We start from the raw sequence: 55,895 nt of genomic DNA on the forward strand, positions 1-55,895 counted from the left end.
CTCAATCACCCCCCTTTTAGCGCCGCCGAGGAGCACAGGGCCTTGAGGCCGTGCGCGAAGCGCACTTCGTCAACTGACTCCGTGCGGCTGTCTGACCGGAGCGTAGCGGAGGGAGTTCCGCACGGGGCCTCAAGGTCTGAGCACCGCAGGGAACCCCGCAGCGCAGCGAAGGGGCCGGTTTCGCAGGGGCGACTTTTTGCCTTCTTTTTGGTCGCTCAAAAAGAAGGTCGCCCGCCGGGGCGACGTCCCGGCATGGGCCTAGCCAAGAACACACCGCAGCCGGAGGCCCCGCAATGCCTCTGATCGAACTCAAAGACGTCGCCCGCCACTATCAACTCGGCGAAATCGACGTCCCCGCCCTCGACGGCGTCAGCCTCAACATCGAGGCTGGCGAGTTCGTCGCCATCATGGGCCAGTCGGGCTCGGGCAAGAGCACGCTGATGAATGTGCTGGGCTGCCTGGACAACCCCACCAGCGGCAGCTTCGTCATCGACGGCAAGGACGCCAGCACCCTCGGCCCCGACGAACTCGCCGCGCTGCGCCGCGAGCGCTTCGGCTTCATCTTCCAGCGCTACCACCTGCTGCCCCACCTGGACGCGCGTGCCAACGCCGCCCTGCCCGCCGTCTATGCCGGCGTCGGCACCGGTGCGCGCGGCGGGCGGGCGCGGGCGCTGCTGGAGCGGCTGGGCCTGGGCGACCGCCTGCACCACCGGCCCAATGAACTCTCGGGCGGCCAGCAGCAGCGCGTGTCCATCGCCCGGGCGCTGATGAACGGTGGCCAGATCATCCTGGCCGACGAACCCACCGGCGCGCTGGACTCGGCCTCCGGCGCCGAGATGCTGCGCCTGCTCGAAGAGCTGAACCAGCGCGGCCACACCATCATCCTCGTCACCCACGACGCCGCCGTGGCGGCTCATGCGCGGCGCGTCATCGAGCTGAAGGACGGCAAGGTCGTCGCCGACAACGGCACGCCGGCCGGCCACATCGCACCCACCGAACTGCCCAGCGATGCGCCGCCCGTGAAGGAAGGCGGCCGCCTGCGCCGCCTGCAGGTGCAATGGCGCGAGGCCGTCGCGACGGCCCTGCTGGCGCTCAAGGGCAACCGGCTGCGCACGGCCCTGTCCATGCTGGGCATCAGCATCGGCATCGCCTCCGTCGTCAGCATCGTCGCGCTGACCACCGCCGCCCGTGACTCCATCGAGACGGACCTCAGCAGCCTGATCTCAGGACGCATCCCCGTCTGGCGCGGCAACCCCGCCCTGCCGCCGGGCGCCGTGCCCCAACCCTTCCGGCCGCACGAGATCGACTCGCTGCGCGCGCTCAATGGCGTCAAGAGCATCACACTGAACCGCCAGATGCAGCTGACCGCCCGCCACCAGTCGCGCGACGCGATGCTGGAGGCCATCGGTGGCGACACGGCCACGCTGAAGGCGCGCAAGCTCAAGCTCGTGCAGGGCCGCTATCTCAGCGCGATGGATTACGAGACCCGCAGCCAGGTCATCGTGCTCGACGAAAAATCGCGCGACGCGCTGTTCAAGAAAGGCGAGTCACCACTGGGCCAGCTCGTCTTCGTCAACCCCGGCATGGCGCCTGACGCCCAGGCCGCCCAGCAGCCAGGCGCGCCGCCACCGCCCACCGCCGCCCTGCCCTTCACGGTCGTCGGCGTCGTCGCACCCGAGGGCGGCGCCTTCAGCTTTGGCAGCTGGCTGGGCCAGCTCTACATCCCGCACACCACCTTCTCGCGCAAGCTGGACGCGCGCGCCGACGTCGACAACTTCGACGTGCTGCTGGACCTGACCGTGCCGCCCCAGCAGGTGCGCGAGCAGATCATCCACCGCCTCAAGGCCCTGCACGGCCGCGAGGACTTCGGCACCTGGAACGGCGAAGAGGAGTTCCGCAAGTTCCAGAGCGTGACCAGCGCGATGGCGGCGCTGTTCGCTGGCGTCGCGGCCATCTCGCTGCTGGTGGGCGGCGTGGGCGTCATGAACATCATGCTGGTGTCAGTGTCCGAGCGCACCCGCGAGATCGGCATCCGCATGGCCGTTGGCGCGCGCCAGGGCGATGTGCGGCTGCAGTTCCTCATCGAGGCCGTCGTGCTGTGCATCCTGGGCGGCCTTGTGGGTGTCTGCCTGAGCTGGCTGGCGGCCCAGGCCGTCAACGCGGCCCAGCAGCATCTGCATGTGGTCATCAGCTGGGCGGCACTCGGCGTGGCCTTTGCGGTGTCCAGCGGCGTAGGCCTGGTGTTTGGCACGCTGCCCGCGCGCCGTGCGGCGGCTCTCAGCCCGGTCGACGCGCTGGCACGGGAGTAGAAATGGAGCCCCTCGTCCAAGGAGAACCTTGGCCGGTCCCCCGAGGGGACGGCGATGCTTGCGGCATCAAGCCGCAAGCACATCGCCAGAGCGGGCCGGCTAGGGAGCGGCCCGTCGCTCGTCCCGCCAGATTCACGAGGTATGCGACGCGAGGCGAATGGACAACTGATATGAAAACGAGACAGACCCTGATCGTCCTGGCCGCCGCCCTGCTGCTGGCCGGCTGCGCCGTCGTCCCCGCGGCCAAGGCACCTGACGTACTGGTGCCCACCGCCTGGAGCCTGGGCAGCGGCGACGTGGCGCCTGACTGGGCCGGCCTGCTGGACCCTCAGCTCGCCGCCCTGCAGGCCCGGGCGCTGGAGGCCAACCGCGACATCGCCCGCGCCGCGCTGAGCTGGAAGCAAGCGCAACTGCTGGCCGAGCAGAGCGCGCTGCGCTGGTCTCCGAGCGCCAGCCTGTCGGCCAATGCCAGCCGCCCGATCGAGACGCAGAGCAGCACGCGCAACGTCGAGGTCGGCGGCGTGACGATTCCCGTAACGACCTCGACCGGCTGGAGCCGCAGCTATGGCGCCTCCGTCGGCGTCGGCTACGAACTCGACCTGTGGGACCGCCTGGCCCAGAGCACGGCCGCCCAGCGCGCCAATGCCGAAGCCACGCGCACCGACATCGAGGCCGCCCGCCTGTCCATCCGCAGCCAGGTGGCCGAGGCCTACTGGACGCTGGCCGCCATCCGCGCGCAAAAGCCGCTGGCCGAGACCCAGCTCGCGCTGACCCGCGAGACGCTGGAGCTGACGCGGCAGCGCGTGCGTGAAGGCAAGCTGCTGCCCATCGAGCTCGACAAGATCGCGGTCAATGTGCAGGCCGCCGAGTCGCGACTGGCGGACCTTGCCGCCGACGCGCAGCTGCAGCGCCAGATCCTGGCCCTGCTGCTCGACGAGCCCCTGCCCGGCCCCTCGCCCGAGGCTGCGCTGCCGGCGGGTGAGCCACCACGCTGGCGCCTGGCCGAGCCCGCCGAGGTGCTCGCGCGCCGCCCGGATGTGCAGAAGGCCCGCTTCGGTGTGGATGCGTCCCTGGCCCGGCTGCGCGTCAGCGAGGCCGACCGCTACCCGCGCCTGTCCTTCTCCGCGGGCCTGAGCACTGGCGGCAGCCATGCACGAGACTGGTTGTCGCAGCCGCTGGCGTCTCTCGGCACCAACCTCATCGTGCCGATGATCGACTGGCAGCGCCTGTCCCTGCAGCGCGACGGCGCCCGCACCGAACTCGACGCGGCCGCACTGACCCTGCGCGACACGCTGCAACGCGCGCTGGCCGACATCGAGACCCAGCGCATCGAGGCCGAGCGCGTGGCCCAGCAGCTTGCCGCCAACGAAGGCCGGCTGCGCGAGGCGACCGAGAACGAGCGCCTGGCCGCGCTGCGCTACGAGGTGGGCGCCGTGGCCCGCGCCGACTGGCTGCAGACGCGCAGCGCCGTGCTCGACGCCGAGCAGGGACGCATCCGGCTGCGGCTGCAGCAATGGGTCAGGCAGGCGGCCCTGTTCAAGTCCCTTGGCGGCGCATGAGCCCAGACAGGCTCAAGGTCCTCTTCATCTGCAGCCGCAACCAGTGGCGCAGCCCGACGGCCGAGCAGGTCTTCCGCCGCCACCCGGCCCTGCACGTGCGCTCGGCCGGCACCAGCGCCAGCGCGCGCAAGCAGGTCAGCGCTGCCGACCTCGAGTGGGCCGACGTCATCCTCGTCATGGAAAGCAAGCACCGGTCGCGCCTCATGCAGGACCACGCCGCATCGCTGGCGGGCAAGGAACTGCATGTGCTGGACATCCCGGACGACTACCGCTTCATGGACCCCGAACTGGTCGAACTGTTGCAGACAGCTGTGCCCCCGCTGCTTCGGCTAGGCTGACGGCATGCGTTCTACCTCCTCCTCTTTTCTGCAGCGGCGCGCTGCCCTCGCGCTGATCGCCGCGGCATTGACGGCGCCAGTCATCGCCGCCACGCCGGTTCAGGGCTTCAAGGTCGTCAAGAGCTACCCGCACGACGGCCAGGCCTTCACCCAGGGCTTGTTCTTCCACGACGGCTTCCTGTTCGAAGGCACCGGCCTGCGTGGGCGCTCCAGCATCCGCAAGGTCGAGATCGAGACCGGCAAGGTGGTGCAGCAGGTGGACCTGCCGGCCGAAGTCTTCGGCGAAGGCATCTCGCAATGGGGTGACCGCCTCATCGGCATCACGTGGACGGAGCAGACCGCCTATGTGCTCGACCTCAAGACCTTCAAGCTCTGGCGCAAGTTCTCCTACCCCGGCGAGGGCTGGGGCCTGACGCACAACGACCGCGAGCTGGTCATGAGCGACGGCAGCCCCGATCTGCGCTTCCTCGACCCGCTGACCTTCAAGGAACTGCGCCGCGTGCGCGTGACGGCCGACGGCAAGCCCGTCGACCAGCTCAACGAGCTCGAGTGGGTGGACGGCGAGGTGTTGGCCAACATCTGGCAAACCGACCGCATCGCCCGCATCGACCCGAAGACTGGCCGCGTGACCGGCTGGATCGACCTGAGCGGCCTGCTGCCTGACAACCTGCGCAGCAGCCCGGATGCGGTGCTCAACGGCATTGCCTATGACGCCAAGACCAAGCGGCTGTTCGTGACCGGCAAGCTGTGGCCGAAGCTGTTCGAGATCCAGCTGACCAGGAAATAGTTCAACGGCAGACTTCGGTCCCGAAGTCAAAGACGATCTCCCAGCCGCCAGCCGGCTTGCGCCGCCACACCGACTGGAAGCGCGCCGTCACCTTGCCATCGGGGTCCAGCACCGGGCCCGTCGTGCGGGCTAGGTCGCCGCTCGGCAGCACCAGCACCAGGTCGGGTGACCAGCTGAAGGGCGGCTTGGGCGAAGTCAGCAGGCCGTTCCAGGCCGCCATGACGGCGTCGGGACCGTGCAGCGGCGCCTTGCCCATCCAGATGGTGTCGGGCGCCAGCATGCGCCGAAACCCCGCCACGTCACGTGCTGCGAAGGCCGCGGCAAAGGCGGTCTCGGCGGCGCGAGCCTCTTCGACCCGCCTGGCGATTTCGTCGGCTGACGGCCAGCCTGGTTCCGACGCGGCCGAAGCAGCGGCAGGCAGCGTGGCGGCGGCAAGCAGGGCATGGCGGCGGGTGGTCATCGGCTTCTCCGTTTTCTGGAAGCCGCGAGCATGCCTCGCGGGCCACGCCCTGCCTCAAGTCACCCAGCGCGTTTGCGGTCTTGCTCGTGTTGCTCGGCACCCGGGATCGGCAGCAACCACGGCTCGCCCCTCTTCGTCACCCGCTCCCCGGTAGACGCGGGCCGGATCCAGAAGTACTGGCCGGTCCGCCGAGCGTGAGCTGCCGCTCACGCCGCCTGGCGCTTGCACGTAAAAAAACCGTTCAGCGTGAGGCGGCCTTGAAGCGCGTCGGAGCTCAGCAGCGTGGGCTGATCCACGTCAGGCGAATGAAAAAGGGAGCCGTCGTAGAAGATGGCGCGGTTCCAGACTGCGAGGACTTTGGCCACACGCGCGAAATGCGCGTTGTCGCCTTTCATGTAGCCCGGCTCTAACCCGTAGCGCGCACTGAAAGTCGGGCCGTCCAGCTTGAAACTGTCCTCCAGCACGCGGTCGATCTCTTGCGGGTCCCGCAGTGGGCGATAGAAGCTGGTCCCCCCCAGCGCGGGGTCATGAAACAAATACAGCACACTGGCTGCGCACAACAAACTTCGGTCGACGAGCACAACGTCGCGGTGGCATAGCCAAAGCCGGTGATCAAGCGCCTCGGGAGGCGTGTTCAGCAATGACAGCCGCGCCTCCTGATGCAGCGTGCGACGACCACCGAGCGGCGCGCGCGCATGCTCCGCGAAGAAATCGGCCATCCGCTCGCCCAGCACCTTTGGCGCGTCGAGCACCAAGCCCGGATAAGGAAAGTGCGTCGGCGGCCGGAAAGCTTGCGAGGCCGCCCATTGGCGCACGCCCTCCGGATTGGCCAGGACGTTGTCCACCACCACGCAGTGGCTGCCATGCGGCAGAGGCACGACCCGCACTTGCGGCTCGGGATGAAAAAAACGACCCTCGGCGTCCAGCCACTCTGTCAACACGGCGGTCCTCCCCAACCTGTCTTGTGTTCGTTCATCCTGGAAACCGCGGCGGGCTCGTCCGAAGGGCTGCGATGGCGAGGTGCGCAGTTCTGCCCGAAAGGAAGGAGCTACGCGGCCAGCGTACTGGCAGCGTTGTCTTTCGACGGGTGAACATGGCGGTGAGCCAACACGGCTGACGGCCCGTCAACTGCGGTGTCCAGAATGATAGGTGAGGCCAGCGCTGGCGCCGGTCGTCCAGCCTGCAGGGGACGCCCCAGCCTTCCAATTCTCAGAACGCCGCAATCCCCGTCTGCGCCCGCCCCAGGATCAACGCATGGATGTCATGCGTGCCCTCATAGGTGTTCACGACCTCCAGGTTGACGAGGTGGCGGGCGATGCCGAACTCGTCGGAGATGCCGTTGCCACCGAGCATGTCGCGCGCCATGCGGGCGATGTCCAGGCTCTTGCCGCAGCTGTTGCGCTTCATGATGGAGGTGATCTCCACGGCGGCCGTGCCCTCGTCCTTCATGCGGCCCAGGCGCAAGCAGCCTTGCAGGCCCAGCGTGATCTCGGTCTGCATGTCGGCCAGCTTCTTCTGCACCAGTTGGTTGGCGGCCAGCGGCTTGCCGAACTGCTTGCGGTCCATCGTGTACTGGCGGGCGGTGTGCCAGCAGTCCTCGGCGGCGCCGAGCGCACCCCAGGCGATGCCGTAGCGCGCGCTGTTCAGGCAGGTGAACGGGCCCTTGAGGCCGCGCACCTCGGGGAAGGCGTTCTCTTCGGGGCAGAACACCTTGTCCATGACGATCTCGCCGGTGATGGAGGCGCGCAGGCCCACCTTGCCGTGGATGGCCGGTGCGCTCAAGCCCTTGGCGCCCTTCTCCAGCACGAAGCCACGGATCTGGCCGCCGTCGTCCTTGGCCCAGACGACGAACACATCGGCGATGGGGCTGTTGGTGATCCACATCTTGCTGCCGGTCAGCTCATAGCCGCCGTCGACCTTGCGGGCGCGCGTGATCATGGAGCCGGGGTCGGAGCCGTGGTTGGGCTCGGTCAGGCCGAAGCAGCCGATCCACTCGCCGCTGGCCAGCTTGGGCAGGTACTTCTGCTTGGTGGCCTCGTTGCCGAACTCGTTGATGGGCACCATCACGAGCGACGACTGCACGCTCATCATCGAGCGGTAGCCCGAGTCGACACGCTCCACCTCGCGGGCGATGAGGCCGTAGCTGACGTAATTCAGGCCGGCACCGCCGTATTCGGCGGGGATGGTCGGGCCCAGCAGGCCCAGTTCGCCCATCTCGCGAAAGATGCTGGCGTCGGTCCTCTCGTTGCGGAAGGCCTCCAGCACTCGCGGCTTCAGGCGGTCGGTGCAGTAGGCCGCGGCGGCGTCGCGCACCATGCGTTCATCGTCGGTGAGCTGCTCGTTCAGCAGCAGCGGGTCGTCCCAGTGAAAGCTTGCCTTGGTGGCCATGGTGCGCGTCCTAATGAGCAACGCCCGGCAAAAGCGCCGGGCGCGAATGGCAGAAGTATTGCGCCGCGGCCCGATTCGTGTCCAATTCAAGAAACGACTTCGACGATTCGCAATGCCTATCGACACCGTTACCCGCTCCTTGGAGTTCCGCCACCTGCGCTACTTCATCGCCCTGGCCGAGGAGCTGCACTACGGCCGCGCCGCCCAGCGCCTGGCCATCTCGCAGCCGCCGCTGTCGGTCGCCATCCAGCAGCTGGAGGCCAGCGTCGGCGCCCGCCTGTTCGACCGCGACAGCAAGGGCGTGCGCCTCACGCCCGCGGGCGACGCCTTCCGCACCAGCGCGCAAGCCCTGCTGGACCGCGCCGAAGACGCCTGCGCCCTCGCCCGTGAGGTGCAGGCCGGCGAGGTGGGGCGGTTGCGCCTAGGCTTTGTCGGCTCCACGCTGTTCAACGGCCTGTCCGCCTGGTTGCAGGCCTTCCAGGCCAGCCATCCCAAGGTCGAGGTGATCGTCATCGAGTTGAACTCGCAGGACCAGATCGAGGCCTTGCTCCGCGAGGAGCTTGACCTCGGCCTCGTCCACACCGACCGCCTGCCGCCCGCCCTCACCTCGCAGCCGCTCTATAGCGAACCCTTCCTCGCCTGCCTGCCCGCCAACCACCCGAGCGCCAAGCTGAAGAAGATTCCCTTGGCGACGCTGAGCGACCAGCCCTTCATCCTCTTCTCCCGCAAGGGCTCGCCCGACTACCACGCCCGCATCGTCGAGATCTGCCGCCAGCACGGCTTCTACCCGCGGCTGCAGCACGAAGGGCGGCACTGGCTGTCGGTCGTGTCGCTGGTGGCGCAGGGCATGGGCATCAGCATCGTGCCGGCCGCCTTCCAGCGCGCGGGCGTGCAGGGCGCGGTGTTCCGGCCGTTGGCCGAAGCCATCGAGGCGTCTGCGGTGTTTGCGGCGTGGCGCAAGGATGCCGAGGCGGTGCTGCGGGAAAGCTTCCTGGCCGCACGGCCAGCGAGCTGACCGGCCCCGGTGCAACTTTTCATCGCCGCCATCCCGCAATCTGTCGCACCGCAGCAGCGCCGCCGGCCCCGGCTGAGCAAGATGCAGGCTTCGTTCGACTGATCCGACAACTTTTTTCATGACCCGCTCCCGCTTTTGCGCCCGATTCGGCGCCGCCTTGCTCTCCCTCCTGCTCGCCCCGCTGGCCGGCGCGCATGCTGAACCCACCGGCGGCGAATGGGCCGGCCTGATCGAGGTGGCCGGCCGCCCCTCCTTCTGGCGCCTGCGCACCGAACTCGTCGACAACCAGCCGCGCCTGGCCTATGCCATGCCCGGCGGCGGCGTGAACGCCGGTGGCGATTGGCAGCCGCTGCCCGGCGCAACGATGGGCGATGGCCGCATCGGCTTCACGTTGCCGGCTGCGATGGGCGGTGGCTCCTGCACGGCCCGGCGCGAGGGCAAGGCACTGCTCTCCGCGGCGACCGACAGCTGCCGCCTGTCGATGGTGCAGGTCGCGACGCCGCCGCAGCCCGCCATCACACCCGGCCTGTATCGGCTGCGTGATGGCCGGCTCGTGTCGATCGGGTCCTTCACCGACTTCCCGCAGCCGACCGTCATCGAGTTCGGCACCGGCCGCTGGGCCTTCCTGTTCGAGCGCGGCGCGGGCGAGGCCACCGCGGGGCCGTCGCTTCAATCGCCGTGGCCGGTGCGCCTGACGCTGAAGCGCCTGCCCGCGCAAGGCCAGGCCGACCGGCTGCTGTGGAGCGAGAACGGCGCCGCGCCGCAGATTGGCGAGCGGGTGGACATCGTCGAGCGCCCGATGCGCTGGACCAACGGGGCGCTGAGCCTGGGTGGCACCTTGATGCTGCCGCCCACACCCGGCCCGCATGCCGCCGTCGTGCTGTCGCCGATGTCCACCGACGCACCGCGCGAGGCCTACCGCCAGCAGGCCGAGTTCTTCGTCAGCCAGGGCCTGGCCGCCCTCATCTACGACAAGCGCGGCGTCGGCGAGTCCAAGGGCGACGTGCGCGAAACCGGCCTCACCGACCTGGCCGACGACGCAGTCGCGGCCGTCCGGCTGCTCAAGCAGACGCCGGGCGTCGACCCGCAGCGCATCGGCGTCTGGGGCCATTCCCAGGGCGGCTGGGTCGCCCCGATCGCGGCAGCGCGCAGCAGCGACGTCGCCTTCGTCATCGCCCAGTCCGGGCCGTCGGTCACCGCTGCCGAACAGGAGATCTATCGCGTCGAAACCAGCGCCCGCAACGAAGGCCTGAGCGCCGCGGACGTGGCCGAAGCGGCCGACTACGAGCGCCGCCTGATGCACTGGGTGAAGACCGGCGAAGGCCGCGAGTGGCTGCAGGACGCGGCGCGCACCAAGCTCGACGCGCGCTGGGCCCACCTCGTGGAGTTCCACGAGAAGCTGCCCGACGTGCCGAGCCGGCGCGCTCAGACCTTCTGGTACTTCGACCCCATGCCGTCCTACGCCCAGGTCAAGGTGCCCATGCTCGCCGTCTTCGGCGACCGCGACGCCTTCGTGCCGGTCGAGCGCAGCGTGGCGCTGCTGCGCCAGGCCCTCGCGCAAGCCGGCAACCGCGACCACCAGATCACTCTCCTCGACCACGCCGCCCACGGCCTGTGGGCGACCGACCTCGACAGCGGCCACAAGGCGGCCACGACGACGGGCTTTCACGCCGACTACTTTCCCACGCTGGTGCGCTGGCTGAAGGCGCACGGGCTGACCGGGCAAGGTACCGACAAGCGCTGACCGCCTGATCGCTCCAAGCGCACGCTCGCATACGACGGCGAAGCGGAGCCGGCCCGACGACTTGTTTCACATCAGCGGGTAAGCCCGATGGTCGAACTAATTGTTCGCGGCTCGAATTTATTTGCCCATGACAACGCTGCCATTCACAAGGTAGCGGTCATGGGCGATGACCCTTTCAACCATAACGGAGACATATGAAATCAATCCACCGCGCGTTGGGCGCTGCCGCCTTTGTCGTCATGTCCCTCGCCTCCCCGGGCGCGCAGGCCGCCACCTGGGGGGCCTCCTCGCCCGCCACGTCATCCTGCTCGGCCCCCAACCTGTTCGCCAGCTGGAACTACGGCAGCTACAACTTCAACAACGACGTCTGGGGCCCGTGCGGCGGTGCCGCCGTCGGCCCGCAGACCATTTGGGTCAACTCGAATGCCGACTGGGGTGTCTGGTCCGACCAGCCCAACACTGGCGGGATCAAGTCGTACCCGCACATCGGCTACGCGGTCAACCGCACCATCAGCTCGCTGTCGCAGCTGTCGTCCACCATCGCCGCCACCACGCCGGCCGGCGGCGCCTGGTCGTCGACCTTCGACGTCTGGGTGGGCAACAACGCCCACGAGATCATGCTGTGGCTGAACTACACCGGCACCGCGGCCGGCTGCGGCAACGTCAAACCCATCTCCTACAACTGGAACGCGCAAGGCTGCGCCATCCCCGTCTACACCAACGTGAACGTGGGCGGCTCGACCTGGAACGTCTACCGCGGCAACAACGGCGCCAACATGGTCTATTCCTTCCTGCGCACCTCGAAGACGAACAACACGACCATCGACGTGCTGGGCATCCTCAACTACCTGAGGAACCTCGGCTGGATGGCCGACCTGGTCGTGGGTGATGTGCAGTACGGCTTCGAGATCACGTCGTCGTCGGGCGGCATGAACTTCGGGTCGAGGAACTTCTCCGTCACCGTGAGGTAGCCGAGGCAAAGCGCGGCCAACACGGCCGCGCTTACATCCCCGTACACCTGGGCGTGCTCGCTGCGACGCACTTGTTTCAACATGGCCGCCGGCACTTCGGCCGGCGCCCTGTTGAAGAAGAACAAATGCAAAGCGACCCGATCAAAAAGAGCATCGGCGGGCTCGTCCTGCTGGCCACGGCCGCCGGCCTGACGGCCTGTGGCGGCGGTGGCGGCAGCCCCCTGCCGCCGCCAGCCCCATCGCCCGCTCCCACGCCCTCTCCTGCGCCGCCGCCACCTCCGCCGGCCCCTGCCCCGGCTCCCACGCCTGCCCCCGCGCCCGGCGCCGCGCCGCAGATCGGCGGCTGCGACGTCTTCCCCGCCACGGCGGTGTTCAACACGCGCATCGACGACGCGCAACGCTTCCCCGCGCACGCCAGCAGCGCGGCGTGGATCACCAGCATCGGCGCGACGAGGTCATTTCATCCCGACTGGGGCACCAGCGAAAACCAGCAGCAGCCGGCCGACTACTACGGCATCCCGTACAACGTGGTGGACGGCAGCACTGCCGCCACGGCCACCACCAGCTGGCCGACGGTGGCCTTCAATCCCACCGACCCGCGCGCGGGCAGTGGCGACGGCGCGCCCGACGAGAGCGACTGCGCCGCGCCCGTGGGCGGCGGCTACAGCCTCGTCCGCGACTGCACGACGTTGACCGCGCCCAACCGCCGCTTCCCCTTCCCGCGCGACGACCTGCTCAAGGCCGAGGGCGGCGCCTGCAATGACGCCCAGCAATGCGGCGACCGCCATGTGTTGGTGGTCGAGCAAGGCAGCTGCCGGCTGTGGGAGAGCTACGCCAGCTTCAAGCTCAACGCGCAGTGGTACAGCTACTCGACAGCCGCGTGGGACCTGAAGAGCAACGCGATGCGCCCCGACACCTGGACCTCGGGCGACGCCGCCGGCCTGCCCATGCTGCCGCTGCTGGCGCGGGCAAACGAAGCCAGCGCCGGTGAGATCCGCCATGCCTTGCGCGTCACGCTGCGCGACAGCGTACTGGCCCGCAGCCACGTCTGGCCGGCGCGCCATCACGCCGGCGGCGAGACGGCCGGCGGCGTGCCCTTTGGCGCCGTGCTGCGCCTGAAGGCCAGCTTCGTACCGCCGGCCTCCTGGAGCGCCCAGGCCAAGGCTGTTGCGGTGGCGATGCAGCGCTATGGCCTGTACGTCGCCGACATCGGCTCCGACCTGTACGTGCAGGGCGAGCCCAGTGCGCAGTGGCAGGACGCGACGATTTCGAACTTGAAGTCGCTGCGGGCGTCGGACTTTGAGTTCGTGGACATGGGCGTGGTCACGGGTGATAGCCGGTTCAGCGGGGATTCATTCCAGGCGAGTTGGTAGTCATCCCCCTCGGTCTGCAGTGGCCGACCGGCGCCTGACGCACCACACGGCCGCTAACGCCGCCAGCACAAGGGCCGCGCTTGCGGGTTCAGGGTTGGTGCGGTGCTCGGGCGACTCCGCGATGGCGGCAAAGATCGTGCCGCTGCGCACATTGCCCGTGACCGGGCTGAGGTACTGAACGGTCAGGGCGCCCGCCAACTCGCCGAGGCGTGCGCTGGTGGACTTGCCATCCTCCGGATCGATATAGCCAATGTTCGCGGCCTCACCGGCGTCGATGCTTCCGTCGCCGTCGTCGTCGCTCCAGAACAAAGAGGTCAGCGTGACGTAGTGGCCACCGTCGGTGCCGAAGTCGAGCAGCAGCTCGATATCCTGGTGGTGGCTCAACTCGTTCAGCAGGAATTGCGGCGTCGGGTTGGTTTCGTCGATGTTGTCGGGCTTGGCACCGCCCTCAACCGGATCCCAGTCCTTCACTTGCCCGTGGATGACAGTGGTGTTGGGCGCCACCGTGTCGAAGTACTTCTGCTTGCCGTTGATGAAGTTCGTGATGTGAGTGCCCTTCTCACAGCAGGTGTCCATGTAGTTCTTCGCCAGGTCGGCGGCAACCGCAATAAGTTCGGCTTGAGTGGGCTTGGTGCCATCGACTGCCGGGATCAGCTTGGAGCCGTAGATCAGGGAGTACTCGCGCTGCAGGAAGACAAAGGAGTTGACGGCTGCCACCGGCCCGCAGGCCATGTTGGGACAGGGAGCCACATTCTTCTGAGACAGATCACCGAACTTGTCGACGTCCTCATGCTCAAAATGCACCACCGGCACGGGGTCGGCCAGCGCTGGCGTACAGAGCAGGAGGCCTACAAGTGCGGCAAGAAGCCAAGAGCTGCGAACCGCTCGCGAAACGTCGATGTTCATGCTGCGCTCCCCGCGTGCCGAATCCGGCAACGTCCCGTTTTGCGCCTGCATCGCTGGCCTGTCAACGGCAACAGGCGGTGGTCGCGCCCGGCACATCCTCTACCTGCACGATGAATTGCTCGCGGGCAAACGGGCGCGCACGATGCCCGGCAAGACTTAAAACTTTAAACCTGACCCCGATCCTCGCTTTCAGCTTCTCCGACGGCGAGGGCCGTTGCATGTCGGCAGGCGCATGCAAATCGCATTCCGTTCGCCACGAACGTACATTTTTGCAGCTGATCAGGCGGGGTGCTGAGGCTTTTGCGTTAGACGAAGCCAGGCCTCAACTGGAGCGATCCAAGCCATCGATGGCAGGCGTGGCGAATGTCGGCTGCCACTTCGGTTGCCGCTTCGCCGAGTCGGCCCTCGCGCAGCTGCATCGTGAACTCCGCACGGGGCAGGTCGGGAAGGATGTCCCCCGTCGGAACAGCGCGCAAACCCGTTGCCATGAGGGACGGCGTGAGAGGCGTTACCGCAAAGCCCGATGCCACCGCAGCCAGCAAGGCGCCGGAACTCTGGGCCGTCAGTGCGATATGCCAGCGTCGCCGATGCCCTGCCAGGGCGACAAGCGCCGCATCACGGTAGGGACAAGGCTCGGAGAGAAAGGCCATCGGCACAGGCCGTGCAGGGTTCAGGAAGGAGCGCTCCGAGAAGGCCCAAACCAGCGGTTCGCTCCAGAGGAGTTCGCCCACACCGGAGCCGCCGCACCGCCCGCCAATCGAGATGTCCAATGCGCGCCGCCGCGTGAGCTCGGACAACGCAATGCTGATTCCTCCGGTGACTTCCAGTTCGACCTCGGGGTACTTCTCGCGAAACCTAGTCAGCGCAGCGAACAGCCAATCGGCCGGAAGGCCTTCCGAGCAGCCGATGCGCACCGTATCGCGGATGCGCCGCGCAGCGCCCAGATGAAGGACGGCGTGATCGTTCAACGTGAGGATGCCCCTTGCGTAACCCAGCAGGACCTCTCCCTGTGCTGTCAGCCGAAGCGAACGGGTGGTGCGCGCGAAGACGCGGCATCCCAGCTGAGCCTCCAGTCGCTTGATCTGGGCGCTGACCGCCGACTGCGTCAGACGCACTCGCTCCGCGGCACGCGAGACGCTCCCCAGATCGGCAACAGAGACAAAGCTCCTGAGGAGCTGCGGATCAATGAGCATGATTCAGTGAGATTACTTCTGAAAAGTCTCATATTAAGTTGATTGAGGTCTGAGGAGGTTATGCCTACTCTCCGTTCCGTCTCGGACCTCCAGCCCACACTCCATGAAACACCTCCTGTACATCGAGGCCTCCCCTCGCAAGACCCAATCGGCCAGCATCGACGTGGCGAAAGCGTTCATTCAGCGTTGCGAGCAGCGGCACCCGAAAAGCGTAGTCGTTACGCTCGACCTCTGGTCGCTAGACCTTCCTGAAGTCTCTGCCGAGTTGCTGGAAGCCAAGTACGCCGGCATCAACGGCACGCCTCTGACACCGGTGCAGCAGCATGCGTGGGAGCGCGTGAAGTTACTTGGCCAAGCGTTTCACGCGGCCGATCACATCTTGCTGTCGGTGCCACTGTGGAACTTCGGCATCCCCTACAAGCTGAAGCACTTGATCGATGCGGTGTCCCACAAGGACATCCTGTTCAGCTTTTCCCCGGAGGAAGGAGCGAGAGGCTTGCTCGGCGGCAAGGCCGCCACGCTGGTTCTGGCTCGAGGACTGGACTATGCCGCGGACGGCGTGGGCAGCTTCCACTCGCTCGACTTTCAGAAGCCCTATCTCGAAGCCTGGCTGAAGTTCGTCGGCATAGAGCGCATCAACACCATCACGGTGGACAAGACGCTTTACGGACCGGAGGTAAACGCATCCGTTCGGGAGTCGGCCCGGCGCGAAGCGATCGCCGTAGTGGACGGCCTCGATTGAAGGGGGAGGTCGAGTCGCGCGAGCCGGGTTGCTACACACCTTCGTCGCACGCGGGGCGCCGATGGCGACGATCAGTCGCCCTTGCTGCGCGACCAGATCGGATCGGGGTCGATCAGATCGCGGATCGCACGGATCGGGGTCAGTCCCTTAATCTAAAGGCCCACGAAGGAGCCGCAGAGCATCGCAGGGCGCCGAGGCACGTGCGCAGCACGCTTCGTGAACTGACTCCGCGCAACTGTTTGACCAGAGCGTAGCGGCGGGAGTTTTGCCCAGGTCTCGGCGACCGAGACTGAGGAGGGACCGAGCGCAGCACCTGCGTGCTGCGCGACGCCTGTCGAAGGACATGCCGCCTGCAAGCGGCACGGCGCACAGGGAACCCCTCGCAACGCGAGGGGCGGCGGAACCGGGGCAGCTTCTTTGCTTACTTTGACTTCGCCGAACCTTCGGTTCCTTGGGCGCCCAAGAAAGCGAGTCGCCCGCGGGGGCGAACTCCCCGCTGGACCTCACGCGTTAAGCCAAAGTCGCGACATACGCACTATCCACATCGCGGCAACGCCCTAGTGACACACGCCGCATGCTTGAATTGCTATCCCGCGCGCAGGCCGTCCAGAGCATCCAAGAGCCCGCCGCAACCAGGGGCAGCTTGGAGACAAACCCATGACGACGTCACTTCGGCAGTTGGCCCACCGCCTCCTGCTCGCCGCCACGACCGCAGCGCTGGCCACCACCGCCCACGCCCAGATCACCATCGGCCAGACCGCCGGCCACACCGGCCAGGTGGCGGCCAGCGTCGGTGAGGCGACGAAGGGCGCCAAGCTCTACTTCGACATCGTCAACGCCGGCGGCGGCGTCAATGGCCAGAAGATCAACCTGGTGTCGCTTGACGACAAGTTCGACCCCAAGATCGCCGTCACCAATGCCAAGCAGCTGATCGACCAGGGCGTCATCTCGCTGTTCCTGAACCGCGGCACGCCCCATACGCAGGCCATCATGCCGCTGCTGACCGAGCACAAGGTACCGCTGGTGGGGCCGTCCACAGGCGCCATGGTGCTGCACAAGCCGGTGCACCCCTGGCTGTTCAATGTGCGCGCCACGTACCAGCGCGAGGCCGAGCGGGCCATCGAGCACCTGAGCCTGATCGGCATGGAGCGCATCGCCATCGTGCAGGTGGACGACTCATTTGGCGACGACGCCGTGCAGGGCGCCATGGCCGGGCTGACCAAGACGAACAAGAAGCCGGTGGCCCACGAGAAGTACGACCGCGCCAAGCCCGACTTCGGCCCCATCGTGCCCAAGCTGTTGGAGAAGCAGCCCCAGGCGGTGATGTTCATCGGCTCGGGCACGGCCGTCGTGCAGGGTATGAAGGCGGTGCGCGCCGCGGGCTCGAATGCGCAGCTGGTGACCCTGTCCAACAACGCCTCGATGGGCTTCATCAAGGACCTGGGCGACATCGGCTATGGCGTCATCGTCAGCCAGGTGTTCCCGTATGAACGATCCATCGCCAAGCCCATCATCAAGGAGATCTCCGAGGCAGCCCAGAAGGCCGGCGTGGACGTGACGCCCACCGTCGTCGAGGGCTATGTGTCGGCCAAGGTGCTGGTGGAAGGCCTGAAGCGCGCCGGCAAGCAGCCCACGCGCGACGGCCTGCGCAAGGCGCTGGAGGGCATGAGCCGCTATGACCTGGGCGGCATCGAGCTGGGCTACAGYCCGACCGACCACAGCGGCCTGGACTATGTGGACCTGGCCATCATTGACCAGAGCGGCAAGTTCCGCCGCTGAGGGGCTGACCCGGCGCTCGCCCGCCCTCGCCTTCTTCTTCGCCTTCTTCCTCTTCTGCTAACGGCGCGGCTTCGCGCACACCCCAGCACGCCCCTCTTCCTCCCGATTGATGAAGGCGCCGGAGTGCACCGGCGCGCGCGGCCATGGAGGGCCGCCCAGCAGCCCGCTCCCGCCCTGTGTTCTGCGGGATGGCGCCTGCTCGCCCCACGTCCAACAGTCCGCCGCCTAGGCCGGCGCATGCATGGGCCGCAGCAAGGCGAGGCAGGGACGTATGAAGAGCACCAGACAACATCTGTCCGACGAAAAGCTGCTGGCCGAGCTCATCACCAGCGTGCCGGTGGACGCGCTGCTATCCACGCTGCAGATCGTCTCCACCACGGTGCTGTCCGATCAGACCGAAAAAGGCAGGATGTTGCTGGCCGCGGACGAGCAGGCGCTGGGTGTGTTCAACCTGCACCTGGTGCCACCGCCTGAAGCGGTTCCCGAACGCGACTATTTCCTGTCCTTCGACGGCGCGCCTGGCGCGCGTACGGGCTTCCGGCTGGCGGTGTCGCTGGAGGAAGGCGCGCAGCGGCCGCTATTCAACCTGGCACGCTCGGTGGCATCGCACGGCCTGGTGGCCGCCACGCTGGCGGCAGACGGCCAGTCGCTGACGGCCGCCCCGGGCAACCCGCCGGTGCAGCTCGTCGGCCAGGGCCTGTTCCTGGTGATGCAGGGGCAGGCGCGTGGCAGCGTCAAGCTGAGTTTGTCGCCCAACCGCGAGGCGCCGGATGACGTCGTCGTGCTGCAGGTGCAGCCGCCCACGGTGCTGCTTGGTGGCACTGGCTTCGGGTTCGAGTTCACGCACGGCATCGTGCTGGACTTTTCCAGCGAGGCCGGGCCGGCGGACGGCGTGGTGGTCGACGGCGTCGCGCTCGCCACACCTGCGGACGCGCCCGCCTGGCAGGGCATTGCCGTCAACCGCGCGCGCTTCTTCCTGCCCCAGGGCGTGCCCTTCCTCGGCGGCCATGCGGTGGACGCCTGGCTGCAGCTCGGCCTGCCGCCCACGCCGGGCATCGACCTCATCGTGCAGGCCCAGGTGCCGGCCGACGGTGACCGGCCGGCCATTGCCGTGCGCATCGAATGCCGCGACCCCACGGCGACGGGGCTGGACGGCTTCGTGCCCACGTTGGTCGAGGCGGTGATGGAGCTGCCCCTGAACGGCCGCACCGAGAACTTCGGCCAGGCGCTGACGTTTGCGGCCGGCACGCCGGTGCTGGCGCGGCTGCGCTATGCGCGCAAGCCGGGATCGGCCGGCGCGGCGCCCGCGTCTGAAATGAGCCTGGCGCTGGAAAGCCAGGGGCCGGACGGGCTGCTGAAGATCGACAGCACGCCCGGCGGCCTGGGCGCCAAGATCGCCGTCACCGCGGCCACGCTGGCCACCGCGCTGATTGCCCAGCAGCCACCGCCGCCCGGCGGCGACGACAGCGGCGTGGTGCTGCAGACGCTGCTTGTGGCGGCCACGGGGCTGTCGAGCTTCCTGGAGCACGGCGAGCTGGTGCTGCACGGCGCGGAGTTGATCAGCAGCGGCGGCATGCTGCCGGCCGGCAAGGCGGCGCGGCTGAAACTCGACTACTCGGTGGCGGCCACTGTCACGGGCATCGATGTGGGCGTGCTGTCGGTGCAGATGCAGCCCAACCAGCCGCTGCGCGTGCGGGTGCGCGAGGTGGTGCTGAGCATCTTCCCCGACAAGCCCGGGCTGGAGAAATTCCACCTCGACTACGCCCGCAGCTCGATGGAGGTGGAGGACCCGGGCGGCTGGCTGGTGCAGGGGCCAGGCTCGCTGTTCGACGTGCTGGGCACGCGCTCGGGCCGCGGCTCGATGTGGATCGAGGTGGACCTGCGCTTCAAGCTCGACCTGGGGCCGGTGAAGGTCAGCGGCTGCACCATCCGCGGCACGCTCGACGAGAACGGCAAGCTCAGCGGCGAGCTGCGCGGGCTGGAAGCGTCCATCGCGCTGCAGCCCATGATCACCGGCAGCGGCGCGGTGATGCTGACGCCCAATGGCTTCCGCGCCGCGATGGATGCCAGCATCATGCCTCTGGGCAAGCTGGGCGCGAGCGCCGAGATCGAAACCGAAGGCGAGATGCTCAAGCTGGCGCTGGGCGTGGACCTGCCTGGCCCGCTGCCATTGGCCAACTCGGGCCTGGCGATCTACGGCGTGGGCGGCATGTTCGCGATCAACGCCAAGCCCAAGCCGGTGCCGCCGGGCGATGACCCGGTGCAGGCGGCGCTGGACTGGGACTACCGCGAAGCGGGCATGTTCGTGGAGGAAACGGGCGCCTTCAGCTTCGGCCTGGAGGCCGTGATCGGCACGGCGCCGGACATGGGCTTTACCTTCAGCGCCCGTGCCGGCCTGTTCGTGACCACACCGGACATCATCGTGCGCGGCTCGGTCGAAGGCCGCTATATGGGCCCGCGCATGAAGATCGCACGCGGCGGCAACGACCTGTCGCTGCTGCAGGCCAAGGGCGTCATCCTGGTGGACCCGGCCGACGGCGTCACCATTGCCGTCGAGGGCGAGTACAAGATCCCGCACATCGTCACCACCACGGTGCCCGTGGGCGCGCATTTCCCGACGGAATCAGCGGACTGGTTCATCCATCTGGGCGCCGACGGTTACCCCGCCGAAAGCCGTGAGCGCGGCCCGGTGCGCTCCATCTTCCTGCCCGACATCGTGGGCCAGAGCTCCGACGCCTATTTGATGATCCGCGGCAACGGCATCAACAACTGGCCGCGCGGCGGCACCTTTCGCGCCGCCCCGGGCAGCTTCGTCATCGCCTTCGGCGTCGGCTTCGACATCGTCTATGGCTTCAAGCCCGTGGTCTGGGCGGACGTGTTCGCGCGGGCCGACATCCTGGTGGCGACGCACCCGATGAGCTTCGTCGGCGCGGGCACCATCGGCGGCGGGCTGCACATCGGCATCTTCTCGGTGGGCATCGACGCGACCATCAACGTCGTGCTGGTGGACGGTTCCGACCCACACGTGAAGGCCGAGCTGTGCGGCAGCATCGACCTGTTCTTCGACGAGATCCGCAAGTGCGTGACGCTGGAGTACGGCAGCCCGTCGCCCAAGGACAAGGTGCCCGAGCCCGAGCACCCGCTGGATGGCCACGGGCATTCGCTGGTGGACGACCAATACCACCGCCTGGCGCCGCTGGCCACCAGGCCCGAGGATGCGACGCCCGAGAGTGCGGTGTGGCCCGACAGCATCCCGCTGCTGGCCTTCAGCACCGCGCCCAAGCTGTCGTTCGCCTCGGCGCAATTCCCCGATGCCGGCGGCTACCCCGAGGGCTTGCGTGCCAAGCCCCTCGGCAGCGATCTGCTCAGCTACGACTGGGAGCTGCTGGACGTGGCGCTGATCGACGCCACCGAGGCCGACGTGGTGGTCGCCGGGCCTTTCAGCAGTGCCTGGCACGGAGGCAAGCATGGCGATGCCGGCGGCCAGCCGCAGCCGGCCGAGCTGCTATTGCTGACGCCCTTTCGCGACCCGTGGATGCATGCGGTGGGCGACGCGGGCGCAGGCGTGGCGGAAAAGCCGCTGCAGGAGCTCGCCGACGTCTGTCATCTGCGGGCGGATGCACATTTCGGCTGGGCGCTGGGCGGCTCGGCCGCGCGCGAAGGCAGTGGTTTCCGGTTGCCGCCCGACCCGCACAGCGCCGACCCGCTGCAAAGCCAGGTGCGGGCGCGCGTGGAGCTTTTGCTGACGCAGCCCGCGCTAGCCCCCGTCGTGCTCGACAAGACCGCGGCGAACCTGCTGCCCCTGCACATGGGCTACACCGGCCCGCGCGTGTGGCCGTTCGCGCCGCAGTCGCTGGACGGGCGGCAGTTCAACGCCTGGCTCGACCCCGGCGCCGTGCAGTTCACGCCGCGCATCGACTTCGCCTTCCAGCGCGTGCAGCCGCGGCACGACCTGCGCATCGTGCCCGACGAGGCGCTGACGCAGCCGCGCCTGTGGCTGGTGGTGCGCGCCACCGACTGGCAGGCCAATGCCGCCGGGGCGCGGCCCTTCGTCGTCGTCGACGACCTGGCGCGCCGCTGGGCACCCGATCTGCAAGCGGATCTGGGCGACGGCTGGCTGGCCGTGCGCTGGCTGCCGCCCGCCGACGGCGCCGTCAAGCTCATCGAGGCGAGCTGCGTCGCAGGGACGCGGCTGGGCTTGCTGGCGCTGGGCGGCATCACGCTGTCGGCGGCCGCTGCCGCTGCGGCGCGCAATGCCGCCACGGCTGCCGAAGCGGCCAAGCAGAAGAAGGCTGCCGACGACGGGCCGCCCAAGGCCGACGCAAAGCCATCGAAAACGCGCCGCGCCGTGCTCGACCCTGGGCGGCTGTACCGTATCGATGTGCGCATGCGCTGGTCCGGCACGCTGTACGAGGTGGATGACAAGGGCCAAAAGCAGGTGCTGGTGCCACAAGCCGCCGATGGCACGACCGACAGCGTGCGCAGCTACTGGTTTCGCACCGCGCCGCTGCTCGGGGCGGGCGGCAAGCCGGCGCCCAGCACGCATGCCTATCTCGACCTGATTCACCGCAAGCGCGATTTCTTTGACCCGGCCATGCTCCAGCGCTACCTGCTGGGCTATGAGCCCGCGCAGAGCGAACTGCACCGGTTTGCCCACGACCCCGTGCGCATGCGCTTCGCACCGGGCCACGTGGCGCTGCTGGCCGCCGCCTACAAGTACGAGCTGCTGTGCGGCCTGCGCCGGCTCGACCAGCCCGAGGAGGTGGAGCCCGACCAGTTGCTCGTGCCCAAGCTCGCCTGGGTCACCAGCACCACACAGCTGGCCGGCAGCGCCGCCCTCATCGCCAATGCCTATCTCGCCTCGACCTGCGGACTGGCGCCCAACGTGGCCGAGCTGCGCGTGGACGTGACGCTCACGCGCGACACCTGGTACGAGGTGTTCGCGCTGGCCAAGTCAAAGCGGGAAGGCGTGGCGGATGGGCGGCTGCCCGGCGTGAGCTTTCGCACCTCGCGCTGGGCCACCGGCACCGAGATGCTGGCGGGCCTGCACTTCCCGATCAGCGGTCTGGCGGGTCACCCGCAGGGCGACGTGGCGCTGCAGCCCGGCACGGTGTTGGCCGCGCAGGTCAGCAAGGGGGATGACGCCGCCTTCGATGCCTTCCTCGACAGCCTCGGGATGGACGGCTGGCCCACCGCCGCCGAGCCGCGCGTCAGCCTGCTGTGGCTGCCGCCGGTGGCCGCGGGAACACCTTGGCTGTGCGCCGGCGCGCTGATCGAATCGCCCGAGCCGGTGCACCGTGATGGCCGTTTCGATGTGACCGACCTGCAGCTCGTGAGCGGCGCCAACAGCGCCAACTTCAACGTGCGGCTGCGCGACCGCAGCGGCTCGCGGCTGCTGTTCGCCGCGTCCGTGCCCTTCGTGCCGCGGCGCACGCGGCGCGGCATTGGCTTCGCGTGGGTCATGCCCAGGCTGCGCCTGCATTGCACCGACCAGCCCATCGGCCTGCCACCCAAGCCGTTGCAGGGGCTGCTTGAAGTTCCGCTGCAGCCCAGTTTTGCCCAGGAGGCCGCATGAACAGCTGGCTCGTTGACCCTCGCTATTTCTCGGCCCACGCGGCGGCGGCCGGCATCGTCGCCCCCGACCCCGACCTGCCAAAGGGCACGCATCTGCGCCTGTTCCCGTCGGCGGCGCTCGGCTTTCCACTGGCGCCCTTTCTGGTGTGGCCGGTCGAGGCGTCCGCGACCGATGCGCCGGCCATGGACTGGTTCGCCCGCGACGGCCGGCTGCTGCCCGCGCTGAACCTCGACGCCGGGGGCGGCCAGCTCATCGGCCGCCGCCAGCTCGAGGCGCCCAGCGACGCCCGCGTGGCCGGCATCGAGGCGCGCTTCCAGGGCAGCGGCGAGCTGGCCCTGCTGGGCCGCAGCAGCGACCGTGTCGTGGCGGCTCGGTCTTCGCCGCGCTGGCTGGTGGCCGCGCCGCAGATCACCGGCCTGCGCCTGCGCGGCCGCGGTCGGGTCACGCTGCAAGGCTGGGGGATCTCKGCCGGGCGGGCGATCGAGGCGCTGCTCGGCCAGCAGCCCTTCGCCAGCCTGTCGCTGCCGATCGAGGGCGACCAGCCCTGGTATGCCGGCGGCGAAGGCGCCGTGGTTGCGCTGCAGCGCGCCGAGCGTGCGGCACCTGAGCGCTGGACCCGCCCCGACCGCCCCGACGGCCCCTTCGATGCGCTGCCGCCTTCTGCCGAACGCGCGCGCGTGGCCGCCTTGCAGGCCGACCTGGACGACGACACCCAACGCCTGGTGGGCGACGCGGAGAAGCCGCCGTCGCTGGTGCAGCGCACCCATCTCTGGGAGGCTGCGGTGGCCCTCAACGGCAAGCGCCGGCCGTGGCAACGCGCCACCGAATGGGTGCAGGGCAGCCTGCTGATGAAGGCGCTGGACCCTGGCGCAGGGCGGTACCTGGGCACCGCCACGCTGCTGGACAACCTGCTCGTGCCTGACAACCCATTCCAACCGCCTGGCGCACGCGGCTGGCTGGCGGCGGGCTTGTTTGCCGTCGGCCCGGCCATGCGCTTCGAGCTGCCTGACGCCGACGCGACGGAACTGGGCCTGATCGAGCGGCTGATGCAACTGCAACCTGGGCTGCGCGGCCCGGCCGAACTGGCCGTGCAGCGCCATGGGCTGACGCTGCGTGCCTTCGTGGCCACCGCCTTGGCCGCACCGCCGCCCGACCTGCCAGCCGCACCCGAGGTGCTGCTGGGCGATGCCGGCTGGCAACGCGAGGACGAGGGGCCGAGCATTCGGTTCCGCCAGCAGCTGCGCATCGCTACGCCGGCGCTGGCCACGCTGGTGGCGCTGGGCCGGCTGGAGGCCGACGGCTGGCGCACGCGCCATGACATGGTGGACCTGACCCCCGCCACGCCCGATGCCGACCCCGCCGAGCGCGCCGCCCCGCGCATGCTGGGCAATGCCGACAAGCTGCACGACGGCGTCTTCGGCATCGTGTCGGATGCCAACATCGACGCCGGCAACGCGCCCTGGAGCTACCGCGTGGCCCTGGCCGACGTGTTCGGCCGCTTCGGCGCGGCGACCGAGGTCGTCGTGCCGACGCCGCCGCGGCCGCCCATGCCGCAGCCGGTGCTGCGCTCACACCTGCAACTGGTCGGGCGGGCGGCTGGCGACGCGGCGGCCGTGGCCGGCAGCGTGCGCTGGTCGGTGGTGGTGCCCGCGCTGCACGAGATGACGGCCGGCTCGCGGCCCTTGTCGCGCGTCGTGATCGACCTTGATGGCGCGCTGCAGGCCGCCGCGGCGCCGCAGGACGGCGGCGTGCTGCACTTCGATTTCGAGCTGCCGGCGCTGCTGCCGATGGAGAGCCGCGCCGTCACCGCGACGGCGCATTTCGAGGACGACGAGGGCACGCCCGGCCCCACCGTGGCAGCGACCATCGCCCTCCACGACCCGCGCACGCCGCCGGTGCCGCAGACGGGCATCGCCATCGTCTGGAGCAGCCGGCCGGCGCCGGCGACCGATGTCGAGTTCCGGCTGCGCTTCACCGGCGTGGCCGGCGCCCGCTACCGCGCCTACCTGGCGGATGCGCGCGGCCTGGAGATCGCGCTGATGGACGGCGAGCGGCCCCGTACCCGCGCCGAGGTGGCCGTCGATGGCGCGCAGCGGGGCCTGGCAGGCCTGGGGCTGCGCGACCGTTTCCGCCTGCTCACCGACACGCCGCTGACGCCCGGCGGCGACGGCAGCGTGCTGTTCGACACGCGCCTGCCGCGGGCGCTGGAGACCGTGCAGTTCCTGCGCTTCGTGCCACTCAGCAGCCAGGGCAACGAGGCCGCATTCGAGAGCTGTCCGCTGCTGCCGGTGGCCGTGCCCAGCGACCGGCGCCCGCCCGCACCGCGGGTGGAGACCCGCGTCGACCCGGTCAGCGGCGTGGCCACCGTCACCGTGCGCGCGCCTGGCCTGGACCTGGTGGCGCTGCGCGCCGCCGAGCCGGGCCTGTTCGACGAACCACCGGCCGCGGACGCGCGGCCGCCCGAGTACCGGCTGCGGCGCGCCAGCGGCGGCGTGCCCGAGGCGCTCTACGCCCGCGAGATCGGCCGCGGCGTGCTGCGGCGCGACGGCGGGGAGTTCGTCGCCGAGGTGGACGACTCGCCAACGCCCGAGGGCTTGAGCGCCTACGTGCGCTACCACTACTGGGCCGAGCTGCGCATGCCGCCCGAGCGCCGCCTGCCGCCCGGCGTGGCCGAGATCCCGCTACCCGCCGGCGCCGTCGAGCCGCTGCAGCCGGCGCAGCGCCTGGACGCGCCAGGCGCGTTCAGCAGCGCGTCCGCGCCCGCGATGGCCATGTTCGTGCCGGCGGATATCCCGGCGTTGCCGGACGGCAGCGTGACGGCGACGGTCGGCGCCGGGGCCGCAGCCGGCACGTGGCGGCTGACGCTGGCGATCCGCGGCGGCCCGGTGGCCCACCCACGCGCGGTGGGCGGCTTCAGGGTGCAGGTGCATCTGAAGCTGGATGACGGCGACTGGGCGCCCGAGGCTGCCGCGGTGCCGCTGGACAGCGGCGCGCTGGACCTCGTCATCGAGCGTGCCGTGCCTGCCGTGCCGCCGGTGCCGGCCTTGCAGCTGGCGCTGGTGCTGGTCGACCCGGTCGGCCGCGAGGCGCCGCTGCTGCGGGTCGCCGCCACGCCGGTGTGACGCCGGCGGCGGTGGCTCAGGCCGTCATCGCCCTGGCCACCAGCAAGGTGTCGGTGAACTGCTCGAAGGCCACCACCCGCCCCGTCTTCAGCCGCCACACGTGAGCCACCCGCGCATGCAGGTCCTTGCCCGTGGCGCGGTGGCGGCCGCTGTAGTGGCCCAGGGCGACCAGCTGCTCGCCGCCGTCGATGAGCTGCTCCAGCGTGAAGCGATAGTCGTCCCAGTCACGGCCCAGCACCGCGAAGACGTTGCTGACGACAGCCGCGGGGCCGATCCAGGTGCCCGCGCAGGGGAAGCCGGCCATCTCCGTCCAGGCCACGTCGGGAGCCATGTCGGCCATCATGGCCAGGACGTCGCCGCGCGCCGAGGCGGCGTAGTGGTCGCTGATGATTTGCAGATTGCTCTTCACGCCTGCCTCCGGCTCACGAGGCACAGCCATCGATGCTGCAGAACGCGGCTGCGTCGCCGGGCTGCGCCGGCGCCTGGCCGAGCATGCCCTGCAAGGCGGCCGCGAAGTCCTGAGGCCGCCCCAGGTGGGCCGTGGCGTCCACGCGGCTGAGGCCGGCTTGGGTCTCCAGCACAAAGCTCGGGAATCCGCGCGCGCCCGTCTGCGCCATGAAGCTGCGCGTCTGCTCGATGTGGGCCTGCACCGGGCCCAGGCTCTGGCGGCCCAGCTCGGTCGCGAATTCCGCCCTTGGCAGGCCGATGGTGCCGGCCAGCTCGATCAGCACGGCGGGCTCGGCAATGCGGCGGCCCTGCACGTAATGGGCGGCCTGCAGCTCGGCCAGCATGTCCGCGCCACGGCCGGCAAGGGCTTCGGCGGCGAGGATGGCGGCGGTGGGCGGCTCGGAGTCGAACACCGCCTGTGGGTCGCACAGCAGGCCGTCGCGGTAGGCGTCGCCGAAGGGCTGGCCGGTGGCTTGGGCAATGCGCTGGTCATGCGCCAGCACGTAGGCGCGCAGCTCGGGCGTGACGGGCTGGCGTTGCGGGCCGGTCATCATGCCGCCGGCATGCAGGCGCACCGGCAGCAGGCCGCGGGCCGCGCGCACCAGGGGCGCGGCGCCCCAGCACCAGCCGCACAGGGGGTCGTAGATGTAGTGGAGGACAGGGCTCGTCATGGTGCTCACCAGGCCATTTCGCCCTTGTTGACCTTGGCGCCGATGTCCAGGGCCATGCCCAGACCGGCCTGGGGATACGCCTGCTTCATGGCGGCGATGAGGTCGGCGCCGGTCTTGGCCTTGGCGGCCTCGGCGTCGAAGCGGCGCAGGTAGTCGCGGGTGTAGCGGATGGCGCTGGTGTCGAGCGCGGTGCCGGCGGCCATGTGGCCGGGCACGACGGTGACGGGCTGAAGGGCCTCGATCTCGTCAAGCTGGGCCAGCCAGGCCTGGCGTTCGGCGGGCTTCTGGGTGTCGGCCGTCCAGACGTGCAAGTTGCCGAAGATGGCGATGTTGCCGGCCACGGTCTTGATGGACGGGATCCACACATAGGGCCGGTGGGCCAGCGCGCCGGTGGTGCCGCGCACCTCGATGGTCTCACCGTCGACGGTCAGGGTCGTGCCCTGCAGGGCCTCGGGCACGATCGGCTGCTGGGGCGCGTTGGCGCCCATCTTGGGCGACCAGAAAGCCAGCTTGCCGGCCAGCTTGGCCTGGATCTTCTCGCGCACGGCGGGCGTGGTCACCACGCGGGCCTGGGGGAAGACGGTCTTGAGTGTCTCGGCACCGAAGTAGTAGTCCGGGTCGGCGTTGCTGATGAAGATGGTCTTGAGCGTCTTGCCGCTGTCCAGCACGTTGGCGGCCACGCGCAGCGCATCGGCACGGGTGAAGCCGCTGTCGATGACCAGGGCCTCGGTCTTGCCGCTGATGACGACGGCGTTGACGTGGAAGCTGTTGCCGTCGGCGTTGTAGACCTTGACGGCCAGCGGGGCCTGGGCCAGGGCGCTGCCCGTGGCAACCATGCCCAGGGCCAGGGTGGGCAGCAGGCGGCGGGCGAGTTGGCTGAGAGGGAACATGAGCATCTCCGGTGGGGGTCTGGTGGCCGTGCCGAGGTGTCGGCGGGGTGTGGGGCGAACTCTAGGTTTTGCGGTATGGTTGATAAAGACCGATTCGGTTGACTATTTATTTCGTTTTTCGTCGCAATCAAAGAAAGAGATCATGGATCGCCTGACCGCCATGCGCGTCTTTGTCGAGGTGGCCGACCGCGCCAGCCTGACCCAGGCGGCCGATCAGCTGGAGATGTCCACCGCCATGGTCAGCCGCTATCTGGCGGCGGCCGAGGACTGGTTCGGCGCCCGGCTGCTGCACCGCACGACACGCCGCGTCAGCCTGACGGATGCCGGCAGCGCCGTGCTGCCCGCCTGTCGCCAGATGCTGGACCTGGCGCTGGAGACCCAGCACCTGGCCGCCGAGCGCAGCCGCGAGCCGGCCGGCCTGCTGCGGGTGACGACGCCGGGTTCGCTGGCCGAAGCCCAGCTGACGGCCGCGGTGGTGGATTTCCAGCGCCAGTACCGCCAGGTGGAGGTGATGCTGTCGGTGGCCGACAAGGCGGCCGACCTGGTGGCCGAGCGGGTCGACCTGGCCGTGCGCATCACCAACACGCTGGACCCGGCCATGATCGCCCGCCCGCTGGCCGTGTGCCGCTCGGTGCTGTGCGCCTCGCCGGCCTATCTGCAGCAGCACGGCACGCCGCGCACCGCCGACGAGCTGCGCCAGCACCGCTGCGTGGCCCACGCCTTCGGCATCGGCAAGCAGTACCGCTTCATGCGCAGCGCCGAACTGATCACCGTGCCGGTGGAGTGGAGCCTGCACACCAACGAGACCGCCGTGCTGCGCCGCGCCGTGCTGGCCGGGGCCGGCGTCGGCATGCTGCCCACCTACTACCTGGGCGATGATCTGCGCGCCGGCCGGCTGCTGCCCCTGCTGCCCGACCACCAGCCCGAGGTGCTGGGCATCCATGCCATCTACCTGTCGCGCCAGCACCAGCCGCTGGCGCTGCGGCTGCTGGTGGACTTCCTGGCGGCACGCTTCGCAGGCGAGCCCTGGGACCGTGAACTGAACGCCGCCCCTGCGGCTGCGCACGAGGAGACTGCATGAACCAGCCCTTGCTCGACGTGCTGGCGCTGCTGCGCGCCGGCCAATGGGTGCAGGCGCACGACGAGGTGCAGCGCCACGATTCGCCCGAGGCCGCCTGGCTGCATGCCCTGGTGCATGTGCAGGAGGGCGACCTGGAGGACGCCGAGTACTGGTACGGCAAGGCCGGCCGAGACTGGCGCCGCCGCCTCGGGCTGGCCGAGGAGCTGGACGCGTTGGAGCGGCAGCTGCGTCTTTAACTGGCGCGACAGCGCGCGCAGGCCGGCCTGGCGGCCGCTCAGGTGCAGGGTCAGGCGCTGGCCGGCCGCGAGCCCCTCAAAATGTCAGCGCATCCACACGCCCCGGGACCTCGCGGTCCGGCATGCCGCGCACATCCCTGGCCGAGAATTCGCTGACCCCGCGCAGCGCGAACAGCGCCGCCCCGCCCTGCCCGCGCCGCAGATTGACGGCATGGAAGCTGGCATCGCTGACATCGTCCAGCACGACCGCGGTTCGCCCCTCCGGCTTGACGTAGCCAACCTTGACGTGATGAACCTCGATGGCCTTCACATGGCGCATGTAAAACGCATACGCCGGGGCCTTGCCGAACATGCCGGGCTCCGGATATCCGTTTGCGTTTTCGGGCGGAACCACCTTGCTCCAGGCCGCATCGCCGCCGCCTTGCATTTCTATCTGCACATTGCTGATGCGAATATCCTCGATCAGATGCCCTTCCAGCCCGGCAATGGTGCTGGCGTGATTGACGTGCGCACCGGACACCACAATGTTGCTGATATTGATGCGCTTGATCGTGCCCACCCGCGGCTGATTCGGTCCGCGCAGGCGCGCGCCCAAGCGGATGAAGATCGGATCGTTCACCACGTTGCGCATGGTGATGTTGGAAATCGTCAGGTCCTCGATGTGCGAACCGTCCACGCTCTCGATCGCCAGGCCGCGGCACTCGTCGAAAATGCAGTTCGTGATGGCGATGTTCTTGAAGTCACCGTTCGATTCGGTGCCCATCTTGATGCGGCCGTATCGCCCCGACCGGTATTCCGGCGCACTGCGCTTGAAGGTGCCGTCAATCACGCTGCCTTCGTCGAAATTTCCCGATACCAGGCAATCCGATATCGTGATGTTTTCGCAGTGCTGGATGCGCCCCAGGCCGTAGCTGGCCTTGAGGCAAATCGCATCGTCCCAGGGCGTATTCAGGCTGCAATTCGTGATGCGCACGTTGTTGCACCCGTCGATATCCATGCCGTCACGGTTGGTGTCGATGATCAGGTGGTCGATCAGCATATTGCCGCAGCCGGTCGCCAAGATGCCGAAATGGCCGCCATGCAGGATCGAGAAATCGCGCAAGGTCACGTTGCTGCATTCGCGCAGCGCAATCGCCTTGTCGGCTTCGCCGGGCTGGTCCGGTTTGTCGGTGTAGTAGCCGGTGTATTTGTCGTGGCCGCTGATCAAGCCTTTGCCATGAATCAAGCCGCCGCCGACGATGGCCACGTTGTTCAGGCCAATACCCCAGATCAGGCTGTTTTGCCAGTGGCTGTGGCCGTAGTCCTGATAGTTGCCGCCGGCCTCGTTCGGCTCGGGCAGGTCGTAGCGCGCCACGCTGGCGTCAACCGCTTCGATCACCGCGCCAGCTTCCAGGTAGAGCGTGATGTTGCTCTTGAGCCGGATCGACGCCGACAGGTAGCGCCCAGGCGGGAAATAGACAGTACCCCCGCCCGCGGCCGCCGCGGCAGCAATGGCCGCATTGACCGCCGGCGAGTCGAGCGTGCGGCCATCGCCCTTGGCGCCGAAACGCCTGACGTCGAACAGCGAACTCGTTGGTATGGGCGGCGCTGCCAGCGAGCAGGCCGGCAGCGCGGCAACGAGCGCAACGGCCCGTGCCAGGAAATGTCTGCGTATAGGTAGCAATGTAAATTTCTTGAACGCCACGGAACCGCACAGTCTTTGTCCGCGCGAACAATTCGACCAATGACTTATTCGCCCCGACCCATACGCATATTGACATCACCCGGCCCTGCTGCGCGGTTGCGATCAACCACCTGCCGTGCCGGCCGTCCATTCCACTTAAAACGGCATAAAGCCGCAGCTGCAAGAAGGTGCAGCGCCCGAGGCGGCTGCCGCGCCCGATTGACAGCCAGTTGGAATTAACCGACACCACACGGGCCGCTGCAACGCTAAGGTGCCGCCGCCATGAGCTCCAACCTCTCTCCCAGACTCTGGGACATCTCTCCCACCGTCGCCCCCGACGCGCCCATCTTCCCGGGCGACGAGCCCTACAGCCTTCGCTGGACGGCGCAGCTGTCGCCCGGTTGCCCGGTCAACCTCAGCGCCATCACGATGAGCCCTCACGTGGGCGCGCATGCCGATGCGCCGCTGCACTACGCCAACGATGCGCCGGCTATTCACCAGGTGCCGCTGGACACCTATCTGGGCCGCTGCCGCGTCATCCACGCCATCGGCGCCGCGCCGCTGATCATGGTCGGGCATCTTCAGCACGCCGAAAACGACCTGCCGCCGCGCGTGCTGGTGCGTTGCTGCGACAAGGCCGACACGGTGTGGAACCCGGCCTTCACCGCCTACGCGCCCGAGGCCGTCGAATGGCTGGCCGCGCGCGGTGTGCGGCTGATCGGCATCGACACGCCGAGCGTGGACCCGGCCGACTCCAAGGTGCTGGACAGCCACCAGCAGCTGCGCCACCACGACCTGCGCGTGCTGGAGAACCTGGTGCTCGACGACGTGCCCGAGGGCGACTACGAGCTGATCGCCCTGCCACTCAAACTACAAGGCGCCTGTGCCTCCCCGGTGCGCGCCGTCCTGAGGGAACTGCCATGAATCTCGATGATGCCAAGCGGCTCGATGCCGCCGACCCCCTGCGCAGCCTGCGCGAGCTGTTCACGCTGCCCGACGGCGTCACTTACCTGGATGGCAACTCGCTGGGCGCCCTGCCCCGCGCCACACCCGAGCGCATCCAGCGCGCGGTGGAGCAGGAGTGGGGCCAGGGCCTGATCAAGAGCTGGAACACCGCCGGCTGGATCGACCTGCCGCGCCGCCTGGGCGACCGGCTGGCGCCGTGGCTGGGCGCGCGCCCGGGCGAGGTGCTGGTGGCGGATTCGACCTCCGTCAATCTCTACAAGGTGCTGCATGCCGCGCTGCAACTGCAGCAGGGCAAGCGCAAGGTTGTCATCAGCGAGCGCAGCAACTTCCCCACCGACAACTACATCGCGCAGAGCGTGGTGCGGGCGCATGGCGGCGAGTTGATCCTGACCGAGTCGCCCGAGGACATCCCGCCGCTGCTGGACGAGCGCTGCGCCGTGCTGATGCTGACGCATGTGAACTACCGCACCGGCCGCATGCATGACATGGGTCTGCTGACGCGCTGGGCGCAGCAGGCCGGCGCGCTGGCCGTGTGGGACCTGGCGCACAGCGCCGGCGCAGTGCCCATCGACCTGCTGGGCAGCGCGGCGGACTTCGCCATTGGCTGCGGCTACAAATACCTGAACGGCGGCCCGGGCGCGCCGGCCTTCGTGTGGATGCACCCGCGCCACGAGGGCCAGGTGTGGCAGCCGCTGACCGGCTGGCTGGGACACGCCAACCCCTTCGATTTCGACAGCGAATACCAGCCCGCGCCGGGCATTCAGCAGTACCAGTGCGGCACGCCCGCGGTGCTGGCGATGACGGGGCTGGACACGGCGCTGGACGTGTACGACGCGGCGAACAAACTGGGCGGCATCAAGGCGCTGCGCAACAAGTCGCTGGCGCTGACCGAGGCCTTCATCGGTGGCGTGGAGGCGCGCGTGCCCGGCGCCGTCATTGCCACGCCGCGGGACTCGGCCATGCGCGGCTCGCAGGTGTCGTTTTCGCTGCCCGAGGGGATCGATGGCTATGCGGTCATGCAGGCGCTGATTGCCCAGGGCGTCATCGGCGACTTCCGCGCCGGCGACCCCGAGCTGCTGCGCTTCGGCTTCGCGCCGCTGTACAACGGTTTCGCCGATGTGGCGTGCGCGGTGCGGGTGCTGGGGGACATCCTTGACTCACGCTCCTGGGATGCGCCGCAGTTCACCAGCCGCTCCAAGGTGACTTGACCCACCCCCTACTCGCTTCGCGAGCCCCCTCAAGGGGGCACTGCCAGCGGCCCGGCAAAGCCGGTTCCACGGCAGTCACTCGGTAAGGCACTACGCATTCCCATGGCAACCACTGATCATCACGGCGCCCAGCTCGATTTCTCCAAGGACATGAGCTATGGGGACTATCTCCAGCTCGACGCCATCCTCAGCGCCCAGAAGCCGCTCTCGCCCGACCACAACGAGATGCTCTTCATCGTGCAGCACCAGACCTCGGAGCTGTGGATGAAGCTGATGCTGCACGAGCTGCAAGCCGCCATCGCGAACGTGGCGGCCGACCGCCTGCCCGAGGCCTTCAAGATGCTGGCGCGGGTGTCGCGCATCATGGAGCAGCTGGTGCACGCCTGGGACGTGCTGGCGACGATGACGCCGCCCGAGTACAGCGCCATCCGGCCCTACCTGGCCAAGAGCAGCGGCTTCCAGAGCGCGCAGTACCGGCGCATCGAGTTCCTGCTCGGCAACAAGAACGCCGCCATGCTCAAGCCGCACGAGCACCGGCCCGACCTGCTGGCCCAGGTGAAGCAAGCCTATGACGCGCCGTCCCTCTACGACGAGGCGCTCAAGCTGATGGCGCGGCGTGGCATCCCGGTGCCAGCGGCCAACCTCAGCCGCGACTGGACCCAGCCTCACGTGGCCGACGAGGGCGTGAAGGAAGCCTGGCTGACGGTCTACCGGGCACCTGAGAAAAACTGGGACCTGTACCAGATGGGCGAGGAGCTGGTGGACCTGGAGGACGCCTTCCGCCTCTGGCGCTTCCGCCACGTGACGACGGTAGAGCGCGTCATCGGCTTCAAGCGCGGCACCGGCGGCACGGGCGGCGTCAGCTATCTGCGCAAGATGCTGGACGTGGTGCTGTTCCCGGAGCTGTGGGCGCTGCGCACGGAGCTGTAGGAAAAACGCCGGGCGTTGTCGATTTCGGCCGGCCTCGACCGTCGTTCCTGGCCCGGCCCGGTCGGCCGGGTTTGGAAAGGACCCGATGAAACTGCTCCTCACCTCCGCCGGCATCCGCAACGCGAGCATCCATGCCGCGCTGCTCGACCTGCTGGGCAAACCCATCGCCGAGTGCCACGCGCTGTGCATCCCCACGGCGCTGTACGGGCATCCGCACGGCAGCCCTGAGAACACTTGGCGTTTCATCAGCGGCCAGGAGCCGTCCACGCCGATGTGCGAGCTGGGTTGGAAGTCGGTCGGGGTGCTGGAACTCACTGCGCTGCCGAGCATCGACAGGGCGCGCTGGCAAGGCTGGGTGCGGCAGGCGGACGTGCTGCTGGTGAACGGCGGCGACGCGCTGTACCTGTGCCACTGGATGCGCCAGTCGGGGCTGGCCGACCTGCTGCAGTCGCTGCCGGACATGGTCTGGGTGGGCTTGAGCGCAGGGAGCATGGTCATGACGCCGCGCGTCGGCGAGGCCTTCGTCGAAACCAGGCCGCCCATCACGGGCGATGACAGGGCGCTCGGCGTGGTCGATTTCGCGATCTTTCCCCACCTGGACTACCCCGGCTGGCCGAGCAACTCGATGGCCGCCGCCGAGGCATGGGCGGCCGGCATCGGCTGCCCGGCCTACGCTCTCGACGACGAGAGCGCCATCAAGGTGGTGGACGGCGCCGCGGAAGTCGTGTCGGCAGGGCATTGGAAGTTCTTCGCCCGCTGACGGCAGGCACCGTGCCCACCGGCATGGTGCACCCGGCTTCTACAATCCCAGGCACCCTTTTCACGGTCCCGAGCCCACCCGGCGCGGGACCATCACCGAGGTCCTGACGCCATGGACACCCACACCCACGAAACCCGCCTGCGCATCGAGCGCCTGCGCGATGCCCTCAACGCCCACGGCGTGCATGCCGTGCTCGTGCCGTCCAGTGATCCGCACCTGTCCGAATACCTGCCCGACCGCTGGCAGGGCCGCGAATGGCTGTCGGGCTTCACCGGCTCGGTCGGCAGCCTTGTCGTCACGCGCGACCAGGCCGCCCTGTTTGCCGACAGCCGCTACTGGGCCCAGGCCGAGGCGCAGATCGCCGGCAGCGGCATCCAGCTCGAGAAGATGAACTCGGGCGCGTCGACGCAATACATCGACTGGATCGCCAAAGCCCTGCAGCCCGGCCAGTCGATCGCCGTGGACGGCCAGGTGTTGGGGCTGTCCCTGGCCAATGCCCTGCGCACGGCCATGCAGCGCGCCGGCATCACGCTGCGCACCGACCTCGACCTCGTGCAGGACGCCTGGGACAGCCGCCCCGGCCTGCCCACCGAACCCGTCTACGAGCACGCCGCGCCGCAGGCCGCCGTGTCCCGCGCCGACAAGCTGGCCCGCGTGCGCGCCGCGATGGCGACGGTGCAGGCCACCCACCACCTCGTGTCTACCGTGGACGACGTGGCCTGGCTGCTGAATCTGCGCGGCAGCGACGTGCAGTGCAACCCGGTCTTCATCGCCCACCTGCTGCTGGACCCCACCGGCGGCCGCCTCTTCATTGGCGACGGCAAGGTGCCAGCCGACGTGGCCGCGCGGCTTGCGGCGGATGGCATCCAGCTTGCACCCTATGAGCAGGCCGCATCCGCCTTGGCTGCCCTGCCCGCTTCGGCCAAGCTGCTGATCGACCCGCGCCGCGTGACCCTGGGCCTGCGCGAGGCCGTGCCCACGGGCGTGACCGTCGTCGAGCAGATCAATCCGAGCACGCTGCTGAAGAGCCGCAAGACCGCCGCCGAGGCCGCCTTCATCCGCGAGGCCATGGCCGAGGACGGCGCGGCGATGTGCGAGTTCTATGCCGACTTCGAAGCCTCAATGGCCCGCGGCGAACGCTGGAGCGAACTGGACGTCGACACCCAGCTGACGGCCGCGCGCAAGAGGCGCCCGGGCTTCGTGGGCCTGTCCTTCTCGACGATTGCGGGCTGGATGGCCAATGGCGCCCAGCCGCACTACCGCGCCACGCCCGAGTCGTTCGCGCAGATCGAAGGCAACGGCCTGCTGCTGATCGATTCCGGCGGCCAGTACGTGGGCGGCACGACGGACATCACGCGCGTCTGGCCCATCGGCACCGTCAGCGCGGCGCAGAAGCGCGACTACACGCTGGTGCTCAAGGGCACGCTGGCGCTGTCGCGCACCCGCTTCCCGCGCGGCACGCTCAGCCCCATGCTGGACGCGATCGCCCGCGCGCCGCTGTGGGAGCACGGCCTGGACTACGGCCACGGCACGGGCCACGGCGTGGGCTACTTCATGAATGTGCATGAAGGCCCTCAGAGCATCAGCAAGGCGATTGCCGAGCCGGCCATGGCCATGGAGCCCGGCATGATCACGTCCATCGAGCCAGGCCTGTATCGGCCGGGGCTGTGGGGTGTGCGCATCGAGAACCTGGTGCTCAACGTCGCCATCGATACGCCGGAGAAGAACGCCTTCGGCGAGATGCTGGAGTTCGAGACGCTGACGCTCTGCCCCATCGACACGCGCTGCATCGACATCAGCCTGATGCGCGCCGACGAGATCGACTGGCTGAACCGCTACCACGCCACCGTGCGAGAGCGCCTGAGCGCCAAGGTCAGCGGCCCGGCCCTGGCCTGGCTGCTGCTGCGCACCGCGCCGTTGGCGGCCTGATGCGCGCGCTGGCTGCGCTGCTGCTGTGTGCGGTAGGCGCGGCCGCGGCGCAGACGCGCTATGAGGGCCTGTGCGACGCCTCGGCGGCGGTGGCGCTGGATGCGCGTCATTTCGTCGTTGCCGATGATGAGCACAACCGGCTGACCATCTACAGGCGCGGCGAAGCCAAAAGCGTCGGCGGGATCGACCTCGACAAGTTCTTGAAGGCCGACAAGGAAGCCGACCTCGAAGGCGCGGCCCAGGTCGGCCGCCGCATCTACTGGATCGCCTCGCATGCGCGCAACAGCGCCGGCAAGGTACGCGAAGACCGGCTGCGCTTCTTCGCCACCGAGATCCGCGGCACGACGGTGGAGCCGGTGGGCCAGCCCTACACGGGCCTGCTGGCCGACCTGCTGGCGGCGCCGGCCCTGGCGCCGCTGAAACTGTCCGACGCTGCTGGCCGCGCGGCCGAGGCGGAAGGCGGCTTCAACATCGAAGGCCTGGCCGCGGCGCCCGATGGCAGCCTGCTGATCGGCCTGCGCAACCCGATTCCGCAGGGGCGTGCCCTCGTCATTCCGCTGCTGAACCCGGCCGAGCTGGTCGCGGCCAAGGGCCCAGCGCGCTTTGGCAGCGCCATTCGCCTGGACCTGGGCGGCCGCGGCGTGCGCTCCATCGAGCGCGTGGGCAGCGGCTATCTGATCGCCGCTGGCCCGCCGGCCGACGTGGGCAGCTTCGCGCTGTTCCGCTGGAGCGGCAAGGCCACTGACGTGCCGACCCCGGTCAAGGCCGAGCTCGGCACGCTGCGCCCGGAGGCGCTGTTCGCCTGGCCGGACGGGCTGCTCACGCTGCTCAGCGACGACGGCGGCGTCATGGTGGGCAAGAAGGCCTGCAAGGACGCGGACAAGAGCAAGCGCGCCTTCCGCGCCCTCGACCTCAAGCCTTAGGCACCAAGGGATAGCGCCACACCAGCGCCGCGCTGGCCAGCAGCATCAACAGCACGCCGCTGAACAACGGCACTGCGCTGTCCGCATGCCCGAGGAAAGGCGCCACCAACTGCGTACCGACGGCGCCGGCGGCAAGCAGCGCCAGCACCAGCAAGGCCGTCGCGCGGCCCATCTGCGCAGGCGGCACGGCCAGGGCATCGACGAAGGTGGCCGGCCCACGAATGGCCAGGGCGCCGCAGAAGCACATCCAGTAGGCCGCCACCGCCGCATAAGGCAGCTGCTGCCCGCTCCAGGCGGCCAGCAGCGCCAGCGTGCAGGCCACCAGCTGCACCACGCTGCCCAGCCTCACGACGCGCGCATGGCCCAGGCGCGCGGCCAGCCGGCCCGACTGCGAGGCGCCCAGCATGAAGGAGCCGACACCCAGCACCTGCAGCAGCGCGAATGCCGCCGTGCCCAAGCCCAGGGTGTGCTGCAGCAGTTGGGGCGCGCTGGCCAGGAAGGTCAGCAGCGCACCGATGCACAGCGCATGCGAACCGGCCAGCCGCAGATAGCTGCGGTTGCGCAGGATGCCGAGATAGCCGGCGTCGTGCTCGAGGTTGAGCCCGGGCAGCCTGCGCGGCGCGATCTTCACCACCCACGGCAGCAACAGCAGGGCCAGGGCCGCCAGCACCCAGAAGGTGCCGCGCCAGTCCGTCACGCGCAGCATCAGCGCGCCCAGCACGGGGCCGGCAGCAGGCACGATGGCCTCGACCATGGAGATGGCGGCGATGCCGCGCACCACGTCGGCATCGGCCAGCGTGGCGCGTACGACGGTCGGCGCCACCACCGTCGCCGCCGCGGCTGACACACCCTGCAGCAGGCGCAGCACCAGCAGCGTCTCGATGTTGGGCGCTAAAGCGCAGCCCAGGCTGGTCAGCACCAGCAGCAGCAGGCCCACCTCGACGCAGCGCCGCGGACCGAGGCGGTTCAGCAGCTCGCCCCACAGCAGTTGGGCGCCTGCCAGGCCGGCCAGGTAGACGGCCACGGTGGCCTGGGCCAAGGGCACGCTGATGCCCATGCCAGCCTGCAGAGCGGGCACGGCGGGCAGGTAGAGGTCCATCGCGGCCATGCTGACGCCGGTGACGAAGGCCAGCGGCAGGATGGTGCGTATCGATGCGGAAGGGGATGCGGGAGGGGAATGCATGCGGGAGCCTCTTCTTCACAGAGGGCGCCCTTGTCCTGTCGTCCTCACCAAGCGTGGCGAAGGCATCATGACCCTCGTCGCAGCACCCCTCGGCAGAGACGGCGTCACGGCACTCGCCGCGAAGCGCTGCGCATTTTAGGCAAGGCAAACTCCGTTCATGGACCAGGTGGATATTGCCGTCATCGGTGCCGGCGTTGTCGGCCTCGCGATCGCGCGCGAGCTGGCGCTGCGCGGGCGTGAGGTCGTCGTCATCGAGGCCGTCGGCGCCATCGGCACGGGCATCTCCTCGCGCAACAGCGAGGTCATCCACGCCGGCCTCTACTACCCAACCGGCAGCCTGAAGGCGCGGCTGTGCGTGCGCGGCAAGATGCTGCTCTACGACTACTGCGCGGCGCGCGGCATTGCGCACAGTCGCTGCGGCAAGCTGGTGGTGGCAACACGCGCCGAGGACCTGCCGCGGCTGGAGCAGATCGCCGAGGCTGGCGTGGCCAATGGCGTTGACGACCTGCGCCTGCTGAGTCGGACCGAAACGCTGGCGCTGGAGCCGGCCTTGAACGCCGCGGGTGCGCTGCTGTCGCCGTCCAGCGGCATCGTCGACAGCCATGGCCTGATGACAGCCCTGCTGGCTGACGCCGAGAACGCCGGCGCGACGCTGGCCCTGGCCAGTGCGGTGACCGGTGGCGCGCGGGAGGGTGATGGCTGGCGGCTGCTGGTGGAGGATTTCGAGCTGGGCGCGCGCTGCGTCATCAATGCAGCTGGGCTGTTTGCTGCGCAGGTCGCTGAATCCCTGGGCACGCCTGTGCCACCACTGCGCTTTGCCCGCGGCCACTACTTCTCACTCGCCGGACGGGCGCCGTTCTCGCACCTGATCTACCCGCTGCCGGTAGACGGCGGCCTGGGTGTGCATCTGACGCTGGATCTGGGCGGCCAGGCGCGCTTCGGGCCTGATGTGCAGTGGTTGACCGAGCGCGCGCCGGCCAGGCTGGACTACGCCGTCGACCCTGCCCTGGCACCGGCCTTCGAGGCCGAGGTGCGCGGCTACTGGCCGGGCCTGCCCGCGGGCGCGCTGCAGCCGGCCTACAGCGGCATCCGGCCAAAGCTGAGCGGCCCGGGCGAGGCGGCGGCGGACTTCCGCATCGACACCGCGACGCCGGGCTTGGTGCAGCTGTTCGGCATCGAGTCGCCCGGGCTGACGGCCTCGCTGGCCCTGGCCGAAGAGGTCGCCGCCCGGCTTTGAACCCAGGACGCTGAAACTGGTTTCAGGTCCGACGCTCAGATGGCGAGCGCGGCGTCGGCACCGGCCAGCGCCCGCGGCCACAGCGCCAGGCCACCGCCCAGGCTCCAGGCCTGCTCATGCCCAAGCCGCCGCAGGGCCTGCGCGGCTTGCGCGCTGCGGTTGCCGCTGCGGCAGAAGAAGACGATGGGTGTCTCGGCCGGCAGGGTCAGCCAGCGGGCCAGCGCATTGGGCAGGCCCGACAGCGGCACGGCCTCGCGGCGCACGCCCGCGCCGAGCTCGGGCGCCTGGCCCAGGCGCTGCTCGTAGGGCTCGCGCACATCGACGAGCAGAAGCTGCGGGTGCTCGCGCAGCAGGTCATTCAGTTCGTCCAGGCTCATCTCGCTTGAAGCAAGCGGGCAGGCGCTGTCGACGCGCGCGCCGCAGGCCACGGTCTGGTATTCGGTCAGGGCCAGGCCCTGCTCGAGCTGGGCCTTGGCGGCCGCGAAACCAGCGCCATCGATGCGGCCACTGAGCACGTCGCCCAGCAGCGGCTGGGCCACGCATTCCACGGCCAGCGTGCTGGCGAAACGGTCGTCGTAGTCGTGACCGGGCAGCAGCAGGGCGTGGGGGCCGACGGCCTTTTCCAGGCGGCCCAGCGAGCTGCCGTAGGCCAGCGGCGCGCTCTGTTCGAAGTCACTGCGGCCCAGGGCGCCGGGCATGACGGTGTCGCCGACGAAGGCCAGGCGCAATCCGCCCGCGTCGTACAGCAGATAGGCCGTCGAGTCCTGGGTGTGGCCGGGAATCGGCATGCGGCTCAGCCGGGAGGTGCCCAGCGCGATGGCGTCGGCGCCGATTGGCCAGCCCAGGCCGTCGACATCACCGCGCGACTGGCCGGCGGCGGCGAGCAGCTCGGGCGCGGACGAGGCGTGGTCGCCATGGCTGTGGGTGTCGAGCACGGCGGCGAGTTCATAACCCTGGCAGGTCAGCCACTGAGCCAGGCGTTCGGTCAGCTCGGGCAACGGGTCGACGACAACGGCACGGCGGCTGGCGGCATCGGCCAGCAGATAGCAGCAGGCGCCATCGACGACGAAGCGCGTCAGGCCATCGGCCGGCAGGGCCTGGCCGGGAGCGCTCGGGTCCAGGCAGCTCTCGCGCAGGGACTCGCCACAGATGCGGATGCGAGCGCAGGCCTCGTCGATGAAGGCGGCATCGGCCACCGGGCCGAAGGACAGGCGCACGGCTGCGGCCGCTTGCCAGGCCGGCAGGCCCATGGCCTCCAGCACATAGCTCGGCTGGGCCTTGGCCGCGCTGCAGGCCGAGCCGCCGCTGACACGCAGTTCGGCAGCATCGAAGAGGTCCAGCAGCAGCTTGGAGCTGACACCCGGCACGGCGAAGTTCAGCGTCGTCGGCAGGCAGGCCTCGGGCGGCGCGTTGAACACCAGGCCGGGGAAGGCCTGCTGCAGCGCGCCAGCCAGGCGGTCGCGGAAGGCGATGAGGGTGGCGTGATCGCGAAAGGTCTTGCCATCCTCCAGCGCCGCCAGCACGGCGCCCAGGGCGGCGATGCCGGACATGTTCTCGGTGCCCGAGCGCAGCGCGCCCTCCTGGCCGCCGCCGGCCAGCAGCGGCGTGAACGGTGCGCCTTCGCGCACATAGAGCAGGCCGATACCCTTGGGGGCGTAGAGCTTGTGGCCCGAGAACGGCGCGTAGTCGATGCGGCGCTCAGCCAGGCGCAGCGGCAGCTTGCCCAGGGCCTGAACGCCGTCCACCATCCACAGCGCGGCGCTGCCGGAAAGCGCCCGCTCGATGCCGTCCAGGTCACTGATGACGCCGGTCTCGTTGTTGGCCGCCATCGTGCAGACGAGGCCGGCGCGCGGTGCGTGCTCGCGCAGCCAGGCGAGGTCATGGCGGCCGTCGCGGCCGACGGGAATGGCCAGCACCTGCAGGTTCAGGCCGAGCAGCGCATTCCAGTGCTTGATGGCCTCGGGCACCGCCTTGTGCTCGGTGGCGCCGTAGAGCAGCAGCTTGGGCCGGGTTGGCACGTCCCTCAAGGCGCTCAGCGCCGACAGCACGGCCGTCTGGATGCCCTCCGTCGCTCCGCTGAGGAAAAGCAGCTTGCCCGAGCTCGCCCCGAGCACGCGGCGAGCACGGGCCCGAACGCCGTCCATCAGCGCCCTCGCCTTCAGCCCGGTGCTGTGGACGCTGCTGGGGTTGCCGAAGTCATCGGCCATCGCGGCCATGGCGGCTTCGCGGGCTTGCGGCAGGACGGGCGTGGTGGCGTTGGCGTCGAGATAGATTTCCATGGTGCTGGCCGCTGCGGCGGTGGGATGCGCTGGCGGTATTGTTGCCAGCTTCGGGCACAAACGGTTTGCGCAAGCCGGCTTTCAATCGCCCGGACCGGGCATGCAATGCTTTATATGATCGATTCCATGAAACTGGATTCCATAGACATCCGCATCCTCGACATCCTTCAACAGAACGCCGAGCTTCAGACGGCCGAGGTGGCGCAGCAGGTCGGCCTGTCAACGACGCCTTGCTGGCGGCGCATCCAGCGCCTGAAGGAATCGGGCGTCATCACACGCCAGGTGGCGCTGCTGGACGCGCAGAAAGTGAATGTCGGCGTCACCGTCTTCGTCTCGGTGCGCACCAGCACCCACAGCCAGGACTGGTTCGAGACCTTCAAGGCCACGGTGCAGGCCATCCCCGAGGTCGTCGAGTTCTATCGCATGAGCGGCGACGTGGACTATCTGCTGCGGGTGGTGGTGCCCGACATTGCCGCCTATGACAGGGTCTACAAGCGCCTCATCGCCGGCACTCAGCTGCGCGACGTCAGCTCCAGCTTCGCCATGGAGGAACTCAAGCTGACGACGGCATTGCCGTTGGGCTATGCCGGTTGACGCGTCATTTGCTACGGCGTGTTGCAAATTGCGGGCAGCCGCAGTACACCGTACAGGCATTGCGGCGTTAAGTTCACCGCATTCGACCTGAGCGAGCCTGTCATGAAGACCCTTGTCCGCGCCTCCGTTGTTCTGGCCTTGCTGGCCGCCCAAGGTCTGGCGAGCGCCGGCCCCCGCTACTACCACCATCACCATCATTACCGAGGCCCCGGCCTCGGTGGCTTGGTCCTCGGCCTGGCAGTGGCGGTGCCGCTGATCGCGATGGCGAATCAGGCTGAGCGCGAGGTGGTCTATGTGCCGCCGCCCCCGCCGCCGCAGCCGGTGTATGTGCAGCCCGTGCAACCGGTTTACACCCAGCCGTCGCGTGCCGTGCCGATCATCTATCCGCGCAACGGCCAGAGCGGCGTCCAACTGGAAGCTGACAGCCGCGAATGCAACCGCTGGGCGACGACGCAGCAGGCCGCGATGTCGGATGCCGGTGTGTTCCAACGCGCCGTCGAAGCCTGCATGGACGGGCGCGGCTACACGATGCGCTGAGGCGTGAACCGGCCGTACGGCGCATACGGCGGCTGCCCAAAAACAAAAAGGACCTGGAGGCTTTCGCTTCCAGGTCCTTGCTTTATTTGGGGTGGCTGATGGGACTCGAACCCACGACGACAGGAATCACAATCCTGGACTCTACCAACTGAGCTACAGCCACCGCAGAGCCAAAAAGTATAACCGATAAATCAGGGTGCGCTGGCCGCCGAGGCCGGTGCCTCGACCTTGATGGCGGCCTTGTATTGCGACTTCAAAGCGGCCAGATAGGCGGCGCCTTCGGCACGCGCCCAGGCGCCGGCGTACTGCTGGGCGGCGCGCTTGTCGTCGATGACGGCGGCGTCGCGAGGCTGCAGCTGGTTGATGCGCACGACGACATAACCGCCGTCGTCGGCCGCCACGCCAACGGCGGCCGGCAACTTGGCGGCATCGGCGCCGAGCACGGCTTCGAGCTGGGTGCGCGTCAGGTTCTGCGGCTTGGCGCGCGAAACGGAGACGGCAGCTTCCAGGCCGGCGGTGTCCGCCGGGTTGGCCTTCATCGCGGCCAGGCGGGCTTCGCCGGCCTTCCTGGCCTGCTCGGCGGCGAGCTTGTGCACGAGCTGCTCGCGCACCTTGTCCTTCACGTCGGCCAGCGGCGGCACGCGGGCCGGGTTGTGCTGGGTGACGTGAGCCGACACGAGCTGGCTGGGACCGGTCTCGACGGCTTCGGTGTTGCGCTTGTTGCGCAGTGCATCGTTGCCGAAGACGGCTTCCAGCAGCTTGGGCGAGGCGAGCGGGCCCGCTGCGCCGGGCTGCGGCTGGCGCTGCACGGTGGCGGTCTGGACCTGCAGCTTGAGCTTGTCGGCTGCGGGCTGCAGGCTGTCGGACTGCTCGTAGACGAGATTGCCGAACTGCTCGGCAGCCTCGGAGTAGCGGCGCTGGGCGAGTTGCTTGCGCACTTCGTTCTCGACTTCGGTGCGCACCGCCTCGAAGGGCTTCTTGTCGCCGCCGCGGGTACCGGTCAGCTGGATGATGTGATAACCGAAATCGGTCTCGACAAGGTTGCTGATCTCGCCCTGCTTCATCGCGTAGACGGCGGCGTCGAACTCCTTGACCATGGCGCCGCGGCTGAAGAAGTCGAGGTCGCCACCATTGGCGCCGGAGCCTTCGTCCTGGGAATTCTTCTTGGCCAACGCGGCGAACTCGCCGGGGTTCTTGCGCACTTGCGCCAGGATCTCCTCAGCCTTGGCCTTGGCCTTGGCGCGCTCTTCGGCTGGCGCATTGCGCTCCACCTTGATGAGGATGTGGCTGGCGCGGCGCTCCTCGGGCACGCCATAGCGTGCAGCGTTTTCCTTGTAGTAGTTCTGCAGGTCGTCTTCGCTGAACTTGACGTCCTTCTTCAGCGCGTCCAGGTCGAGCACGACGTACTGGATCTGGGCCGATTCAGGCAGCTGGAACTTGGCGGCATTCGCCGGTTCCTTGTAGAAGGCCTCGACGTCGGCATCGCTCGGGTTGAGCTTGGCAGCGAAGTCCTTGACGTCAAAACGCTGCAGCTGCACCTCACGTTGCTGCAGCAGGGCGTCGAAGGCCAGCTTGGGGCTGGCGGCGCCGACGGCAGCCGAGGACTCGATGGGGGCCGTGACCTGACGGACGGCGTAGTCCTGGCGCAGGCGCTCCATGAAGATGGAAGGCGTCATGCCCTGGGCCGCGAGCAGGGCCTTGTTGACCGTACCGTCGGGGTTGCGCAGAAAGGCGAACTGCGGGTCATTCCAGAAGCGGGCGTTGACGGACTCAGCGCTGGGCGTGAAGTGCTGGTGCTCCGCGGCGGCCTTGAGCGTGCGCTCGTTGACCAGGTTCTCGAGGGCCTGGCGTTTCACTTCCGGCGTATCCAGCAGTTTGGCATCGACGCCCGGGCTCTGGCGGCGGATGCGGTCGGCCTGCTCACGTTGGGCGACGTCCCATTCGGCCTGGGTGATCTTGCGGCCATCGACGCTTGCCACGCCGGTGTTGGCACCACCCATCATGCTGGTGTAGCCCTGCATGCCGACGAGGGCGAAGGACGGCAGGATCAGCAACAGCAGGACGAACTGGAACAGGCGGTTGTGCGTGCGGACGAATTCAAACATCTCGGGGAGCCTTGAGGATCAAACGCGACGAAGGCGAACCGAGGTTCGCCTTCGAGGGAGCCGCATTCTAAATGCGAGACGGCGGACGCCGCCCTGGGGTCGGGTGGTGGGCGCTGACGGGCTCGAACCGCCGACAATCTCCGTGTAAGGGAGGTGCTCTACCAACTGAGCTAAGCGCCCGGGGAAACCGGGATTGGCCGAAGGTTCAGTTCACGGCGTCTTTGAGCGCCTTGCCGGGTTTGAACTTGGGCACCTTGGCCGATTTGATCTTGATGGTATCGCCGGTGCGTGGGTTGCGGCCGGCGCGCGCAGCACGCTTGGTGATGCTGAAGGTGCCGAAGCCTACCAGCGAGACGGTGCCGTTCTTCTTCAGCGTCGTCTTGACGCCGCCGATCACGGCTTCGAGCGCACGGCCTGCAGCAGCCTTGGAGATGTCGGCCTGCTTGGCGATGTGCTCGATCAATTCGGACTTGTTCACTCGTGCCCCCTCATGACGATTCAGCGGACTGTTGAGCCCTGCACCGTGACCGGCCGCAAGACTGCGATGCAGATGTCGATCCCGCGCACTGCGCAGCCTGTGACAGGCCGACTACAAGCGGCCAAGGCGCGCGCGGGGAAGCGGATTCTAGACGCGCGTCCGGCGGTGGGCGGGGCGGGAAAAGTCCCGATACAACTCGGCGTCCGGCGTGAACCAGGACGGCGCCCTAGCGGGCCTTGGCACGGATTTCCGGCAAGGCCTTCTGCAGGTAATAGACCATGGACCAGATGGTCAGCACGACGGCTGCGTAGATCAGCCAGGTACCCCAGAGCCGCGTCGGAATGAGGCCGAAAAGCTGGCCGTCATAGAGCAGGAAGGGGATGGCCACCATCTGCACCGTCGTCTTCAGCTTGCCGACCATGTGCACGGCAACGCTGCGTGAAGCGCCGATCTGGGCCATCCATTCGCGCAGGGCCGAGATCGCGATCTCGCGGCCGACGATGACGAGGGCGACGAAGGCGTTGACACGGCCGAGCTCCAGCAGGATCAGCAGCGCCGAGCAGACCAGGAATTTGTCGGCCACCGGGTCAAGRAARGCGCCGAAGGARGAAGTCTGGTTSAGCTTGCGCGCCAGAWAGCCGTCCAGCCAGTCGGTCAACGCGACCACGACGAACAGGACCGTCGCGAACAGGTTCTGGTGCGCCGGCGTCATTTCCAGATAGAACACGCCGACGATCAGCGGGATCGCCACAATGCGGGCCCAGGTCAGCAGAGTCGGCAGCGTCAGGAACATGCCAGCATTGTGCCCATGTCGACGCCAGCCCCCGGGGCGCCGCCGGCGCAACTGTGGCGGCCAGCCCTCAGTTCAGGCTGAGCGGCTTGAAGCGCCGGTCCTCTTCGAAGAGAAAGGTCTCGGTGAACTTCCAGGGCTCAGGCATGCGGCGCACGTCGCCAAAGGGCGCAGCGCGATGGATGGCGTCGATGGCCAGCTGCAGGGTTTCCGGTGCAAACCTGGGCTTGCGGACGACGTTGACGCGACGCACGCTGCCGTCGGCCTTGACCTCGATCTCCAGCACCACGACGCTCAGTACATGCGAGGGCGCCTTGGTCATGAAGCTGCCTTCCGGGTTGGCCATGACGAGGCGCTCCGCGGCCTGGCGACGCAACTCGTCGTGGGTGCGCACCGGCTTGGGCGGCGGCAAGCCGGCGGGCTTGGGGGCCGCCACAACGGTTGGCGACGGCTGCGGCGCGGGCTCCAGGACCACGGCGCGTGGCACGCCGTCAGTGGGCACCACAGGCGCCGGTGCACGTGGCGTTGCCGCGCAGCCGGCCAGCAGCGGACCGATCAGCCAGCGTGCGGCGCGTTTCAAGGGGGCGATGGTGGGCACGGCGTTCTCCTCATGGCTCGCATTGTTCTGCTTCGTCCCCTGCTCGAGGTGCGACGGATTTCTCACCGCGACTGCGGCGCCGGTAGCGCAATGCAACGCAGCGTAAGCGTTCTACACCTCAGTGCAGCGCGCGGTAGATCTCCTCGGCAAGTTCGCGCGTTCTGCACTTCAGTGCAGCGCGCGGTAGATTTCTTCAGCTAACTCGCGCGACACGCCCTTCACGCTGCACAGCTCGTCCACGCTCGCGCCCGCCACGCCGCGCACGCCGCCAAAGCGCTGCAGCAACTGAGCACGCTTCTTCGGGCCGACCCCCGGCACGTCCTCCAGCCGTGAGCCGCCGGTGCGGGTCGCGGCGCGCTTGGCGCGCATGCCCGTGATGGCAAAGCGGTGCGCCTCGTCGCGGATCTGCGCGATCAGCATCAGCGCCGCCGAGTCGCGGCCGAGGTAGATCTTCGCGCGCCCGTCGGCAAAAACAAGTTCTTCCAGCCCGACCTTGCGGCCCTCGCCTTTTTCGACGCCGGCAATGAGACCGAGGTCCAGCCCCAGCTCCTCGAAAACCTCGCGCGCCATCGACACCTGGCCGCGGCCACCGTCGACGAGCACGAGATCGGGCAGGCGGCCGGTGCCCAGCTGGGCGGCTTCGGCCATCTTGCTGTAGCGGCGCGTCAGCACCTGGCGCATGGCCGCGTAGTCGTCGCCGCCCGTGATGCCCTCGATGTTGTAGCGACGGTACTGGCTGCTCTGCATCTGGTGGTTCTCAAACACGACGCAGCTCGCCATCGTCGCCTCGCCTGCCGTGTGGCTGATGTCGAAGCATTCGACACGGAACTTGTCGATCTCGGCAACCGACAGATCCAGCGCGTCGACCAGGGCCCGCGTGCGCGCATGCTGGGAGCCTTCCTCCGCCAGCAGCCGCGCCAGCGCCAGCTCGGCGCCCTTGACGCACATCTCCAGCCAGATGCGCCGTTGCCCGCGCGGCTGGGCCTGCACAGTCACGCGGCTGCCAGTCTGGATGCCGAGGGCTTCGGCCAGCCCTACATCCACCATCTCGCTGACGACGATCAACCCAGGAGCCGGCGAGGCCAGGTAGTGCTGGGCCATGAAGGCCTCGAGCACTTGCCGCTCAGGCGACAGCACTTCTTCATCGTTGAGCTGAACGGCAGTCGCGTCATCGACATGCTTGGGGAAGAAGGCGCGGTCACCCAGATGCCGTCCACCGCGCACCATGGCGAGATTCACGCAGGCCTTACCGCCCTGCACCTTGACGGCCAGCACGTCGACATCACGGTCGCGGCCCGTGGCGCTGCTTTCCTCGATGACCTGCTGCTGCAGCACCTTGGACAGCGCCTGGATCTGGTTGCGCACCTCGGCCGCCAGCTCGTACTCGAAGCGCTCGGCATAGGCGCCCATCTGCTCCTGCAGCGCTGCCATCACCTCGTTGGTCTCGCCGCGCAGGAAGCGCTCGGCGCTATCCACATCACGCGCGTACTCGGGCGTCTGCCCGGCCGGCACGCAGGGGCCCGAGCAGCGCTTGATCTGGTGCAGCAGGCAGGGCCGGCTGCGGTTGTTGAAGACGCTGTCCTCGCAGGTGCGTAAGCGGAAGACCTTCTGCATCAGCTGGATGGACTCCTTCACCGCCCAGGCGCTCGGGAAGGGGCCAAAGTATTTGTGCCGCTTGTCCACCGCACCGCGGTAGTAGGCCATGCGCGGCCAGGCGTGCGAGGTGATCTTCAGATAGGGGTAGCTCTTGTCATCCCGGAACACGATGTTGAAGCGCGGGTTCAACGTCTTGATCAGGTTGTTCTCGAGCAGCAGCGCCTCGGCCTCGGTGCGCACCACCGTGGTTTCCAGGCGCGCAACGCGGGCCACCATCAGGCCGATGCGGGTGCCGCCATGGTTCTTCTGGAAATAGCTGCTGACGCGGCGCTTCAGGTCCTTCGCCTTGCCGACGTAGAGCACCTCGCCCTTGGCATCGAAATAGCGGTAGACGCCCGGCAGGGCCGGCAGCGCATTGACTTCGGTCAGCAGCCTTTCGCGGCCCTCGCGCGCGGCGGCCTCCACCTCGGCGGTGCGCTGCTTTTCGGCGGTTGCGATGGCGGCCCGCTCGGCCACCTGCTCAGACTGCTGCGGATCACCGGCATCGGTGTTGGAAGGGGTCGTACTCGACATGGCTGGAATTGTGGCCTGGGAGAATCGGGCCATGAGAGCGCCGATGCTTTGGGACATCTTCTGCCGCGTCATCGACAACCATGGCGATCTGGGCGTCTGCTGGCGGCTGGCACGCGACCTCGCGGCGCGCGGCGATGAGGCCAGGCTGTGGATCGACGAGCCGTCGGCCCTGGCCTGGATGGCCCCGGACCGTCCCGCCGCCATCGACGTGCGCGCCTGGCCCGAGGGCGACGTGCTCGCGCAGCCCGGCGACATCGTCATCGAGGCCTTTGGCTGCGAACTGCCGCCGGCCTTCGTGGCCCGCATGGCCACGGGCCAGCGGCCAGCGCGGTGGATCAATCTCGAATACCTCAGCGCCGAGGACTATGTCGAGCGCAGCCATGGCCTCGCCTCACCGCAGTTCAGCGGCCCGGGCGCGGGGCTGACCAAGCACTTCTTCTATCCCGGCTTCACGCCACGCACCGGCGGCCTGCTTCGCGAACCGGGTTTGCTGAAGCGGATCGCCGGCTTCGATGGCGCGGCCTGGCTGGCTGAACGAGGCTGGCCGCCGCTGCCTGGCGAGCGCGTCGTCAGCCTGTTCGCCTATGCCAATGCGGCCCTGCCGGCCCTGCTCGACGCGCTGGGCAGCGAGCCCACGCTGCTGCTCGCCTGCCCCGGCCCGCTGCAGGCACAGGTTCACGAACGCCCAGGCTTGCGCACCATCGCCCTGCCCTATCTGGCCCAGGACGACTACGACCGGTTGCTCTGGGCCTGCGATCTGAATTTCGTGCGCGGCGAGGACTCGTTCGTGCGCGCGCAATGGGCCGGCAAGCCTTTCGTCTGGCATATCTATCCCCAGCACGACGACGCCCACCACGCCAAGCTCGAAGCCTTCATGGCGCGTGCCGAACTGCCTGCATCCTGGCGCGCGGTCTGGCGTGGCTGGAACGGCCTGACTCCCTTACCCGCCTCGCTCACCGGCCTGGACGAGGCCGCCGAGCAAGCGCCGAGGTGGCGTGCGCAATTGGCGGCGCAGCCCGACTTGCTGACGCAGCTGCAGGGCTTCTTAGGGGTTTCCAGCTAGAATGACGGGCTTTGCCGCGCCAACCCGAGACGGGTTCTCCTGGAGTCTGGTGCGCCGTCCAGCCGGAATCTCCGGCGCCTCACACCGCAATTCACCATGAAACTCGCTCAAGAAATCCGCGCCGGCAACGTGATCATGCAGGGCAAGGACCCGATGGTCGTCCTGAAGACCGAATACAGCCGTGGTGGCCGTGGTGCTGCCACCGTGCGCATCAAGATGAAGAACCTGCTGAACGGCGCGGGTGCCGAGCTGGTCTTCAAGGCCGACGACAAGATGGAGCAGATCATCCTCGACAAGAAGGAGTGCACCTACACCTACTTCGCCGACCCGATGTATGTCTTCATGGACACCGAGTACAACCAGTACGAAGTCGAGTCCGAGAACATGGGTGACGCTCTGTCCTACCTCGAAGACAGCATGGCCGCGGAAGTGACCTTCTACGACGGCAAAGCCATCTCCATCGAACTGCCCACCAGCGTCGTGCGCGAGATCGAGACCGAGCCGGCCGCCAAGGGCGACACCTCGGGCAAGGTCATGAAGCCCGCCCGCCTGAAGGGCACCGGCTTCGAGATCTCCGTGCCGGCGTTCGTCGAGAACGGCGACAAGATCGAAATCGACACCCGCACCCACGAGTACCGCAAGCGCGTCTAAGCAGACGCCTCCGGCCTCCAGCAAAACGCCCGCATCAGCGGGCGTTTTTCTTTATTCGGCGTCGTCAGACAGATCGGGGACTTCCAGCTCGGCGTCGATCTCGCTGTCGAAATCGGCCGAAGCCTTGACCGGGATCCATGGGCGGTCCAGCGGGCGGTAGATGCGGCTCTGCAGGCGCGCCAGGCGGTCGGAACGCTCGATGGCGTTCATCACCTCGGCGGGGGAGATCAGCATCGCGAAGGGGTCAGCCAGATTCGGGGTGTTGGACAGCATGGTGGGCCTCGTGTTTGACGATGACTCCACTTTAGGCAGCCGCGCCTTGGCGCAACAGTCGGCCCAGCGCGCTAGCCGCTGTAAGACTTTTCCCTACACGGCCCCCGGGGCGAGAACTAATTGGCGCTCTTGGCAGGTTCTGCAGCTTTGGCCGCGCGCTGGCGTTCCTGAATGATCAGGCGCAGCTCCTTGGCCATCACATCGCGGCCGCCGCGCTGGGCGAAATCGGCCGCCGTCAGTTCCTGCTCATTGGCCGCGCGCGGCTCGGCGCCCGCCTTGATGAGCAGAGGCACCAGATCGCTGTTGCCGTAGCGCGCCGCCATCATCAGCGGCGTCGTACCGTTCTCGGAGCGCGCATTGAGCTCGGCGCCGTGAGCGATGAGGAAGGCCGCCACGCCGTTGTCCGGCCCGCTGCAGGCGTAGTGCAGCGGCGTCCAGCCCGCGCGGTTGACGGCGGCGCCACGCTTGACCAGGGCCTGCACGGCCGGCAGCGAGCCGCGGATGGCAGCCACCATCAACGGCGTCTCGCCCTGGGCATTGGCTTCGTCCACCTGCGTCTGCGGCGAAGCCAGCAGACTGTCCAGCGCGCGCAGCGACTCTTCACGCACGGCGATGAAGATGGCCTTGCGGCCGCGCGAGTCAGCCTGGTTGGCGTCCACGCCCTTGAGCAGCAGGGCCAGCACGGCGCGGCCGTCGTTCATTTCGGCGGCAATGGCGAGTTCGTCAGCGGGCGCGGCACGCAGGGCCGTCGTGGCCAGCAGCGCCAGCGCGGCGATCCATGCCTTCTTCATGCCGCTTCGGGCAGGCCGAACAGCCGCCGCGTATTTGCCGTCGTGCGGGCGGCCAGCTCCTCCACCGGCAGGCCCACCGCATCGGCCACCGCCTTGGCCACATGGGGCACATAGGCCGGCGAATTGGTCTTGCCGCGGAAGGGCACCGGCGCGAGATAGGGGCTGTCGGTTTCGATCAGCACGCGGTCCAGCGGCAGCAGCCTCAGCAGGTCACGCAGGTCCTGGGCGTTCTTGAAGCTGACGATGCCCGAGAAGGAGATGTAGTAGCCGCGTTCGACGGCGGCCAGGGCAACTTCCGCCGTCTCGGTGAAGCAGTGGAAAACGCCGCCGGCCTGCTCACCGCCCTCTTCGTCCAGCACGCGCAGCGTGTCGGCCGCGCTGGAGCGAGTGTGGATGACCAGTGGCTTCGCCGCTGCCTTCGCGGCCCGGATGTGGGTGCGGAAGCGCTCGCGCTGCCACTCCATGTCGTCGATGCTGCGGCCGTTGAGGCGGTAGTAGTCCAGCCCGGTCTCGCCGATGGCGACGACACGCGGCAGCGCGGCCAGGCGCACCAGTTCCGCCACGTCGGGTTCGCGCATGTCCTCGGTGTCGGGGTGTACGCCCACGGTGGCCCACAGCTGGGCATGCTCAAGAGCCAGCGCATGCACGGCCTCGAACTCCTCCATCTGCGTGCAGATGCAGATGGCCTGCTCGACCTGCGCGGCCTGCATGTCGGCCAGGATGGCGGGAAGGTTCTGCTTCAGCTCCGGGAAGCTGAGATGGCAATGCGAGTCAACGAACATCGACGGGAACAGGAATCAAAGGGTCTGAGTCGGCTTGCTCGACGAGATCGCAGTGCCCAGGATTTCCTCGATCCTGACGCGGATCAACCGGGTCTTCTCGTCACCAGGGAAGCGCACGCCCACGCCCTGGGTGCGGCCACCCGACGCGTTGGCTGGCGTCAGCCAGGCCACCTTGCCGGCCACCGGATAGCGCTGGTTGTCCTCGGGCAGGGCCAGCAGCAGGTAGACGTCTTCGCCGAGCTTGTAGTCTCGCGTCGTCGGCACGAACAGGCCGCCTTCCGTGAAGGCCGGGATGTAGGCGGCGTAGAGCGCCGACTTCTCGCGAAAGACCAATTGGATGACGCTGGGCCGCGCGCCGGACGATGCGCCCTGACCGCTCACCGTGGGCAAGGGCAGGCTACCGCTCACCTTGCTGGGCTGGAATTGCGGAGACTTGGAGGAGGGGGCGTCGCTCATGAAGGGCGAGTGTAGTCAGCGCGCGGCGGCCGAGATGGCCGTCTGGGCTTGCGCCACCAAGGCCTCGATCCACAACCCGGCGTTCAGCGGATGGTCGGCGTGGCGGGCGGCGCGGCGCAGTTCGGCGTCCCAGCTCAGCAACGGTGCGGCGCGCTTGGGCGTAGGCAGGGCCGCCGGCGCGAAGAACTGGCCGCGCTGCCCGTGGCTGCGGCGCACCAGGTCGTGGCACAGGCGCTGCAGCGCATCGATGACGCGAGGTGGCGCCCAGTCCGACAAGGCCGCCACCTCGCCGCGGGCCACCCGCTTGGGCAGGGCCTGCCACGCCGCATCGGTCAAGCCGCCTTCGGACCAGGCCAGCGCCTGCTGCGGCCGGCCGCCTGTGGCATCCAGCAGCCCTTCGGCACCGTCGACACCCTTGGACACCAGCCAGGCCAGCGCGGCCGCGCGTTCGGGCAGCGGCAAGGGTACCGGCTGGCAGCGGCTGCGGATGGTGGGCAGCAGCGCGGCGCTGTCATGGCTGGCCAGCGCAAAGCGCAACAGGCCGGAGGGCTCCTCCAGCGTCTTCAACAACGCATTGGCCGCAATGCCGTTCAGCGCCTCGGCCGGGAAGATGACGACCACCTTGGCCTTGCCGCGCGCCGATGTCGCCTGGGCAAAGGCGAGCAGGTTGCGCACCGCTTCGACCTTGATTTCCTTGCTGGGTTTGGCCTTGCCGGCCTTGGGCGCGTCGGGTTCCTCGAAAGGCAGGCCGAGAGACTCACGGGCTGATGCGTCCAGGGCTTCCGGCATCAACAGCTGGAAATCCGGGTGGGTGCCGCTGGCGAACAGCTTGCAGCTTGAGCAGTGGCCGCAGGCGGGTTGGGCTTGGCCACGGTCTTCGCACAGCCAGCTCTGGGCCAGCTTGACGGCCAGTTCGAGCTGGCCGACGCCGGCCGGCCCTTGCACCAGCAGCGCATGCGAACGCGCCCGTGCCAGCGCATCGGCCAGCGGCGCCTGCAGCCAGGGGAGATCGGCGTTCAGCATGGGTAGCGTTCTGCAAGGACGGCCAGCACGTGGGCACCTACCTGCTCGACCGTGCCACTGGCGTCGACACGCACGATGCGCCCCGGCGCCTTGGCCGCACGCGCCGAATAGCCGGCCCGCACGCGCTCGAAGAACTCCAGGTCCTGCTGCTCGATGCGGTCGGCCTCACGGGCGCTGGCACGACGGGCGGCGGCCTGTTCGGCGGGCAGGTCGAACCACAGCGTCAATTCGGGCTCGGTGCCTTCCTGCACCCAATCGGCCAGCGGCTCCAGCACCGACAGCGGCAGGCCGCGGCCGCCGCCCTGGTAGGCGAAGCTGGCGTCAGTGAAGCGGTCGCAGAGCAGCGTCTTGCCGGCGGCCAGCGCGGGCTTGATGACGGCCTCGACATGGTCACGGCGGCCGGCAAACATCAGCAGCAGCTCGGTCAGCGAGCCCATGGATTCCTTGAGCACGATGTCACGCAGCGTCTCGGCCAGCGGCGTGCCGCCAGGCTCACGGCTCAACTGCACATCGGCGCCGCGCGCGCGGAACCAGTCGGCCACCGCCTGGATGTGGGTGGACTTGCCGGCACCGTCGATGCCTTCGAAAGAAATGAATCGACCGGTCACTTGCCGCCGCGTTGGTATTTGTTGACCGCGCGATTGTGCGCGGCGAGGTCATCGCTGAATTCGCTGCTGCCGTCGCCCCGGGCAACGAAGTAGACCGCCTTGATGGCCGCCGGGTTCAGCGCCGCCTGCAGCGAGGCCGCGCCGGGCATGGCGATGGGCGTGGGTGGCAGGCCGCCGCGGGTGTAGCTGTTGTAGGGCGTGTCGGCCAGCAGGTCGCGCTTGCGCAGGTTGCCGTCGAAGGCTTCGCCCAGGCCGTAGATGACGGTGGGGTCGGTCTGCAGCGGCATGCCCACGCGCAGCCGGTTCATGAAGA

The 55,895-nt window shown here is 68.6% G+C and carries 49 protein-coding genes and 2 tRNA genes (1 of these 51 running past the window's edge); 26 read left to right on the top strand and 25 right to left on the bottom strand.

Going from position 1 to position 55,895, the window contains the following annotated elements; genetic code table 11:
* Positions 1 to 293: 293 nt before the first annotated feature.
* The 4 genes from ACXJKM_RS13690 (at position 294) to ACXJKM_RS13705 (ending at position 4,993) form a co-directional block, all read left to right on the top strand.
* Positions 294 to 2,309, top strand: coding sequence for an ATP-binding cassette domain-containing protein (locus ACXJKM_RS13690; RefSeq protein WP_056201775.1), 2,016 nt, complete (start codon positions 294 to 296; stop codon positions 2,307 to 2,309).
* A gap of 170 nt (positions 2,310 to 2,479) precedes the next feature.
* Entirely contained in the window at positions 2,480 to 3,868 is a 1,389-nt protein-coding gene (locus tag ACXJKM_RS13695) for a TolC family protein (protein WP_457352968.1), read from the top strand.
* On the top strand, positions 3,865 to 4,206 hold the full coding sequence (locus ACXJKM_RS13700) for a low molecular weight protein tyrosine phosphatase family protein (RefSeq protein WP_457352970.1): 342 nt from the start codon (positions 3,865 to 3,867) through the stop codon (positions 4,204 to 4,206). The genes ACXJKM_RS13695 and ACXJKM_RS13700 overlap by 4 nt, the downstream gene beginning before the upstream one ends.
* Positions 4,207 to 4,210: 4 nt before the next feature.
* Positions 4,211 to 4,993 (top strand): glutaminyl-peptide cyclotransferase, encoded by a 783-nt coding sequence (locus ACXJKM_RS13705; protein WP_457352971.1) that lies wholly within the window; start codon positions 4,211 to 4,213, stop codon positions 4,991 to 4,993.
* A gap of 1 nt (position 4,994) precedes the next feature.
* Here the strand turns inward: ACXJKM_RS13705 and ACXJKM_RS13710 are convergent, their stop codons facing one another.
* The 3 genes from ACXJKM_RS13710 to ACXJKM_RS13720 all read right to left on the bottom strand — a co-directional run bounded on the left by ACXJKM_RS13710 (position 4,995) and on the right by ACXJKM_RS13720 (position 7,841).
* Positions 4,995 to 5,453 carry a YybH family protein gene (locus ACXJKM_RS13710; protein WP_457352973.1) on the bottom strand — a complete coding sequence of 153 codons (459 nt, stop codon included), beginning with the start codon at positions 5,451 to 5,453 and terminating at the stop codon, positions 4,995 to 4,997.
* Positions 5,454 to 5,659: 206 nt separating this feature from the next.
* Positions 5,660 to 6,391, bottom strand: a complete 732-nt coding sequence (locus ACXJKM_RS13715) for a DUF6445 family protein (protein ID WP_457352975.1) — start codon at positions 6,389 to 6,391, stop codon at positions 5,660 to 5,662.
* 271 nt (positions 6,392 to 6,662) lie between these two features.
* The gene (locus ACXJKM_RS13720; protein WP_457352977.1) at positions 6,663 to 7,841 is read right to left on the bottom strand and encodes an acyl-CoA dehydrogenase; all 1,179 of its coding nucleotides are present in this window, start codon (positions 7,839 to 7,841) and stop codon (positions 6,663 to 6,665) included.
* A gap of 139 nt (positions 7,842 to 7,980) precedes the next feature.
* On the opposite strand from ACXJKM_RS13720, the gene ACXJKM_RS13725 reads away from it, so the two are divergent.
* The 4 genes from ACXJKM_RS13725 (at position 7,981) to ACXJKM_RS13740 (ending at position 12,944) form a co-directional block, all read left to right on the top strand.
* Positions 7,981 to 8,856, top strand: a complete 876-nt coding sequence (locus tag ACXJKM_RS13725; protein ID WP_457353260.1) for a LysR family transcriptional regulator — start codon at positions 7,981 to 7,983, stop codon at positions 8,854 to 8,856.
* A 118-nt stretch (positions 8,857 to 8,974) separates the two neighbouring features.
* The gene (locus ACXJKM_RS13730) at positions 8,975 to 10,600 is read left to right on the top strand and encodes an alpha/beta hydrolase family protein (protein ID WP_457352979.1); all 1,626 of its coding nucleotides are present in this window, start codon (positions 8,975 to 8,977) and stop codon (positions 10,598 to 10,600) included.
* A 194-nt stretch (positions 10,601 to 10,794) separates the two neighbouring features.
* Entirely contained in the window at positions 10,795 to 11,571 is a 777-nt protein-coding gene (locus tag ACXJKM_RS13735; protein WP_457352981.1) for a GH12 family glycosyl hydrolase domain-containing protein, read from the top strand.
* 125 nt (positions 11,572 to 11,696) lie between these two features.
* Positions 11,697 to 12,944, top strand: coding sequence for a hypothetical protein (locus tag ACXJKM_RS13740; RefSeq protein WP_457352983.1), 1,248 nt, complete (start codon positions 11,697 to 11,699; stop codon positions 12,942 to 12,944).
* On the opposite strand, the gene ACXJKM_RS13745 is transcribed toward ACXJKM_RS13740, so the two are convergent.
* Positions 12,945 to 13,850: a hypothetical protein gene (locus tag ACXJKM_RS13745; protein WP_457352985.1), complete on the bottom strand. Its 906-nt coding sequence runs from the start codon at positions 13,848 to 13,850 to the stop codon at positions 12,945 to 12,947.
* Between ACXJKM_RS13745 and ACXJKM_RS13750 the strand changes: the two genes are divergently transcribed.
* Complete coding sequence (locus tag ACXJKM_RS13750; protein WP_457352987.1) at positions 13,843 to 14,010, top strand: hypothetical protein; 168 nt, start codon at positions 13,843 to 13,845, stop codon at positions 14,008 to 14,010. The two genes, ACXJKM_RS13745 and ACXJKM_RS13750, sit on opposite strands and share 8 nt — an antisense overlap.
* A gap of 145 nt (positions 14,011 to 14,155) precedes the next feature.
* On the opposite strand, the gene ACXJKM_RS13755 is transcribed toward ACXJKM_RS13750, so the two are convergent.
* Positions 14,156 to 15,043, bottom strand: a complete 888-nt coding sequence (locus tag ACXJKM_RS13755; RefSeq protein ID WP_056201739.1) for a LysR substrate-binding domain-containing protein — start codon at positions 15,041 to 15,043, stop codon at positions 14,156 to 14,158.
* A gap of 103 nt (positions 15,044 to 15,146) precedes the next feature.
* Between ACXJKM_RS13755 and ACXJKM_RS13760 the strand changes: the two genes are divergently transcribed.
* The 4 genes from ACXJKM_RS13760 to ACXJKM_RS13775 all read left to right on the top strand — a co-directional run bounded on the left by ACXJKM_RS13760 (position 15,147) and on the right by ACXJKM_RS13775 (position 26,261).
* The gene (locus ACXJKM_RS13760) at positions 15,147 to 15,785 is read left to right on the top strand and encodes an FMN-dependent NADH-azoreductase (protein ID WP_457352989.1); all 639 of its coding nucleotides are present in this window, start codon (positions 15,147 to 15,149) and stop codon (positions 15,783 to 15,785) included.
* A gap of 657 nt (positions 15,786 to 16,442) precedes the next feature.
* Positions 16,443 to 17,564, top strand: coding sequence for an ABC transporter substrate-binding protein (locus ACXJKM_RS13765; RefSeq protein ID WP_457352990.1), 1,122 nt, complete (start codon positions 16,443 to 16,445; stop codon positions 17,562 to 17,564).
* Between the two features lie 271 nt (positions 17,565 to 17,835).
* The gene (locus tag ACXJKM_RS13770) at positions 17,836 to 23,139 is read left to right on the top strand and encodes a hypothetical protein (protein ID WP_457352992.1); all 5,304 of its coding nucleotides are present in this window, start codon (positions 17,836 to 17,838) and stop codon (positions 23,137 to 23,139) included.
* Positions 23,136 to 26,261, top strand: a complete 3,126-nt coding sequence (locus ACXJKM_RS13775) for a hypothetical protein (protein WP_457352994.1) — start codon at positions 23,136 to 23,138, stop codon at positions 26,259 to 26,261. Before ACXJKM_RS13770 ends, ACXJKM_RS13775 begins: the two co-directional genes overlap by 4 nt.
* 16 nt (positions 26,262 to 26,277) lie before the next feature.
* On the opposite strand, the gene ACXJKM_RS13780 is transcribed toward ACXJKM_RS13775, so the two are convergent.
* From ACXJKM_RS13780 to ACXJKM_RS13790, 3 genes are read right to left on the bottom strand one after another with little or no spacing between them, the layout of a single operon-like run.
* Complete coding sequence (locus ACXJKM_RS13780) at positions 26,278 to 26,670, bottom strand: nuclear transport factor 2 family protein (RefSeq protein ID WP_457352996.1); 393 nt, start codon at positions 26,668 to 26,670, stop codon at positions 26,278 to 26,280.
* Positions 26,671 to 26,683: 13 nt separating this feature from the next.
* Positions 26,684 to 27,379 (bottom strand): DsbA family protein, encoded by a 696-nt coding sequence (locus tag ACXJKM_RS13785; RefSeq protein ID WP_457352998.1) that lies wholly within the window; start codon positions 27,377 to 27,379, stop codon positions 26,684 to 26,686.
* Positions 27,380 to 27,384: 5 nt separating this feature from the next.
* Positions 27,385 to 28,269 carry an MBL fold metallo-hydrolase gene (locus ACXJKM_RS13790; RefSeq protein ID WP_457353000.1) on the bottom strand — a complete coding sequence of 295 codons (885 nt, stop codon included), beginning with the start codon at positions 28,267 to 28,269 and terminating at the stop codon, positions 27,385 to 27,387.
* A 142-nt stretch (positions 28,270 to 28,411) separates the two neighbouring features.
* On the opposite strand from ACXJKM_RS13790, the gene ACXJKM_RS13795 reads away from it, so the two are divergent.
* Both ACXJKM_RS13795 and ACXJKM_RS13800 read left to right on the top strand, forming a co-directional pair.
* Positions 28,412 to 29,350 carry a LysR family transcriptional regulator gene (locus ACXJKM_RS13795; RefSeq protein WP_457323538.1) on the top strand — a complete coding sequence of 313 codons (939 nt, stop codon included), beginning with the start codon at positions 28,412 to 28,414 and terminating at the stop codon, positions 29,348 to 29,350.
* Entirely contained in the window at positions 29,347 to 29,586 is a 240-nt protein-coding gene (locus ACXJKM_RS13800; RefSeq protein WP_457323539.1) for a hypothetical protein, read from the top strand. Before ACXJKM_RS13795 ends, ACXJKM_RS13800 begins: the two co-directional genes overlap by 4 nt.
* A 76-nt stretch (positions 29,587 to 29,662) precedes the next feature.
* On the opposite strand, the gene ACXJKM_RS13805 is transcribed toward ACXJKM_RS13800, so the two are convergent.
* Positions 29,663 to 31,270, bottom strand: coding sequence for a rhamnogalacturonidase (locus ACXJKM_RS13805; RefSeq protein ID WP_457353002.1), 1,608 nt, complete (start codon positions 31,268 to 31,270; stop codon positions 29,663 to 29,665).
* Positions 31,271 to 31,531: 261 nt separating this feature from the next.
* On the opposite strand from ACXJKM_RS13805, the gene kynB reads away from it, so the two are divergent.
* From kynB to ACXJKM_RS13835, 6 genes are all read left to right on the top strand, one after another.
* Positions 31,532 to 32,173 carry an arylformamidase gene (kynB, locus tag ACXJKM_RS13810; protein WP_457353004.1) on the top strand — a complete coding sequence of 214 codons (642 nt, stop codon included), beginning with the start codon at positions 31,532 to 31,534 and terminating at the stop codon, positions 32,171 to 32,173.
* The gene (gene kynU, locus ACXJKM_RS13815) at positions 32,170 to 33,423 is read left to right on the top strand and encodes a kynureninase (RefSeq protein WP_457353006.1); all 1,254 of its coding nucleotides are present in this window, start codon (positions 32,170 to 32,172) and stop codon (positions 33,421 to 33,423) included. The genes kynB and kynU overlap by 4 nt, the downstream gene beginning before the upstream one ends.
* A gap of 102 nt (positions 33,424 to 33,525) precedes the next feature.
* On the top strand, positions 33,526 to 34,353 hold the full coding sequence (gene kynA / locus ACXJKM_RS13820) for a tryptophan 2,3-dioxygenase (protein WP_457353008.1): 828 nt from the start codon (positions 33,526 to 33,528) through the stop codon (positions 34,351 to 34,353).
* Positions 34,354 to 34,438: 85 nt separating this feature from the next.
* Positions 34,439 to 35,113, top strand: coding sequence for a Type 1 glutamine amidotransferase-like domain-containing protein (locus ACXJKM_RS13825; RefSeq protein WP_457353010.1), 675 nt, complete (start codon positions 34,439 to 34,441; stop codon positions 35,111 to 35,113).
* A 111-nt stretch (positions 35,114 to 35,224) separates the two neighbouring features.
* Complete coding sequence (locus ACXJKM_RS13830; RefSeq protein WP_457353012.1) at positions 35,225 to 37,042, top strand: aminopeptidase P family protein; 1,818 nt, start codon at positions 35,225 to 35,227, stop codon at positions 37,040 to 37,042.
* Positions 37,042 to 37,965, top strand: a complete 924-nt coding sequence (locus ACXJKM_RS13835) for a DUF3616 domain-containing protein (RefSeq protein ID WP_457353014.1) — start codon at positions 37,042 to 37,044, stop codon at positions 37,963 to 37,965. Before ACXJKM_RS13830 ends, ACXJKM_RS13835 begins: the two co-directional genes overlap by 1 nt.
* Here ACXJKM_RS13835 and ACXJKM_RS13840 read toward each other — a convergent pair.
* Positions 37,955 to 39,148 (bottom strand): MFS transporter, encoded by a 1,194-nt coding sequence (locus ACXJKM_RS13840; RefSeq protein WP_457353016.1) that lies wholly within the window; start codon positions 39,146 to 39,148, stop codon positions 37,955 to 37,957. The two genes, ACXJKM_RS13835 and ACXJKM_RS13840, sit on opposite strands and share 11 nt — an antisense overlap.
* A gap of 157 nt (positions 39,149 to 39,305) precedes the next feature.
* On the opposite strand from ACXJKM_RS13840, the gene ACXJKM_RS13845 reads away from it, so the two are divergent.
* Positions 39,306 to 40,385 (top strand): NAD(P)/FAD-dependent oxidoreductase, encoded by a 1,080-nt coding sequence (locus tag ACXJKM_RS13845; RefSeq protein WP_457353017.1) that lies wholly within the window; start codon positions 39,306 to 39,308, stop codon positions 40,383 to 40,385.
* Positions 40,386 to 40,420: 35 nt separating this feature from the next.
* Here ACXJKM_RS13845 and ACXJKM_RS13850 read toward each other — a convergent pair whose 3' ends face one another.
* Entirely contained in the window at positions 40,421 to 42,664 is a 2,244-nt protein-coding gene (locus tag ACXJKM_RS13850; protein WP_457353019.1) for an aminotransferase class V-fold PLP-dependent enzyme, read from the bottom strand.
* A gap of 132 nt (positions 42,665 to 42,796) precedes the next feature.
* Here ACXJKM_RS13850 and ACXJKM_RS13855 point away from each other — a divergent pair, with 132 nt between their 5' ends.
* Positions 42,797 to 43,258: an Lrp/AsnC family transcriptional regulator gene (locus ACXJKM_RS13855; RefSeq protein WP_056202466.1), complete on the top strand. Its 462-nt coding sequence runs from the start codon at positions 42,797 to 42,799 to the stop codon at positions 43,256 to 43,258.
* Between the two features lie 102 nt (positions 43,259 to 43,360).
* A complete protein-coding gene (locus ACXJKM_RS13860; protein WP_457353021.1) occupies positions 43,361 to 43,795 on the top strand; it encodes a hypothetical protein in 435 nt (144 codons plus the stop codon).
* An 87-nt stretch (positions 43,796 to 43,882) separates the two neighbouring features.
* Here the strand turns inward: ACXJKM_RS13860 and ACXJKM_RS13865 are convergent.
* From ACXJKM_RS13865 to uvrC, 7 genes are all read right to left on the bottom strand, one after another.
* Positions 43,883 to 43,958: transfer RNA gene (locus ACXJKM_RS13865), tRNA-His, on the bottom strand.
* A 28-nt stretch (positions 43,959 to 43,986) separates the two neighbouring features.
* Positions 43,987 to 45,900, bottom strand: a complete 1,914-nt coding sequence (locus ACXJKM_RS13870; protein WP_457353023.1) for a peptidylprolyl isomerase — start codon at positions 45,898 to 45,900, stop codon at positions 43,987 to 43,989.
* Positions 45,901 to 46,004: 104 nt separating this feature from the next.
* Positions 46,005 to 46,080: transfer RNA gene (locus ACXJKM_RS13875), tRNA-Val, on the bottom strand.
* A gap of 25 nt (positions 46,081 to 46,105) precedes the next feature.
* Positions 46,106 to 46,378 (bottom strand): HU family DNA-binding protein, encoded by a 273-nt coding sequence (locus ACXJKM_RS13880; protein ID WP_056201680.1) that lies wholly within the window; start codon positions 46,376 to 46,378, stop codon positions 46,106 to 46,108.
* Between the two features lie 226 nt (positions 46,379 to 46,604).
* Complete coding sequence (gene pgsA, locus ACXJKM_RS13885; RefSeq protein ID WP_457353025.1) at positions 46,605 to 47,171, bottom strand: CDP-diacylglycerol--glycerol-3-phosphate 3-phosphatidyltransferase; 567 nt, start codon at positions 47,169 to 47,171, stop codon at positions 46,605 to 46,607.
* Positions 47,172 to 47,238: 67 nt separating this feature from the next.
* Positions 47,239 to 47,766 (bottom strand): hypothetical protein, encoded by a 528-nt coding sequence (locus tag ACXJKM_RS13890; RefSeq protein ID WP_157281927.1) that lies wholly within the window; start codon positions 47,764 to 47,766, stop codon positions 47,239 to 47,241.
* A 168-nt stretch (positions 47,767 to 47,934) separates the two neighbouring features.
* Positions 47,935 to 49,935 carry an excinuclease ABC subunit UvrC gene (uvrC, locus tag ACXJKM_RS13895; protein ID WP_457353026.1) on the bottom strand — a complete coding sequence of 667 codons (2,001 nt, stop codon included), beginning with the start codon at positions 49,933 to 49,935 and terminating at the stop codon, positions 47,935 to 47,937.
* 31 nt (positions 49,936 to 49,966) lie between these two features.
* Here uvrC and earP point away from each other — a divergent pair, with 31 nt between their 5' ends.
* Together earP and efp are read left to right on the top strand one after the other, a co-directional pair.
* On the top strand, positions 49,967 to 50,998 hold the full coding sequence (gene earP / locus ACXJKM_RS13900) for an elongation factor P maturation arginine rhamnosyltransferase EarP (protein WP_457353028.1): 1,032 nt from the start codon (positions 49,967 to 49,969) through the stop codon (positions 50,996 to 50,998).
* Positions 50,999 to 51,094: 96 nt separating this feature from the next.
* Positions 51,095 to 51,649 carry an elongation factor P gene (gene efp / locus ACXJKM_RS13905; protein WP_056201666.1) on the top strand — a complete coding sequence of 185 codons (555 nt, stop codon included), beginning with the start codon at positions 51,095 to 51,097 and terminating at the stop codon, positions 51,647 to 51,649.
* A gap of 51 nt (positions 51,650 to 51,700) precedes the next feature.
* On the opposite strand, the gene ACXJKM_RS13910 is transcribed toward efp, so the two are convergent.
* From ACXJKM_RS13910 to mltG, 7 genes are all read right to left on the bottom strand, one after another.
* Positions 51,701 to 51,922, bottom strand: a complete 222-nt coding sequence (locus tag ACXJKM_RS13910; RefSeq protein WP_056201663.1) for a hypothetical protein — start codon at positions 51,920 to 51,922, stop codon at positions 51,701 to 51,703.
* Positions 51,923 to 52,038: 116 nt separating this feature from the next.
* The gene (locus ACXJKM_RS13915) at positions 52,039 to 52,713 is read right to left on the bottom strand and encodes an ankyrin repeat domain-containing protein (RefSeq protein ID WP_457324684.1); all 675 of its coding nucleotides are present in this window, start codon (positions 52,711 to 52,713) and stop codon (positions 52,039 to 52,041) included.
* Positions 52,710 to 53,495: a TatD family hydrolase gene (locus tag ACXJKM_RS13920; RefSeq protein WP_056201658.1), complete on the bottom strand. Its 786-nt coding sequence runs from the start codon at positions 53,493 to 53,495 to the stop codon at positions 52,710 to 52,712. The genes ACXJKM_RS13915 and ACXJKM_RS13920 overlap by 4 nt, the downstream gene beginning before the upstream one ends.
* A gap of 15 nt (positions 53,496 to 53,510) precedes the next feature.
* A complete protein-coding gene (locus ACXJKM_RS13925; protein ID WP_082532892.1) occupies positions 53,511 to 53,951 on the bottom strand; it encodes a PilZ domain-containing protein in 441 nt (146 codons plus the stop codon).
* 15 nt (positions 53,952 to 53,966) lie between these two features.
* Positions 53,967 to 54,974 (bottom strand): DNA polymerase III subunit delta', encoded by a 1,008-nt coding sequence (locus tag ACXJKM_RS13930; protein WP_457353030.1) that lies wholly within the window; start codon positions 54,972 to 54,974, stop codon positions 53,967 to 53,969.
* Positions 54,968 to 55,582, bottom strand: coding sequence for a dTMP kinase (gene tmk / locus ACXJKM_RS13935; protein WP_457353032.1), 615 nt, complete (start codon positions 55,580 to 55,582; stop codon positions 54,968 to 54,970). Before tmk ends, ACXJKM_RS13930 begins: the two co-directional genes overlap by 7 nt.
* Positions 55,579 to 55,895: the end of an endolytic transglycosylase MltG gene (gene mltG, locus ACXJKM_RS13940; protein WP_457353034.1), read on the bottom strand. Its footprint extends 679 nt past the window's final position; 317 of the gene's 996 nt are visible here — the last part of the coding sequence; its start codon lies beyond the right edge, outside the window; its stop codon occupies positions 55,579 to 55,581. The genes tmk and mltG overlap by 4 nt, the downstream gene beginning before the upstream one ends.

It is taken from the genome of Roseateles sp. P5_D6, assembly GCF_054049415.1.

What these genes read in the sequence shown, in the direction of transcription:
- ACXJKM_RS13830 (WP_457353012.1), top strand. Translation starts at nt 35,225, where the DNA reads ATGGACACCCACACCCACGAAACCCGCCTGCGCATCGAGCGCCTGCGC.
- ACXJKM_RS13920 (WP_056201658.1), bottom strand. Translation starts at nt 53,495, where the DNA reads ATGTTCGTTGACTCGCATTGCCATCTCAGCTTCCCGGAGCTGAAGCAG.
- ACXJKM_RS13840 (WP_457353016.1), bottom strand. Translation starts at nt 39,148, where the DNA reads ATGCATTCCCCTCCCGCATCCCCTTCCGCATCGATACGCACCATCCTG.
- ACXJKM_RS13860 (WP_457353021.1), top strand. Translation starts at nt 43,361, where the DNA reads ATGAAGACCCTTGTCCGCGCCTCCGTTGTTCTGGCCTTGCTGGCCGCC.
- ACXJKM_RS13770 (WP_457352992.1), top strand. Translation starts at nt 17,836, where the DNA reads ATGAAGAGCACCAGACAACATCTGTCCGACGAAAAGCTGCTGGCCGAG.
- ACXJKM_RS13825 (WP_457353010.1), top strand. Translation starts at nt 34,439, where the DNA reads ATGAAACTGCTCCTCACCTCCGCCGGCATCCGCAACGCGAGCATCCAT.
- ACXJKM_RS13760 (WP_457352989.1), top strand. Translation starts at nt 15,147, where the DNA reads ATGAAACACCTCCTGTACATCGAGGCCTCCCCTCGCAAGACCCAATCG.
- ACXJKM_RS13790 (WP_457353000.1), bottom strand. Translation starts at nt 28,269, where the DNA reads ATGTTCCCTCTCAGCCAACTCGCCCGCCGCCTGCTGCCCACCCTGGCC.
- ACXJKM_RS13690 (WP_056201775.1), top strand. Translation starts at nt 294, where the DNA reads ATGCCTCTGATCGAACTCAAAGACGTCGCCCGCCACTATCAACTCGGC.
- ACXJKM_RS13870 (WP_457353023.1), bottom strand. Translation starts at nt 45,900, where the DNA reads ATGTTTGAATTCGTCCGCACGCACAACCGCCTGTTCCAGTTCGTCCTG.
- kynB (WP_457353004.1), top strand. Translation starts at nt 31,532, where the DNA reads ATGAGCTCCAACCTCTCTCCCAGACTCTGGGACATCTCTCCCACCGTC.
- uvrC (WP_457353026.1), bottom strand. Translation starts at nt 49,935, where the DNA reads ATGTCGAGTACGACCCCTTCCAACACCGATGCCGGTGATCCGCAGCAG.
- ACXJKM_RS13845 (WP_457353017.1), top strand. Translation starts at nt 39,306, where the DNA reads ATGGACCAGGTGGATATTGCCGTCATCGGTGCCGGCGTTGTCGGCCTC.
- ACXJKM_RS13755 (WP_056201739.1), bottom strand. Translation starts at nt 15,043, where the DNA reads ATGCTCATTGATCCGCAGCTCCTCAGGAGCTTTGTCTCTGTTGCCGAT.
- ACXJKM_RS13695 (WP_457352968.1), top strand. Translation starts at nt 2,480, where the DNA reads ATGAAAACGAGACAGACCCTGATCGTCCTGGCCGCCGCCCTGCTGCTG.
- ACXJKM_RS13785 (WP_457352998.1), bottom strand. Translation starts at nt 27,379, where the DNA reads ATGACGAGCCCTGTCCTCCACTACATCTACGACCCCCTGTGCGGCTGG.
- ACXJKM_RS13800 (WP_457323539.1), top strand. Translation starts at nt 29,347, where the DNA reads ATGAACCAGCCCTTGCTCGACGTGCTGGCGCTGCTGCGCGCCGGCCAA.
- kynA (WP_457353008.1), top strand. Translation starts at nt 33,526, where the DNA reads ATGGCAACCACTGATCATCACGGCGCCCAGCTCGATTTCTCCAAGGAC.
- ACXJKM_RS13700 (WP_457352970.1), top strand. Translation starts at nt 3,865, where the DNA reads ATGAGCCCAGACAGGCTCAAGGTCCTCTTCATCTGCAGCCGCAACCAG.
- ACXJKM_RS13930 (WP_457353030.1), bottom strand. Translation starts at nt 54,974, where the DNA reads ATGCTGAACGCCGATCTCCCCTGGCTGCAGGCGCCGCTGGCCGATGCG.
- ACXJKM_RS13740 (WP_457352983.1), top strand. Translation starts at nt 11,697, where the DNA reads ATGCAAAGCGACCCGATCAAAAAGAGCATCGGCGGGCTCGTCCTGCTG.
- ACXJKM_RS13745 (WP_457352985.1), bottom strand. Translation starts at nt 13,850, where the DNA reads ATGAACATCGACGTTTCGCGAGCGGTTCGCAGCTCTTGGCTTCTTGCC.
- ACXJKM_RS13750 (WP_457352987.1), top strand. Translation starts at nt 13,843, where the DNA reads ATGTTCATGCTGCGCTCCCCGCGTGCCGAATCCGGCAACGTCCCGTTT.
- ACXJKM_RS13915 (WP_457324684.1), bottom strand. Translation starts at nt 52,713, where the DNA reads ATGAAGAAGGCATGGATCGCCGCGCTGGCGCTGCTGGCCACGACGGCC.
- ACXJKM_RS13710 (WP_457352973.1), bottom strand. Translation starts at nt 5,453, where the DNA reads ATGACCACCCGCCGCCATGCCCTGCTTGCCGCCGCCACGCTGCCTGCC.
- ACXJKM_RS13720 (WP_457352977.1), bottom strand. Translation starts at nt 7,841, where the DNA reads ATGGCCACCAAGGCAAGCTTTCACTGGGACGACCCGCTGCTGCTGAAC.
- ACXJKM_RS13705 (WP_457352971.1), top strand. Translation starts at nt 4,211, where the DNA reads ATGCGTTCTACCTCCTCCTCTTTTCTGCAGCGGCGCGCTGCCCTCGCG.
- earP (WP_457353028.1), top strand. Translation starts at nt 49,967, where the DNA reads ATGAGAGCGCCGATGCTTTGGGACATCTTCTGCCGCGTCATCGACAAC.
- ACXJKM_RS13925 (WP_082532892.1), bottom strand. Translation starts at nt 53,951, where the DNA reads ATGAGCGACGCCCCCTCCTCCAAGTCTCCGCAATTCCAGCCCAGCAAG.
- ACXJKM_RS13850 (WP_457353019.1), bottom strand. Translation starts at nt 42,664, where the DNA reads ATGGAAATCTATCTCGACGCCAACGCCACCACGCCCGTCCTGCCGCAA.
- ACXJKM_RS13835 (WP_457353014.1), top strand. Translation starts at nt 37,042, where the DNA reads ATGCGCGCGCTGGCTGCGCTGCTGCTGTGTGCGGTAGGCGCGGCCGCG.
- ACXJKM_RS13735 (WP_457352981.1), top strand. Translation starts at nt 10,795, where the DNA reads ATGAAATCAATCCACCGCGCGTTGGGCGCTGCCGCCTTTGTCGTCATG.
- ACXJKM_RS13795 (WP_457323538.1), top strand. Translation starts at nt 28,412, where the DNA reads ATGGATCGCCTGACCGCCATGCGCGTCTTTGTCGAGGTGGCCGACCGC.
- efp (WP_056201666.1), top strand. Translation starts at nt 51,095, where the DNA reads ATGAAACTCGCTCAAGAAATCCGCGCCGGCAACGTGATCATGCAGGGC.
- ACXJKM_RS13730 (WP_457352979.1), top strand. Translation starts at nt 8,975, where the DNA reads ATGACCCGCTCCCGCTTTTGCGCCCGATTCGGCGCCGCCTTGCTCTCC.
- ACXJKM_RS13910 (WP_056201663.1), bottom strand. Translation starts at nt 51,922, where the DNA reads ATGCTGTCCAACACCCCGAATCTGGCTGACCCCTTCGCGATGCTGATC.
- kynU (WP_457353006.1), top strand. Translation starts at nt 32,170, where the DNA reads ATGAATCTCGATGATGCCAAGCGGCTCGATGCCGCCGACCCCCTGCGC.